Below are 57671 nucleotides of genomic sequence, written 5' to 3' on the forward strand. Positions count from 1 at the left end.
TTCGATAAAATTAAAGTTTTTAATAAGGAGTTACTATCTGAAATTCAAGTTGAATATAGCTCTTACTCGAGTAGATTAGGAATTACACAAATAATCTAAGACAGAAGTTAAATATGTAGTATAAAAATTTAACACATAATTAAAGATGTAAAATTCTTTTTTAATTAAAAAGTAGAATAATATTAATCCAACTATAGCCTGCCCCTAATTAGAGCTGTTTATTTGTCAGATGTTAATGATTTACTTTTGCTTGTGGTACCGTACTAAAGTTGATGTTCAGAGGCTATTTTTAGAACAGGAGAAAACACTAAATCTAATTCACAAAAAAAGCCCCTCGAATTACTATAATTCAAAGGGCTTAAGGTGCCTTTCCTTTATCCAAATTGTGTTTTACTCTGTTGTTACAGGAACAGAAAACAGAATATTGTCCCAACTAAAGTTGATATTGGCTCCACTATCAATTGAACTAAAGCCAATGATAAAAGTCTCAATTTCCGTGGCTGAGTTTTGAATGGGAGCATACACTGACACCAAATCCAGGTCGTAATCGGGTTCAGCAGCGCCAAAGAAAACGCCACTTTCACTGTTAAGGACCACTTCAAAGGATTCTTCACCGGGAACGGCATACATTCTGTAAGTTCCTGCAGCTACCGACTTGCCACCGAAGTTAACATCTTGATTGAAAGTAATATCTGTCGCAGCATTAGCACCTAGTCTCCAGTATTTTCCATAGGGCTGCAAGGCTCCGCTTTCCGCAGTTCCAAATAATAACCTTCCTTTTTTGCTGGGTTGGCTGTAATCAATGGTGATTTCAAGTCCGCCTTCATTAAAGGAAGCAGTCGCTGGAGGACTTACAGGCTCAGCAATAAATAACCCATAAACCACCCACAATACAAAAAGTAGAAATACTACTCCGATACCAATTAAGATTTTCTTTAGCATGATTTTGTTTTTTTGATGAATGTACGAATTAAATGTTGATTGAAGCAAGAGCAGCACATTCCAAAATTGGTCACAGACTTTCTGCAGGCAAAAGAGAGTAAGGATCAATTTTTCAATTGCGCATATCAAATTTTAATAGTACGCATATATGCGCGATGGTATAAAACAGGGCATAAATGAAGGGAATAGCAGAAGCAATCAGCATCAATTTGATAATGATATGATAAATAGTAATTTGTGCAATAAATGTAGATGCTTACGAGATTCCTCCCCTCTATTCTGAGAAGAGAGGGGAAAATTTATCGCAGATAAATAGGGGTGAGTTTTAGAATTGGATAAAATGAACAACAATTAAAGTAGATTACTTTGACATAGATTGTCAGCATTCAAAGCTATAGTAGAGATCAGTAATGCGAAACTTCAGCTTTAAAGAACTCATCCCGTCACACCTACGGTGCGACACCCTTCTCTTTTCCTGAAGAGAAGGGAATAATGAAAGCAATCAGCATCAATTTGATAATGATATGATAAATAGTTATTTGTGCAATAAATGTAAATGCTTACGAGATTCCTCCCCTCTATTCTGAGAAGAGAAAGATTTGTCGCAGACGAATCAGGGGTGAGTTTAAGGAGAGAAGAGAATATCGGAGGCAGTCATATAACGATAAGCTTTATTCTCTGATTTAAACTTTCTGTATTGCTCAGTTATAGATTTATACTTTGTTTAATGCATCTCAAGATAACAGCTCATTTACATATTAATCCTAAAATTGTATATTAACTACATTTTAGTTAATATTGAAAATGAAAAATGTACACCTGGGAGAATTTGAAGAAATTGTACTACTCACGGTAGTAATTCTTAAGGATGAAGCTTATGGAATAGCCATCATTGATGAAATGGAAAAACGTTTAAAGCGCACAGTAAGTATTGGTGCTTTGCAAACGGTACTCAGAAGGCTGGAAAAAAAAGGCTTCCTGGTATCTGAATTAGGAGAGGCCACCAAAGTAAGAGGAGGGAAGCGAAAACGATTTTTCTCAATCACTGCTTATGGCAAAAACGTGCTCACAGAAACCAAAGAACAACGCATGGGTTTGTGGAATGCCATCACCGAATTTAGTTTCAGTAGTTAATTATGGAAAAAGAGAAAAATAAAGTGCCAAAATGGGCACTTCGATTCTTCCGCTGGTACTGCCAGCCCGACTTTGTCGAAGACCTTGAAGGAGATTTACTGGAGCGATTTGAGAGGCGGTCGCAGGAAAATAATTTAAGGTCTGCAAGATGGAGTTTTACAAAAGATGTCGTAAAACTTTTCAGACCCGGGATCATTAGGCCGCTTTTTAAATCGAATACACTTAATCAAAACACGATGTTCATTACTAATTTTAAATTGGGGATTCGCAGCTTGTATAAACGTAAGGCATTTGCCTTCATCAATTCCTTTGGACTGTCCATTGGAATTGCCAGCGCCCTGCTTATTTTCCTTTACGTTCAGACCCAATTCTCTTATGATAAATCTTATTCAGATCATGAAAGAATTTACAAAATGGTGCAAAAGGTCAATAGTGAAAATGGATCGGAGACCTATGCTACCGTTCCCTATTCATTAGTAAACATCATCATAGATAGCTATCCTGAAATTGAGACAGGCACAGCTGTTTCCGGGCCTTATGATAGCCAGGTGGTTACAGTAAGAAATGAAGCAAATGAAGATGTTCAGTTTATTGAGAATTCTGTACTGCTTGCTGACAGCAATTTCTTTTCAATATTCAGTTTGGACTTTTTAAATGGGGACCCGAAAACTGCTTTAAGTAATCCACATAGTGTAGTGCTGACTGAACGAACTGCTAAACAATTTTTTGGAGATACTAATCCTGTGGGGAAATTTATCGCACCATCAGGTAAAAATTCAATAGTAACAGGAGTTTGTAAAAATCCACCGGCAAACTCTCATCTTCAATTCAATTACATTGTATCCTCTTCTTCTGTTGGCTGGTTTAGTCAGGACCAGTTTAACCTTAGATCGGCCAATTGTTATTTTAAATTAAAGCCTTCCGCAGATGCCGGATCATTGGAATTGAAGTTTCCGAAGCTGGTGGAAAATTATGTATTGAAAGAAATTGAAAGGGCCAGAAATATAAGCAGGGAAGAGTATAAAAAGGCTGGCAATAGCATTGCCTATCTTCTTAAACCATTGACTTCACTTCACCTGAGTGAAGAAAACCTGGGCGGATTTCAGCCCGGAGGGAATATCGTGACAGTTCGAATTCTAATAGTGGTAGGCTTGCTCATCCTGATAATTGCCTGCATTAATTTTATGAACTTAGCTACCGCTAAAAGTACTGATCGAGCTAAAGAGGTAGGAGTGAGAAAGGTGATGGGCTCGTTCCGAAGAGAGTTGATCGCCCAATTCCTAACAGAATCATTTATTATCAGCTTTATAAGTGTCGTACTTGGCGTTTGTTTCATGTGGCTCGCACTTCCTTATTTTAATGAGCTGACAAATGTTCAGCTGGAGTTTTTTCTTAATTTTAATACAGTAGTTGCCCTCTTCTGTTTGGTGATTGTAATAAGTATACTTTCAGGAATTTACCCTGCTTTTTTTCTTTCCTCATTTAGCCCAATAAAAGCATTAAAAGGTGTTATAAAACCTAATGCAAATGGTAGATCAGTAATGAATGGATTGGTTTTATTTCAATTCTGGATTGCGACCATACTCATCGTAAGCACTGTTATTATTAACAAACAAGTTCATTATATGAATGAAAAGAATCTTGGTTTTGAAAAGGAGCAAGTGATGGTGCTTGAAGGAATTTCTCATATGGAAACTCACCTTTACCATCCTTTTTTAAATGAAGTCAAAAATTTACCTCAAATCCAGGAGGCGGCTGGCAGCTTGTCGGTACAAGGATTTCAAGGCAGCTGGCGAGATAACTATCGGATCAATGGTACGCAAGAAGATTTTAACATCAACCGGATGATGATTGGCGATAATTACAGTGAAGTCATGAATTTCGAACTAAAACAAGGCCAGTTGTTTTCCGAATCAATGAATGATTCAACTAATGTGATACTTAATGAATCAGCAGTAGCAGCTTTTGGACTTACTGATCCTATTGGCCAACAAATCGTTCAACGTGATGCTGATAATGGATCAATCCATGAAAAGGTTTTCACTATTAAAGGGGTGATCAAAGACTTTAACTACAATTCTTTACACGAGGCGATCGCACCTTTGGTGATCCAAAGTAATGAAATTAATTATGGTCGCATGCGGTACATTGCTATTAAGTTAAAAGAGGGTTCAAATCTTAAAACAATCGAACAAATTGAAAGCAAATGGAAGGAAACATTGCCTAACCGCCCTTTTAACTTTCGATTTTTGGATGACACATTGGATGCTAAGTATAAAAGTGAAAAGCAAGCAGCAACCCTTTTAAAAATATTTTCAGCCTTAACCATACTGATCGCATGTTTGGGCATATTTGCACTTTCTTTTTATACAATAAGCATTAGAACCAAAGAGATTGGCGTTCGAAAAGTGTTAGGCGCTAAAGCCACTAACATCATATTGTTGCTCTCCAAAGACTTTGTTAAATTGTCTTTTCTCTCTTTCATTTTTGCAGCACCGGTGGCATGGTATATCGGTACTTCCTGGCTGAATAACTTCGCCTATAGAATTGAAATTGATTTCACCATATTCATTTTTTCAGCACTGTTTATCGTCATGATAATTTCTCTTACAGTAGGCCTTCAAACTATACAAGCTGCATTGGGAAACCCGATAAACTCTTTAAAAAATGAATAGGGATTGAATTATTAAATAATAATTCAATAGATAAGAAGAGAAACAGTCTCATGGATTTCTATATTTGTTATATAATTTATATTATGTTAAGTTACTCTTTTCAACACCTATCCCATTCTATTAAGATTACAATTACTAATCAAAATCTCTAAGCGCTATGCGCTTCTTATTTCTTGCTTAATCATTTTGATTCTCCTACACTGGCTGTATTACTTCTATTAGTTTTGAAATTGGAAAAGCTATCTACTGAGTTTGGAATTTTACTTGGCTGCATATTCTAATCATCGGTCTGACTATCGTCTGACCTATTGACTAGCGAGCGTCTGAGCTTTTGATTATCCTGATAACAATCCTTTGGCAATTCATACAGCTTCTGTATTTGGCTTTTAAATTTTTATGTTGCTAATGATTAGGGATACTGTGGTTTTTCTGCATAATAATATTTTAGACGGTTTATTTTGAGCTGGATGATATTGGAGTGTTCTTATTATTTACTTATTCTTAAAAGGACAATCTGATTATCGTCTTACCTAGGATACCCTTTTTTTGACCCGGTCTGACCTACGTGCTGCTGTCAGAAAAGAGATGAACTTAACATAATATTTAGATTGGCTATTAATCCCCATCATTGCCTTAACCTTAAATAGTTGATGGATAAACCAAAAGTTAATATTTAAAGGATTTATTACCCCTATTAACCCCAACAATCTTTTCTAAAGCCTCTCTCCCATTGCATGAGCTAAATCATTTCCTTATGTGACAAATGTTACCTTTTAACCCATGTTTACTACCTAAATTATGCTAAAGTAAAGTAAAAAAACATGTCCAAAATAGTCATATTAGGAGCAGGAATAGCAGGTCATACCGCAGCGGCTCATTTACGAAGAAAACTTTCCGGAAAACATGAGGTTTTGGTGGTTTCCCCTAACCACAATTATCAATGGATTCCCTCCAATATTTGGGTAGGAATTGGCAGAATGAAGCCGGAACAAATCATTTTCCCTTTACCTCCATTATATAAAAAGAAAGGCATTGGTTTTAAACAGGCTAAAGTAGTTTCCTTTCATCCTGAAGGAGATGCGGAGCATACACCTTATGTGAAAGTGGAATATGTGTATGGAGAACAAAAAGGTCATACAGAAAAAGTAACTTATGACTATCTCATTAATGCCACAGGTCCTAAACTGGCTTTTGAAATGACGGATGGATTGGTGCCCGGTACAAATGACGTTTATTCAGTCTGCACTTATGATCATGCCCAACATGCCACCACAGGTTTGAACGAATTGGTTGAAAAAGCTAAATATTCAGCCACAAAATTAAAGGTACTCATTGGAACAGGTCATGCAAAAGCAACCTGCCAAGGCGCAGCTTTTGAATACATTCTCAATGTAGAACATGAACTCAGAAGAAGAAAAGTAAGGGATAAAGTTGATATCAAGTGGATTTCCAATGAACCCTATTTAGGTGATTTCGGAATGGATGGCATGTTGCTTTCTTATGCAGGTGAAAGCATGAAATCCAGTGATATGGTGGAAATGGTCTTTAAGGACAGAGGAATTGAATGGATTCTGCAGGCTGGGGTGAATAGAGTAGAAAAAGGTCTGGTGCATTATGAAACACTGGATGGAGATCATAAGCAAGAATCTTTTGATTTTGCTATGTTGATACCTGCCTTTTCCGGTCACGGCTTTAAGGCATACGATAAAGAAGGACGGGATATTACCGATAAGCTTTTCAAAGGTTTTATGATAGTGGATGCAGATTATACACCCAAACCTTATGAAGAATGGAGCGTGCAAGACTGGCCGGAAACCTATCAGAACCCGACTTATCCCAACATATTTGCCCCGGGCATTGCCTTTGCTCCCCCTCACAGTATATCCAAACCGAGAAAGAGCGCCAATGGGACAGATATTTTTCCATCTCCACCGCGAACAGGTATGCCTTCAGGCATCACCGCTAAGTTAGTGGCCGATAATATTATCGATTCCATCAAAAACGGGAAAGAAAGTCGCCATCACAAAGGTTCTATGGGAAATATGGGCGCGGCATGTATTGCTTCTTCCGGCTTTGGATTAACAAGTGGCAGTGGCATCAGCATCACCACCTTCCCTATTGTGCCCGACTATAAAAAATATGAAAAGTCCGGTGGAAGGGATCTTAAAAAGACCTTTGGAGAAATAGGATTGGCAGGCCATTGGGTGAAACTGGCATTACACTATGGATTTATATATAAAGCGAAAATGAGACCATTCTGGTGGTTAATCCCGGAATAAAAACAAAACAATTATGGAAAAGCTAATCACAAAAAAACAGAAGCGATATATGATGAATCCGTTCATTCAATTTTTCAGATTCATCTATTTAAACATCAAAATAATGCGTATTGTGGCAGGTGGCCATGGTGGAACCAGGGAAAAGGAAATTTAATTTAAGATGACTTATTATTAGCCACCTCAAATGTGAATGACAGATACTCTCCTTCGCTGTCGGCCAGGTAGAGTTTGTGTTGGCCTTCTTGGTCTGTATCAATTTCCATTTGGTGCGTGCCCTCGGTGCTGCCCAAATACAAATCATCCAGGTACCAATAGACAATTGCCTGTGAGGATTGATGTGCCACTTCAAAAATGGCGCGGCCTTTGTCGCCCGAGATTTCCTTGGGGATGATGATCTTGGTGCTCTGCCTCGGGTAGATCATTTCCATAGAAGCATTTTTGCTCTTCAAACAATTGTTGTTCCATTCCGGTGGCTCTGTATAAGCGGTATTGTATTTTTTGTAAAAACGAGCCTGCGCAGGCGGCAACATCATCACCAGCTGCTTTTTCATTTTACTCACCGGGTAACAGTCGCTGTTCACCCGCTTGCCTTCCTGGTCAGTAAAAATCTGCCTGTGATACGGACAAGCCTCCAATAATTGCGCGCCTATATTAACATAATTTTTTATAGGATGCGGACAGTCTACAGTGGCCAAATAGCCTGTTTCCTGGCAGAAATCCTGTACTTTCATGCCTTTAAGGGGCATTTTGAAGTCTTTTTCACCTCCTTTTAGCAAATCAAACAGCTGAAACATCAATGGTGCGGCCGTTCTTGAACCTATTAAGCCTGGTCTTCCCTCTCCGTCTGCATTGCCGGTCCATACCGCCACCACATATTGCTGGTTAATACCCAGTGCCCAGGCATCTCTGAAGCCAAAACTGGTGCCTGTTTTCCAGGCAATATTCTGTGATGAGCCAAACTGCTCCCAACCCGCTTCTTCTCCCGGCCTGGCCACTTCCTTCATGGCTTTTAAAGTCAACCAGGCTGATCCGGCACTTAATGGATGTTTTTGCTGCTCACTCTTGTTTTCTTTATTGGCAGCAAAATTCTTTAACACATTGATTTCTTTCTTGCTTTTCCATTCCGGATACAGGCTCCTTGCCAGCTTCACATACAGTCCGCCCGCTTCCCACAGGCTGATTTCTGCCCCGCCCAATATCAGGCTGAGTCCATAATGAGAAGCCGGTTTGTTCAGACTCTTAAAGCCCATTGTTTTTAAGTCCTGATGGAATGGATAATAACCATAATCCCTCAGCAGATCCACAAAAGGAATATTGAGCGAGCGTGCCAATGCACGGTCGGCTTTTACGGCTCCATAATAGTTGTGGTCAAAATTCTTCGGACTAAAACCTTCATAAAAAATGGGGATGTCCGGAAGCAGTTGCCATGGACTGATCATCCCTTTATCAATGGCGTGCGCATATAAAAGCGGTTTCAGTAAACTTCCCGGGCTGCGCAATGAGCGGACAATATCCACATTTTGGTGGTGCTCCTCTCCTGTCGACACATTGCCAACATAAGCCACCACTTCTTCTTTCCGCCAGTCCAGTACCAGTACTGCAGCATTATGAATTTGATTGGCTTCCAAAGTACGACTGTATTGATTGGCTATTTCACTAATCCTTTCTTGTTTATACCAATCCAAGCTGGTTTGCAAAAGCTTTCCTGGCTGCTTAGCGTGAAAATCGAACAGTAAATGTTGGGCAATTTTAGGGAAAGGCTGCTGCGATTGCGGAATTTCCTCTGATTTGGCTAATTTTAAGCCTGTTTCATCCAGATAACCTGCATTTTTTAGCTTTTGAAGCAGAAAATCTCGCTTTTTCTTCAGATAATCCGTGTTTCTGCCCGGATAAATCATAGCCGGCTGGTTGGGCAATACAGCCAGAGTGGCGGCTTCCCCCCACGACAATGCCTCCGGAGCACGGCCGAAATAGCGCCATGAAGCAGCTGTCAGTCCTTCAATATTGCTACCAAAAGGCGCATGAGTGATGTATAAAGCCAGTATTTCCTTTTTGGAAAGCTGGGCTTCAAAGCGAAAAGCCATCAGTATTTCCTTGACTTTCTGGCGCCATGTACGGTCGCGGTTGCCATCAGCCAAACGTGCCAGTTGCATGCTAAGCGTACTGCCACCTCTGACTATCCGACCCTGACGGATATTTTCTCGCATGGCTTTGACAATGGCGACCGGATTAATACCCGGATGGCTGTAGAAATACTCATCCTCATAAGTGATGAGTGCTGTGGCAAAGCGTTCAGGAATGTCTTTTTGTGGCGGAAAGCGCCAGATTTCATCCTTAGCCAACACAGCCCCTAATAATTGCTTGTCCTTATCCAGCAAAACCGTAGCAAAAGGTTTATCGAATATTGGTTTTTGCAACGGCCAGAACAGGAATAGTAGTATTCCTAAAAGGATACTGCCTGCTATGATCCATTTGGTGATTTTTTTGTGCAATTGGGTGATGTATTAGACTGCTTGATTTCTATTGGATAAAATTACGGATAAAGATGGGATTTTTGTTAGAAAACCTTTGGTTTCCGATTCCATGAGGCTACCTTTTTATGACTTACCCCTGATTTATCTGCGTCAAATCTGTCCCGACAAATTGGCTGGTAAAAAATTGATAATTATTCAGACAACGGGGGTTACTTTTTACTTGCGAAAAGTATACACCTATACAAACACACAAATTTTATTCATACACCTGTTTAACATTAAAGATTAAAGTCTTCTTTGCAAAAAGAAGACTTTTTTGCTTTCTGACAATTACTTCCGCACCGACCATTCCATATTGAAATACAGGATCAAGCAATAATTCGTAGAACTCTACGGATAGGTAAGGCGTCAGACGGTTGTAAGAGCCGGCAAACAACCGTCAGAAGCTTTTTGTGACTTCATCTTTGGAATGGAGCCTGGGCCTGATTTCCTGAATATACCTCCTCGATTAGCAGAAAGTTTGTGGGGACACAAACTTTGGCGACTTGGGTGCTCCTTCGGGAAAAAAGAAGGGTGGCCCCACGAAGAAGTGGGATCAACTTGCCAGCTTTTGGCCGGGATGACGTTCTAGAAAGACGGTTCAGTTTTATAGGTCGTATAGCTATTTTTATCAGGAAGATTCCCGTCTGCAGGGGAATAGCTTGTCCCGCCTAAAGCAGGAACGGTATAATTATTATAGTATAGGTTAATTAAAAATAAATTTGTTTCCACTCTTGAATTAGGCGTCTGACGGTAGTTTGATAGTTTATAAAACCGTCTGACGCCTTCAATACCCATTCACCCCAACACTCCGTCACATCAACACTCCGTCACATCAACACTTAAACACCTCAAAACAATCTTAATTTAAAACTCAGTTTATAAAGGCTTCTGACGGTAGTTTGATAATTTATACAACCGTCTGACGCCTTTGTCGCATGCCTACTTCAATTTTTCACTCCTACAATGATCTCGTCCTTTCAGGACTTTATTAACTGTTATATTTAACGAAGGGCTGCACCCTTCGCTTTTACTTTGTCCCTTTCAGGGCCAGGGTTTATCGGAAAATAAAAATATCATATAAATTGTGGTTGTTGGTGAAAAAAACACCATTAACAGAGCTACCCCCTATCTATCCACTTCAACACTTGCTAACTTCAAAACCTATCCACCCCAACACTCCGTCACATCAACACTTAAACACCTCAAAACAATCTTAATTTAAAACTCAGTTTATAAAGGCTTCTGACGGTAGTTTGATAATTCGCACAACCGTCTGACGCCTTTGTCGCATGCCTACTTCAATTTTTCACTCCTACACTGATCTCGTCCTTTCAGGACTTTTTTAACTGTTATATTTAACGAAGAGCTGCACCCTTCGCTTTTACTTTGTCCCTTTCAGGGCCAGGGTTTATCGGAAAATAAAAATATCATATAAATTGTGGTTGTTGGTGAAAAAAACACCATTAACAGAGCTACCCCTATCTATCCACTTCAACACTTGCTAACTTCAAAACCTATCCACCTCAACACCCAAGCATTCCAAAACAACCTTAATTTAAAACTCAGTTCATAAAGGCTTCTGACGGTAGTTTGATAATTTATACAACCGTCTGACGCTTTTATTCACTCCAACACCTAGACTTCTCAACAACCAAAACCTGACCAACTCGCCAACCTATCAAACTTGGCCACCTGAAAACCTAATCAACAACCTTCACCCACTGACCATCCAAAGCCGCATAAATACTATTGTCGTACATCGCTTCTGCCTGCATGGCCGGTAAATAGTAATCTCCTTTGTATGATGCATTCAGCAAAACGGTAAACTGCTTTTTCTCGCCCACTTTCAAATCGAAATAGGTCAATACCCTGTCATCCCTGATGTCCTTGTAAGTAGCTTTATCGCTATTGGAAACACCCTCTTCATCATTCAGTCGGGTATTCAAAATCTCCCAGCCGGAAGGGAAAATCTGCGTAAGGGCCAGCTCTTTTAATACACCTCTTGTACCAGGGTTGTTGACAGTCACAACAGCTTTAAAATCAGTTCCTTGTTTAATAGATGCCACATCTAATACTGCCCCATCCCTATCATAATAATTTACTTTGATGCCTAGGTTCTTTTGAGCCGCCAGCTCTCCACCTTCTATGGGAATACCCTGCCTGATCAAACGGGCATACAGTGGCCCACCGCTTTTGTTGACTGCGGTTATATTAGCGTTTTTATCCGGCTCGTTCAGGTGAATTTGGGAAAAATAACCTTCTATATTTAATATTGCCTTCTCAGCGTTAACCGTTACATCAGCCTGTAAATTAGCTGAAGAAGGAAAGCCTTTGGTATATTCTGCCACAGCAATTAAACAATAAGCGGTAGTTTGGGTACTCATCCAGTAATCCGGATTGCCCAATGATTTTGCCAGTCGGCTTAGCATTTCAAAAGCATCATTTTTCCTGCCCAGCTTTACCAGTGTTTCCATAATAATGGCCTCATCTCGCACGGAAGAGCCAAATGTATAGCTTAGTTCGCGGTAATCGTCAACAGTACGGGATAAATTGCTGATAAGCTCCTCTCCCACATCTGCATGGCCAGCCTCGGCATAAGCATTGGCCAACAGCCATCTGCTCATTTCAGAAATACTGCTGTTTTCTCTCATCCTATTCATGGCCGCCATTATTGGTGCCTTGGCCAGGGACATGGTATACAATCTGTAAGCCTGAATAACATCGGAACGATAAGTCGTATTGCCGTTCCAGCTGTTGGCAAGGCCTGTCTGGAATTTTTTGAAATTACGTAAAATATCATCAGGAACGGAATAACCAGCTTTTTGGGCAGCAATGAGGAAATGACCTGCATAATTGGTACCCCACTCATTGGCCGTCTGGCTTCCCGGCCAGTAGGCAAAACCTCCGGAAGGAATCTGGAAGTTACGTAATCTGCCAATGGCTGCATCAATATTGGTCTGTATCTGATATTTGGCATGTTCATCCAAATTGACCAAATCGCCCAAATATAGCTGTGCAAATACCGATGAAGTAGTTTGCTCCACACATCCATGCGGATAGCGGATCAGGTAAGAAGTACGCTGCTCCAGATTTAAAGGAGGCAAAGTGGACAGCTCCAGCACAGCATTATTGGTACCCAACATACCCAAAGGCTTATAATCAGCCTTCCATTCTGCTTTATCATCCAACAATTTATCTGCCACAGAAAGCATCATTGGGTTGGAAGGCCTCACCTGCATATTCACATCATAAACAGCTTCATTCTTTCCGGACTTAGCTTTTATCTGCACTTTTCCGGCTCCTAAAGCTTGCTCTGCAGTAATTTCCACATAAGCAATGGTTTCCTTGCCGGGATTAAGTTGTACAGTCAATTGTTTATTGCCTTTTACCTTCAGCTTACCGGAAGTATTCACTTCCAGTTGTGCGGATGTTAAATTTTTATCGCGTGCAAATAGTGTTACAGGCATTAAAGTAGTTTCTCCCGGCCCCATTACTCTTGGCAGGGTAGCCAAAATCATCAGCGGCTGATTAATGCCGATAGAGGTCTCTGCCGCACCATATTTACCGGAAGCATCTGCTGCCACCACCATCATTCTTAATTCTCCAATGTATTGAGGGACTGTAAACTGATGATTGGCGGTTTTACCTTTTTCAAGCTTGAAAGGCCCCATATATTTTACCACAGGTTTAAACCTGCTCTCGCTTTTTTCTTCCATAGGCCCCATTTCATCTCCACCTACAGCCAATAAACGGCCATATTTACCTGAAAATGAACCTAAAACATCTTCAAACATATCATAAGTACGCACGCCCAGTGCTTCCCTTGCATAAAAATGATCCCATGGTTGAGGGGTTTTATAATTGGTCAGCCCAAGTAAGCCTTCATCTACCAACGCAATGGTATAAGTCATGGATTTACCATTTTGCTCACCAATCTGTAATTTTACATTTTCTCCGGGTTGGGCATTTTCAGGAGCTTTAATTTCTGGAAGCAATTTGGTATTGGCATTTTCTACCATAATATTGCGCACGCCATATAACCTGAGTGGTAAATCATTGTAGTTTTGCTCGTGTGGCTGAATCAAAGAAACGTGCACATATACATTAGGAGCCATTTCCTCTGTTAAATCAAAGTGGTAAATAGTTTCCTTACCGTTCATGGAGATATAATCTTTCTTTATAAGTGCTTTTCCTGTTTCCAAAGTGATATAAGCATGGCCCGTACCACTGGAAGGAATAGTCACTTCAATGGTTTCACCACTTTTGGCTTCTTCTTTATTAAGTGAGAAGCTCAATAAATTAGCGCCACCCATGGCTTTGGCCATAGTGCCATACCAGTCGGACCTACGGAAATAAACCACTTGTCCTGTGCTGTGTCCGGAGGCTTTATCAATTACACGAATAAAATAGCGGCCCCAATCGTTATCGCTGATGGTCAACGGATAATCCACCTTACCATTGGTTAATTGAACATTATGGGTTCGTACAGGCTTATTATAGCTGCTGCTTACATAATTACTGATGTTGTCCCTTCCATAATCCCACCACCATCTCCAGCTTAGCTTATAAAGCTCCATTGTTACATTTTTACCGCTCAATAATTGGCCGTCTTCATCCAGGTTCACCAGCTTTATTGTATTATCTTTATTGGTGTACAATACCGGATTGCTACTGTTTTCTTCCACGGTAGGGACTGAAATACCCGCATAGCTGCTGTAAGGTGAGTAAAGAACACTGCTGCTGTGGATGCTGAAATCACCTCCTTCTTCAAATACTTTTCCATTGAAAGCCAGTTTTAACATGCCTGGAGGCTGGGTTTCATTTTTGATATTTACAGGGAAACGTGCATTTCCGTTATTATCTATCCTGTTGTCAAAAATCATCTTGCTTTCAGCATAAAACTCCTTGGCAGGATCATCAAAATTATAGCCAAAGTAATCCTTGAATTTTGTGGCTGTAGGTCGAACAGACATTTCAAACTCTGCTTTTAAATTCATGGCCACTGCTCCGTGCATCCATCTTACACTCAAATCAGCATAATTACCTTCCGATTTTTTAAGGATTTCTTTTTCAAAATCGAGGTCAATTTTGAGCCTGTTGGGCTTAATGGTTTCTATTTTGATGATTTTGCTAAATTCAGCACTTCCTGCCCTTACCTTGCACAACCAGCTTCCTGTTGGGGATTCTGTTTGGGTAGAAGGTTTAAAACTGTAAACAGGGCCTGCTATTTTTAAAGGCTGATAGCTTTTGTACAATTGTCCTTGCGGATTATAAAGCTCCATGACCACTTTCTGTCCTTTAGGAATTGTGTTATAGGTATCTTCCAGGATAAATCCCAGGTGAAGCGTATCACCAGGTCTCCAGACGCCTCTTTCTCCATAAATAAATCCTTTTAAACCATCTTTTGCTGTCGCACCGCTTACATCAAAATTGCTTAAAGAAAGCGCATTGCCATCCTGCATTTTAAGATAGCCAAACTGCCCGTCTTTTTCTGCCACGGCCATAAATGCTTTCCTGTACTGATCTAGCTCCAGCATCCCTTCAGCATTGGTTTTACCTTCACTGATCAACTGGTTCTGGTAATCGTAGACTTTAATGTTCACATCTGCAAAGGCCTCAGAATTGACGATGTTGGTGGTGAGTAAGTGAATTTTATTGTTTTCTGTCTGCTTGGCAGTGATACCGATATCGGAAGCAAATAGCATTTTAGAGGCGGTCCTGTTCTGATAGTAATACATATCATGACAAGGATTGTCCCTTTCGTTCCAGTTATAATCACCATAGTAAGAATCGTAATTGTAGTCCCAGTCCAGCGTTCTTGAATCGTGGGCATATTCTTCAATGCTGGCAGCTGCATCCATGCCTTTACAATTGTAAACAGCCATATCTTTATTGAAATCGAGCTCTACTTTATAGAAAGCTCCCTTTTGCATTTCAAAAATCTCTTTCAGGTCCAGGGAAATTTGCGACCAGCTATAATAGTCTGTGATACCAGCATTGACCAGGGGAATGATTTTCTTCACTACAGGTCGCCCTACCTCACGTAAATTGTATGTGCCGCCCATTTCATTGTCCTGAAAATATTGACTTATATTGTTAGGGTAAATGCGGATAACGGTTACTTCCAGTGCCTTTAAGCCTACTACTTCAATCGGTAAAATCAGCTCGTTGGAACTGGGAAGAATTACCCCCTCTCCTGCTAAAATCTTTACCTGAGGCTTAAAAGTGGATACTTTCAGTGAAAAAGATTTTTCCTTATCCAATCCCAATCCTTTAGAGTTTCTAAGATTTTTAAAGATTTTCAACTCCAGATCACCTGAAAAAGCACCTTTATTTCCATAAACTTTTAATTCATTATTAATAGCGGAATACCTTGATTCATAGCCTTTTACTTGTACAAAATCGGCAAAATTCTGGTTACTCAACAATGGATCCGAGAATATCACCGAGATATAAGCTTCCCCTTCACGCTCTACATTGGCAGACATAATTTTAAAGCTGTCTACCGAAGGGATTTCTATTACGGCACTGCCTTTTTCTTCAACTTTAATGGGGCTGCCGTCCCAGCTGATGCTCAGGTTTTGATCAGCTTTTGCCCTCACGATATCCCGGATGACAAAAGCATGGTTTTTGGCATTTTCCTCATGCTTCCATTCAATCTTCAATGCTTTATCTTCATAGCTGGCCTGAAGCATTTTTTCCACCTCTTCATTATTTACCCAATCAGATGTGTTGACATTCCCACTGAAAGCGACTTTAGAAAAATCTGTTTCATCGGTATTGACCAATTTACCCAATTCAACCGCATAGCTTAGAGGAATGGTTTTCACGCTAAAAGTGAATTCTGAAAGCTCTTTAGGCACTTCCATAATTTTATCGAGCTTTAAAGTGACCTTATATTCCTGGTTGCTTTCCAGTTTTTCTATCGGCTGGATTACTATGCTCGAAGGTGATTTCCAAAATGCTTTGGCTTTAACCGAGGGTGAGATAGTATAGGCACCGGATGAAAACTCCTGATTGGGTTGAATATTTGAAACATCAGTATTCAGGTTGACCACAAAAGGATCTTGTTTGGAGATAATGCCGGACGAAATGCTTTTCACATAATCCGAATACGGGCCAAGAGTAGAGTCGACTTTGTTTTCATTGCTGTCGGAACAAGCAGAAATAAACAAAAAGAGAATAAAAGTGCAGGCAGTAGAAATATACTTCATCATATTATTTAAAAAGAGCATACAAGTAAGTTATGAATTACTTAATTTAAAACTATATTATTAAATATTTTTCGGATTTAGTTGGACAGATATCCGAAAGCCCGTATTAATAGAAGTAACAAAATTAAAATTATGGACTTAACAGATTTCCTTATCCGCTTAGCTTTATCAGCCATCGCAGTATTTGTGACTTCCAAATTATTAAGCGGTGTCAAAGTCTCCAGCTTTGGGCAATCGATACTCGTGGCCATCTTACTGGGAATTGTCAATGCTGTGGTCAAACCCATTTTGGTATTTCTCACCATTCCATTAACCCTGATTACACTCGGCTTATTCCTGCTGGTAATTAATGCGCTCATGATTATGCTAGTAGATAAATTACTGAAAGGATTTGCCGTGAAGAGTTTCTGGTGGGCTTTACTTTTCAGTATTATCCTATCGATTATTAATGGCTTTTTGCAGTGGGTTTATTAGGTGAATGAGTGTAGAAGTTTTTAGGTGCTGAGGTTTAGAGGTGAGCGAGTATTGAAGTGGATAGGTGCTTTATTGGACGTTCCCGCTTTAGGTGGGATCTCCCTAAGTTAAGAACGGAATTTATAATTAGGCGATCCAGAATCAAGTTCAGGATGACGTGTTTTTTATGTTACACTCACTAACTGGACAACATCTACACTTCGACACTCCAGCACTTTTTCATTTGCTAACATCATCACCCATTCACCTCAACACTTCTGCACCCACGATTTCATTCGCCCTATACATATCATCTGTAGCCTGTAGAATTTTATCGATGAGCTTCGGATTGTAGTTCGGACGCTCATTGAGAAAATTATTGACAGTCTGTAAGGCTTCATCGCTACTGTAGGCACTAAATGTGGCTTGTAACCACCTGTAGGGAAAGAAAATATCTCCAGTCTGCTGAATTTCTTCCAACAGTTCCAGGCTTTCCTTCAGGTACTTTTCAGAACTTTCTTTTCTTAAAGGATGGTGCAGATAATGCAATGCTGCGCCCACCCAAGCTTCTTTTTGCCTGTTTTTAGGGTCTTTTAGCGAGTTGAAAAATGCATCTCTCACCGCCACATCAGATGATAATGCCGGCATCATAAATTCAAGGCGCTTTTTACGATCAGGGTTTTCAATTCTCTCCAACTGGCTAAGCAAAATCCCTTCTCGGCAGTCCCGCACTGCCAAGGAGAGTGCCAGCGAAGTATAATCCTCTTCCGACAGCTTCACATTTTCAGGTGGCTTCTGCCCTTTCCATATTTCATAAAGCCTGTCCCGGGCCTCCTGACTCATGGCAATATCCTGGTATGTTTTAAAGAGTACCTTTTGTGAATTAGCCGATGGGTTTTGTTGCATGGCCTCCCAAATCTCCTCTTCTAAAAGGCGTGGATTTCTTTTCTCTTCAGGAATAAATTTCCAGTAAATCTCCGACAGATAAGACGTCATCAGGTTGAGGTTTAGCTCTTCAGGCTCTTGTTTAAGTCCTTTAAGAAAGGTAATAAGTAACTCATTAGGAGCAATATGCCTATCGATGAGCATGGTTTCATAGAAGTTGATATAAGCCGCAGCTCTTTGAACAGGATCTTCCAATTGATATAATTTCCCCGGCTGAACCAGCATATTGCTGTCAAGAGGAAATACACCATAGCCCTGCCCTGAGGAATTGAATAAAATATAATCTAATAATTTGAAATTATCCGGTAGTTCTATCTTTACTTCTGCCATATCCATATTGACTGTAAGTACTTCAGAATGATCTGGATATACCAATAATAACTCAAACACCTGTGGCCATAACCTCTCTTTTCCTCCGGGATCATGTTGAGTAATTGTGATCATTTTCTCATCTTCCGCCTCCATAGTATATTCGAAAACTGCTCTTCCCGGCTCATTTACCCATACCTGGTTCCAGGCCTTCAGGTCAAATTCGGTACTATTATCTAAAATGTCTATTAATTGTGGCCAGGTAGCATTTTCATACGCATAGGCTTTCAAATATTCCCTGAGCCCTTCCCTGAAGAGTTCCTCTCCCATTAAGCTTTCCAATTGGCGCATCATAATGGGTGCTTTATGGTAGATGATGTTGCCATAAAGTGAACCTGCATCCTTTAGGTTAGTAAGCTCCTGCCTGATTGGATTGGCACCGCGTGTTCTATCCACACCATAGGCAGCGGGAAAATGGCTGCTAAGGAATTTTAAATCATAATTGGAGCCCTCAAGCGCAATTTCCGTGATTTTATCTGCCATAAAATTGGCAAAAACTTCTTTCATCCATACATCATTAAACCACTCCATGGTCACCAGATCGCCAAACCACATGTGCGCAGTTTCATGAGCTATCAGACTTGAACGTGCTATTTTCTGGTTTTTGGTGGCTCCTTCATCCAAAAATAAGGTGGATGATTTATAATCTATCGCTCCTACATGCTCCATTCCTCCATATTGGAAGCCGGGAATGGCGATAAAATCAAATTTCTGAAAAGGATAAGGAATCTGTGTATATTCTTCCAAAAACTTCAGTGCATCTGCATGAATCTGAAAAATGGGTTCAATGCTTTCCCTGATTTTCTCTTCATCGGTTTCCCGGTGGAAGAAGTTCATACTGACACCATTGATTGTTTTGCTTACTTGCTCAAATTTTCCTGCTGCAAAGGAGAATAAATAGGTGCTGACCTTATCGGAAGTTTCAAAATGATAGGTGGTTTGCTCACCTACAGTCAGTGAATCTTTTAAAGCGCCATTTGCCAGAGCCTGCCAGTCTTTAGGGACAGTGAGGGTAAGATCGAAAGTTGCCTTAAGATTAGGCTGATCAAATACCGGAAATACCGTTCTGGCGCGATCAGGTACCAGTAATGTGTAAAGGTAATCGTCATTTCTGTTGAGAGACAAATCACCAGCTATAAAATCAATTGCAATGGTATTTTCTCCTTCCTTTAATGCACTGATGGGAATGATAAGGTGCTCCTTGCGGTGATCAATCTCAATATCTCTTCCGTTTACCTTTAATTGACTTATCTGCGCTGTCGGTTCTTTAAAATCGATTTGCAAGGGCTGCTCATTCTTTTTCAGATGCAGTGAAATCACTTCGGAAGCTTCAATAGGATCATTGACTGAAGCCGGGATACTAAACCTGAGTTGATAGTTCAAATTGCTGATCACCTTTTTGCGATAATCGGCCAGATTCCTGGAAACACCTGTTTCTATTGGGAGAGTGTTTTCTTCTCGTGAATCAAGGCCACAGGAAAATAAAAAGCTAAGGAAAATGAAGCAGCAGGATTTAAATGGTCTATTCATTTTTGAGAGTAATATAATTTATGAATCATTTAAATATAAGGAGAAATGTATTGCTACACTATTCAAGACAGGAAAAAGCACAGCAAACTCTATCAACTCCTGCTTTAGGCTTTCCTGCTCTCTTGTGAGATACAGAGAGGGTGAACGGGCGCGGATTGACAGAGGTCTACGCTCGCAAGGACGTTCTAATTTTAACTTTCTAAAATATAACAACTGAGTTCTTGTATTGGTATAGTGGTGGTGCGTGGGCCACGCACCACGGGAGATAGTGACAGTGAAAGCCCGCTAAGTGTATTTAGGTCAGACCGCAGGTCAGCACCGGACTTTGCCTGGGAGTCAGTAGACTATCTGAAGCCGTACTTACAAGTTTTGGTGAGCTATCAACAAAAAAGCCCTGAATAGATTGCTCTAATCAAGGCCTTTTTTAATTTTTAATAACAAGCTGATTATCCTATTCCGAGGGCAATTAAGTCAGCTAATACTACAATACCTTCTCTTAAGTACGGATCTTTGATTTCCCCGTCAGTGTTTACTTTGTTTTTAATATCCGGATCAGCAGAAATCTTTTCATTCAATTTATTGGCTGCATTTCTTCTTTCCAGAGCTGCTTCGTTTTCAGCTTTTCGTTTCTCCATATTCAGGCTTATGGAGGCCCTTTCCTGGTCCATGATGGCTTCATCCACATCCTGCTTAAGACTTTTCAGATACTCAAGATTGTTTAACCTGAATTCATGTTTTTCATTAAGCTTAGCGATTACCTGCTCATTTAAGTAATTGGTCTTCTCAAAATCAGAAGTTTCAATTTGATCCCACTCAATGGCTCTTTCGTAAGAACTCTCTCCGAAATTCTTCGCATTATAAGGGGAAGGCATTTTGATATCCGGTTTCACTCCTTTATGCTGTGTACTGGAACCATTCACACGATAGTATTTTGCCAGCGTCAGCTTTACCTGCCCTAGATCACTTTTTACTTTAGGCACAAACTGGTTTAATGAAATCAGGTTTTGTACAGTACCTTTTCCAAAAGTATTTTCACCAATTACTACTCCCCTCTTATAGTCCTGAATGGCACCTGAGAAAATCTCGGAAGCAGATGCGCTAAACCTGTTGGTCAACACAGTCAACGGCCCGTCATAAACGATTTCAGGATCTTTATCAGCTCCTACTTCTATGCTGCCATCAGCATCTCTGATCTGTACGATGGGGCCTTCTTTGATAAACAACCCACTTAAATCAATGGCTTCCTGTAAAGACCCACCACCATTTGATCGTAAATCAACTACTATGCCATCTACCTCTTTTTCTTTTAATTCGGCAATTATCTTTTTGACATCACCTGTAGTACTACCATATTCCTCCCCATTTCTCATAGCTTCAAAATCCAGGTAGAAAGAAGGAATGGTGATGATACCAATATTATACTTGTTGCCTTCACGGTAAATTTCCTTTACTTCACTGTATGGCACCTGATCGTCCAGTTTGATTTTATCCCTTACAATCATAATTTCCGTTGGTGGAGTGGTAGCTGCATTTTTCCCGGCAGGAATAATCATCAAACGCACTTTCGAATCTTTGGGCCCACGGATCAATTGTACTACATCATCAAGTCTCCAGCCTACTACATTCACAAATTCACCTTCCATTCCCTGGGCAACAGCTACAATTTTATCATCTGTATTAATAAGCTTGGATTCAAAGGCAGGTCCTCCCGGAACAACAGATGCCACACGTGTGTAGTCTGATTGTGTGGTCAATGTAGCACCAATTCCTTCCAATGACTGGCTCATTCTGATTTTAAAATTCTCTGAAGTGGCCGGGGAAAAATAGCTGGTATGAGGATCAAAACTTTCTGCAAAAGTATTCATGTACAATTGAAATACATCTCTTGATTCATACTTACTTATTGTTTCATCTAACCGTTCGTATCTTTCTTTAATTAAACGAGTAATTGCTGTATCGGCTTTATCGGCCAATTTTAAATCCAGGGCCTGACTTTTCACCAGTTTTCTCCATCTGTCATTCAGCTCGGCCTTACTTTCAGCCCATTGAATAGAGTCAGGATCAATAACAATGGATTCGTCAACGTTGAAGTTAAATTCATAGGAAAGTTCATTCTCAATAAAATTCATCCTTTCCTGAAATCTTTGACTGAACAAATTAAAGATTTCATAGGCAGGAAGTAAATAGCCTAATTTGATATGGTCGTCCAGACGATCTCTATAGCGTTCCAAATCTTCTATATCCTCTTTCAGGAAATAGTGTTTGTTGGCATCCAGTGTTTCCAGATAGGAATCATAAATAATGCTTGAGAGCTCATCATCTATTGCGATGTTTTTGTAATGGTACTGACTCAATAGACCAGCAACAAGACGCGCCTCCATGGATTGTTCTTCCGTAGGCGAAAGTTTGACCTCTTCTGCCTGGAAAGCAAAGGCTTCCGTATTGATGACAAAAAAGAGTGCTATAAAAATGTATCTTAACATATATAATAAGTTTTTTAATTTTCAATAACGATAAAACGAAAAGGGAATCTAATATATTGATTTTTTTTACAAAAGGTGAAAATCAGGAAGAAAGGGGTAAAATAATGCTTTCAGGTCTGTTTTCCCAGAAATAGTTTTTAAACTCCCTTCCTTCAAAGTGTTCGATGGCATCATCCATCATCCATTTGATATATTTATTGAAACCTGCCCCCATCCAAACACTTGAATTCAGCAATACAGAATATGTATACCCATTTGCTTTTCTGTAGATAAAACAAGATGTGCCAGCTAAAGTTCCGGTTCTCCACCAGTTTTCTCCTTTAGTGCCTTTCCACCCAAAAGCATCTGTATCTTTTTCAGCTCCTGTCATTTCATAAATACTTTCTTTTGTAAGTATATTGTAATATGGATTTTTCGGATCCACCAATGAGACTAATTTGGCCATTTGCGAAGCATTGGCTATCCAACCACCTGCAGCCCCTAAAGTTGTAATGTCACTTCCACCATAGGGTTTGTGACATGCTTCATAACTTCCATCAAAAGAAATGTGCTGATAGGCTGTTGGATAATTATAATAATGTACTTCAAAAGGCATTCTTTCCCATTCGTAGTTTCCTGCAATTCTCATACCAAAAATTCCATTGGGCTCCAGGATGGTTTGATTAATATATTTTTCATAGTCAACACCACTTTTATACTCAATTATTTTTCCCAATAGCATGTAGCCAAAATTTGAGTAGGCGTATTGAGTACCTGGTTTGTAACGTAACCTTCTATGTTTTAAAACAAAATTGATGATGTCATCAGATGATGGTGGCCCCGGCAGTTCCATAATACGTTTGATTTTTAAGGATTGAAACATAAAATCTCCATCCCTCCAGCTCCATCCACCATGATGGTTCAATAAATCCCCTACCGTAATTTGCAAATGATTTTCATCCTTCATCTCACGGTAATCACTTAAAATACCATTCTCGCCAAACACTTTTTCATTCAGATCCAGAAGACCATCATCTTTTAGCTTCATAATTCCAATGGCCGTCACCAATTTGGAGGCACTGGCAATTCTAAACAAGCTTTTGTTATTAACTTTTTTTCCTTCTTCCAAATTGGCATAGCCGTATCCTTTGGCATAAATCAAGCGGTTGTCCTTCATTACCGCTACTGAGGCTCCTTTTATATCCCACCGGTTCAGGAATTTATCAACACGGGCATCAAATTCCTCAATACTGGCAGCGGTATCCATTTTTGGTGCCGGGGAAATAATATTCAAATTCAGGAAACTCAAATGATCAAAAGAATCTTCATCTGCGGAATGGATGAATACGGCCTCATTGGTGGTGTAAAATGCCACACTAAATGTAGTAATACCCAGGATTACAATAAGTAGAATTAATTTTTTGGTTCCCAATGCCTGAAATTTTCTAAATAGTTGATAACTTTAATTAAATGCAAATAATGAATATTTGTTATAACACCCAAACAATCAGCCTAAATAAACAATATAATTTGATAACAATATTGTCCTTTCATTGATTTTAATGCTGATTGAGCTGAATAATTTGACAAATTTCATTGATCTTTAAAGCATTAATTACTTAAAATAATTCATTCCATTGGAAGAAAAAACTGAACCTGTTTACGATTATATCATTGGTGGAGCAGGCCTGGCTGGTCTCACATTAAGTTGGAAACTGCTGGAATCCGGTCTGCTTTCCAGTAAAAGCCTCTTACTTATTGAACCTGATTCCAAAACTAAAAATGATAGAACATGGTGTTTTTGGGCTAAAAATGAACCTTGGTTAACTGAATTACCTATTTCAAACGAATGGAATTTTGCCAAAATACAGGGTGATAATTTCGAAAAATCAGAACGCCTTCCCCCCTTTAAATACTATAAAATAGAAGGGATTCATTATTATGATTTTATCTTAAATAAAATAAAAAAGTCTGATCATATCACTATTGTATCGGATAAAATCATTTCTGAAGACGCCAAAAGACAGGAGGTATCCACTCCTTCCAAAACTTATCATTTTAAAGAATATTTTTTCAAGGGTTATTTCCTGAATGAGGATCTCTCCCACATGAACCGCTCAAAAGGGCGTTTTATTTGGCAACATTTCCTGGGGTGGAAAATCAAAACACCGGATAGATATTTTGAGGCGGATAAAATCACTTATATGGATATGCGGGTACCGGAAGTCCCTAATGGTTTGTCTTTTGCTTACATACTTCCTGAATCGCCCACTGAGGCCCTGGTTGAATATACATTATTCTCAGCAGAACTGTGGGAAAAAGAAGCTTATGAGGCTGAATTGAAACAGTATATCAACAATTATCTTCAAATTGAAGGCTACGAAATTATTGAGGAAGAATACAATAAAATACCCATGACCAATACTTTAGCCTTAAAAAGGGAGGGGAATATCATACCTATTGGGACATTGGCCGGAACTGTAAAACCTAGTACGGGCTATTCGTTTGTCAGGAACATCAGGCATGTCCAAAAGATTGTCAGTAATCTCCAATTGGGCAAAGATGATTTCTCCATTGCTTCAAATGCCAGGTTTAGGTTTTACGATGAAGTGCTGATTAATGTACTTTCTACAGGGAAGGCTTCCGGACATGAAGTGTTTCGGGCTTTGTATGAAAAGAATGAGTTGACCTTACTATTCAGATTTTTGGATGAGGAAACAAATCTCTGGCAGGATTTGAAGATTATGAATTCAGTGCCTAAAACAGCTTTTATCAAAGCTGTTTGGGAAGAATTGTTTTAATTTTACCCAGTTTATTAGATTCTTTCAGGGCGATAGTGTTAATCCGCGTGTAAAGCCTCACCTCAGCCCTCTCTCCCGGTTAGGCCGGGACAAGCAAAGGAGAGGGAGCTCGTTTAAGGAAGTTATAACAGCTAAGATCTTAAATATCAACCAAAGGTCTGCTTCCATTGGTTATTGCGAGCATGTTATTAAGTACAAATGGAATTCCTGGGGAGCCTACTTGTTGGTTAAGAATTCATTTGTAAACTGAAAGGTTCTATTAGCATTTAAAAGTTTGCTTCATGGCATTTTCGTTTATAAGTGCTATTGAATATAGAATAGGCGGATTCGCAATAACCATTCTAATTAGCCTCACCCCAGCCCTCACCGATGGAGTGGGAGCTCGTTGATCTGAAATATCACGATCAGGTTCTTATATCAGATGGTAGTATTGGTGAACCAAACATCACCGGAGATAATAATAGTAAAAGCCATCTACTTGCATTTAGGTCAGACCAAAGGTCGGCACTGGGCTTTGCTTGGGGTCTTTAGACAATCGTTCTGACTGATTTAAACACAATTATGTTTGAAGAGTTTCCCCAACTATAATGGAATGGTAGCTTCAAAGGAGGTTTCTTTCTCTGAATTGGAGTATTTTAGAGAGATATTCCCATTGAGCTTCTTAGTGATTATTTTACAGATATAAAGCCCTAAGCCAGGCCCTTTAGGCAATTCAGATCCTACGAAAAACAGATCAAAAATATTTTTTTGTTGATCCTTTTTAATCCCAATACCATTGTCAACCACATTTATTTTCAACTGCTTATCTTCCAGTTGAATATCTATTTTAATCCATTTCTTGAGTTTCAAAGGATCATAAAACCTAATGGAATTACCAATAAGGTTTTTGAATATCAAATGGAGTAAAGTAGGGTCAATCATCATAGATTCCTGCACTTCATTATTGACCTGGATATCAATATGATGATAGGATTCCTCTCCTTTTAATCTTTCAAATACGGATATGAGCACATCATCAATGGTCATTTTCTGAAGAGATATAGGTCTGGCACTTATCTCATACACATTGCTTAAACGTTTTAGCATAGAATCCATTTGATTGGCCGACTGCTCCAGGTGTTTCAAATGATCAGAAATATCATTTCCTACTTTATATTCTATATTAATTAAATGACTGAGTCCTTTAAACCTGGCAATAGGCCCTCGGAGGTCATGAGCAGATTTATAAATAAAATCATCCAATTCCTTATTTTTCTCAAGCAGCAAATTGTTGGACACGGATAATTCCTCAGTCCTTTCCTGTACTTGCTGGTCAAGACTTCGGGCAATGTTGAGGAGTTTGGTGTTTTGGGTCTGGATAATCCCTTTGGCCTGATGCAATTTGGTACGCTCACGATCAATCAATTCATTTTGCGACTGAATTTCCTCCAGGGCCTCCTGAAGCTCTTTATTCTTAAGTAGCAAATCCTGCTGCGCAGTTTCTATTTCTTCATTTTGTTCTTTGATCAAAAACAATGCTTCTTTATATGCCTGATTTTGGGCAATGAGTTGTTCCTGTTTTTCTTCCAAAATATAAGCCTTGCTATTAAATTTCCTTTCGAGGAAGAAGTTATACTTCTTTATATTTTTATAACTAAAATTGAGCATCCCCAATATGACACCTACTAGTCCGAAAGAAAGGGTACACAAAGTGAAATTTTTAAAGACTTCACTGGAGCCATTAGGGGCAGGAATTGATAAACCCGCAAAAAGCACTTCACTTTCCGGGTATTTTAAATTGATAGATTCACTACTGAGTTCCTGAATTGTATATAGAACAACTGCACTGAGCAATACCAACACCACTGAATTAAAAAATACTTTTCTCACAAACACCTATTATTAAAATAATGCTATTATAGATTTGATTTATAATAGTTCTTTAAATTTATTAAACAAACTTATTATCAATGCTTTACAGTTTGTTTATTTAAGCGTTAATTTAACAATAAAATTATTCATAAAACAAGCAAAACTTACATTAAAATTTTTAAAACACTCGATATATTACTGTTTAGTCGACTAACAGACAGTCCCTAAAAGTATTAATTAATTGATAATGAGGTTATAACAGTACAATCTTTTTGGATTTATGATTTTTGTATTTTTTTAATACTATGGTAATTACATCAAAGTTCCTGATTAAAAGTAATTAGACCGGTTTTCTCTTACAGGGAAAGGAATCCTTGCAATTTCATATTTAGGACAGAAAAATGAAACATGCCAACTGACTCACTGTTTATCCACCTCTTTTGAAAGCCAGTTTGGTGGGGCTAGAATCTTTTTCATCATACATATAACCCTCATAATCAAAGGCCTTTAGATCTTCCACTTTGGATAATTCATTTTTCACTATATACCTTGCCATGAGTCCGCGGGCTTTCTTTGCAAAAAAAGAAATGATCTTGTACTGATCATTTTTCAAATCCTTGAACTCAACATCAATGACCTGAAGCTGCTTCCTTAAGCCTGGCCTGTTGATTACTTTGAAATATTCATTGGACGCAAGATTGATTAACACCTTATCGCCCTGGGCTTTCAAATCCTTTTTCAATTCATTCATTACTTTATCGCCCCAGAAACTGTACAAGGAAGAATGCTCACCTACTTTCAATTGGGTTCCCATTTCAAGTCGGTAAGGCTGAATAAGGTCCATCGGTCTTAAAATTCCATACAGGCCGGACAAGATGCGAATATGCTTTTGGGCAAACTCATGCTCTCTTTCTGAGAAATCCTCTGCATGCATTCCCTGGTAAACGTCTCCCTGAAAAGCCAAAGCGGCTTGTTTTGCATGTTTGGGCGTGCTTTTTTTAAAATTATCATACCTTTCTACATTCAACTGCGCCAATTTTTCACTAATACTCATCAATTCCTGCACTTCCTGAGTTGATTTCTCTTTCAATACCCCAATTAAAGTGTTGATTTCTTTTTTGAATCTGACATTAGAAGAAGCTAAATCGAACCGTTTTTCAAAGTCAAGGCTTTTAGCAGGAGAAAGTATCGCAATCATATTTATTGTGTAGGTTTATTGTTATCCATTAAGATTACCATTCATGCAATGGAATTGTTTCAATTCTTTAATATCATTTAAACAAAAGTGCGTATTAATGACTGAATCAGATTAAGCAACAGTAAATAATAAAGGAACATATCACAGAAACAACTCTTTCAGGTCATGAGGAATACGCTTTGGTCTTTTGCTGTTGGCATCCAGTAAACACCAGATAGTTTTTGCTCTTGCTTTTATTTGTCCTGACTCCTTTGTTGATATAATTGTCCAACGTTCGGATTTTACACCCTCCATCTTTTTTACATAAGTTTCAGCCATAATCTGTTCTCCGGGCTTTATTTCCTTTAAATAATCGATTTCATGCCGTATGGCCACCCAAAGATAATCAGATAATTGTATAGAACCTGATAAATGATGCCAATGAGCTTCAGCAATATCCTGTACCCATTGCAAATAAACCACATTGTTTACATGGCCCATTTGATCATAATCGGTTTCCTTTATTTCGATGGATTTTTTAAAACTTTTGCTCATTGCCGCAATTTTTGCCTGACAATGTTAACAGCTTGGCAGCTAAAATAAAAACTAATGAGCCAAAATGGTGCTAAACGATTGTAAATAGATAATCCCGGTAAATTATCTTCTCATCATCCTGAAAGGGAACATCAAGATCGACTCTATTAAAGAGAATGAGAAGTTGATAGCAAAGCCCAAAAGGCGAAAAGGCAGTGCCAATAGCCAAATAAATGGATATAATAAAATTAGAATAATGGCTAATGGCCAGCAAAGAACAAACAACACACACCACAATATAAAACTGATAAAGAAACTCATAGAATTTTTTTTAGGTTCCAAACCCAAAAACTGTTCCAATACTATTTGAGCCTGTTTGAGCCCAATAGAATAGTTTTTCGTTCCGGTTCTGAACAGCTACTTGTTCATTAGCGGACAATAGGGATCAACCAATAATTCCTAGGAGTAGTATTGATGCGTACTTCATTATAAGTTATACAAAAAACTCGAGTCAAAAACTCTCAATTATTGAAAATCCGTAGAGTTCCGCAGGACTCTAAGGATAGGCGAAGATTTTCTTTGAAGTTCGGTTTCTAACCACGAAGACTGTATAATGGTTATAAAATAAAAAAGCACCGAAGTTACTCTCACTTCGGTGCTTAATCAATCCACAGATATTTACCTTTGAAAGGTTATTATTTCTCCAAAATAATAGCAAACATCAATGGCGCCACAATAGTAGCATCGGACTCTACAATAAACTTTGGTGTTTTAATATCCAGTTTACCCCAGGTAATTTTCTCGTTTGGCACAGCGCCTGAATACGAGCCATAACTGGTAGTAGAATCAGATATCTGGCAGAAATAGCTCCAGAAAGGAACATCAGTGTACTCTAAATCCTGATACAGCATCGGTACCACACAAATAGGAAAATCTCCTGCAATGCCCCCTCCTATTTGAAAAAAGCCTACTCCGTCTGTTCCTGCATTTTTTTTGTACCAATCAGCAAGGAAAGTCATGTATTCAATACCTGATTTCATAGTAGAAGGCTTTAATTCTCCTTTTACACAGTAACTGGCAAAAATATTACCCATGGTACTATCTTCCCAACCAGGCACAACCATTGGTAGGTTTTTTTCAGCTGCGGCCAACATCCAGCTGTCTTTAGGATCAATTTCGTAATATTGTTCTAATACACCCGATTGAATCATTTTATACATGAATTCATGCGGGAAATATCTTTCTCCTTTATCTTCAGCATCTTTCCATATTTGAAAAACATGTTTTTGTAAACGCCTGAAAGCTTCTTCTTCAGGTATGCAGGTATCAGTCACACGGTTTAATCCTTTTTCCAAAAGTTCCCATTCCTGCTCAGGAGTTAAATCCCTGTAATTAGGAACTCTTCTATAGTGTGAATGTGCCACAAGATTCATCAAATCTTCTTCAAGGTTGGCTCCTGTACAGCTGATAATCTGGACTTTATCCTTCCTGATCATTTCGGCTACTGAAATACCCAACTCTGCAGTGGACATAGCACCAGCCAACGTTATCATCATTTTCTTTCCTGATTCCACGTGAGCCTTATATGCCTCTGCTGCGTCTATTAAAGCGGCTGCATTAAAATGTCTGTAATTATGTTTTAAAAATTTAGTAATTTCCATATTGTGTTATTTATTGCAAAAATAAAGAAAAAAACAGGAAGGTAATAACTTGGGTTCGATTAATCTCCCATCATTCCATGATTGCCTATTTCATCAATCTAGTGGTTATTTTTGCCGTTTGGCAAAGACAGAAAGTCCGGGAATATTTATGAGTGATACATCAACAGAAACTGTTGAACTTTAAAATGTTTCCATCACCGCAGATACATTTTTCTTAAGCAAAGCCTTAACGGGTAATTGTTTCATTTTGGCCACCAGAATTGAGCCATAGGTAATGGTGAGCAGCATTCTTACCATGTCGCTTACATCAGAACTTCTCGTAATTTCGGTCTTGAAAATAGCCTCTAATAAGTGCTTTTCCAATAAGCGGTCAAAAGCAAGTACTTCAAAATCCTTTATGTTTTCATTTTTAGGATACAGAAGTAGCTTTTCTGCTTTTTTAATGCTAATTGGTTTCAATACAGTTCCTGTAACTGCATGATATTTAATCAAATGAAGAATCATAGAGCTATACTTTTCACAAAGCTCTCCATAACGCTCGAAAATAAAATTAACAGCTTTCAGCCCTTCTAATGATTTGTCCTTGATTTTAATGGAAGTTTCAAATGCCCACACTCTCAGGCAGTAGAGCAATACATCCTCTTTTTGAGGGAAATACCTGAAAAAAGTGACTTTGGAAATACCCACCTTTTTACAAATATCCATTACATGAATATCACTGAAATTTTGTTGGAGCAGTAATTCCTTTGTATAGGACAGTATCAATAGTTTTAACTTAGCTGCTTTACGATCTCTTACTGTCAACTCATCTTTTGCCATCTGGTATGGGATTCTAATTCTTTGTGATGGTAAATTCAACTCTTCTGTTTAATCTTCGGGTGGCTTCTGATTTATTACTGGCAATAGGTCGGGCGCCTCCATATCCCTTACTGCTAAGCCTGTTGGACTCAACTCCATGAGATATTAGATATTCCTTAATTACATCTGAACGTTCCTGTGATAATTTCACATTCAATTTAGAGCTCCCTGTATTATCGGTATGGCCTGATAATTCTATTTCAACACTTTTATTTTTTTTCAGCATTGCCGCCACTCTATCCAATTCTTCATAGGAACTTTCCTGCATTTCCGATGTGCCTCGCTTAAAAAGCACACTCTTTAGCTGTATAGTCGTTCCTTTTTCTAATTTAATTAGCTCCAGAGATATAGTGTCATTAGCAGAAATAGTATCTGTCTTAATAGTCCTTACCTCATTTAAATAGCCATCAGTGTTAATATCAACAGTATAGATGGAATCTTTGTACAACCTGGTTTTATAGCTTGAACCAGCGGCCAATAGCATTTCAGAAAATGAACTTTTCTTCATTTCATTCACACCTTTCACCAATAGTTGAGGGGACAATAAATTTCCCGTAAAGCCATCTCTTACTTCAAAATACACTTCAATTTTATTTACTGCTGGATTTTTGGTATCAGTGGAAAGCTTGTAAGGTACAATTGGTTTTGTGGAAGCCGTCATGCTTTCTTCCAGTTCCTTTTCCAATTCAATGTCAGCAGGTTTCTGCACTTTCAATATATCTCCAAGTCCCACACTATTGACGGTATTCACCAAAATGGCATCCTCCGTATCCGCAATTAACTTGAAATACCAGTCTGCTCCTTCGGTATTGATTTCAGTAATATTCTGGGGCTTAGTCCAGCTAGCCCAGGTAGCATCTTCTCTTTTGGAATAAAACACATCACGACTCCCTTTTCCTCCAAGCCCATTGGAACTGAAAAACAAAGTTTTATTATCGCTGGCCAGGTAAGGAGTTAATTCCTGTGCAGCCGTGTTGATATCAGATCCCAGATTACGCAACTCTGTCCACTGATTTACTTTTTTACGGAATGTATAATAAATATCTTCATTGCCCTGCCCACCAAATCCTTCAAGGCTTAGCACCATTATTTTACCATCTTTTGAAAGACTACCTGATAAGTGGTCGGATTTATTCTTAAAATAAGGAATATCAATAGGTTTTGGCTCACTCCAACCCTCACCTATTTTACGGGAAAATGACACCCCACCTTTTCTGGGATTTTCGTAGTTTCCTACAACATACATTATTGTTCCATCAGATGTTATACCTATAACAGCATTATAATAACTGTTATTAAGTGGTCCTGGTACTCTGGAAGGCACTGACCATTCCCCATCAATATTTTTGCTTTGCCAAATGTCTCCTAAATCCCTTTCTCCTCCTGAATTTTCCTGATGATTCATTTTCGTGAAGTAAAGAATATCTCCTCCAGGTGCAATAACCGGAGCTACATCATCATAAATGCTTGATAAAGAATCAATTATACGTGCTTCATGAATGTTCTGACTATGCAGAACATTGGTGAACAGTAAAAGACATGAGATGATAAATAGATTTTTCATTGTTTAAAAAGCCTTTAAGAGCCATTTAACTTAAATATATTCGTTAATATAAAAACAGACAACCCCTATTATATGTAAAACTTACGTGAAAAATTGAGAACAAATATATGTTTATTTTACAATTGAAACCGGTCTTCTGTAGAGTTTATACAACACTTCCACTTTCAAATACGGGTTAAAAGTATTAAAGTAATACAATATATGCAAACATATTATTCATTAATAATCAGTATTTTATGAAAAAACGACATACTTTGATTAGTATAATAAAATCTCCACGAGCCATTAAAATTCCATATATTCTTTTTCCACTATTTTATCCTTTTTCCGTGAAATTGGTACAAGTACACTCAATACATAAGAAAATAAATTAATTGTTTCAGATAAAGATCCCTCAACATATCCACCTCCGGAAACTTCCCTTTTGAGAATTTATTCTTTGTAGATAAGCACGGGATGAGAACTTAAATAAGATATCTCCCTTGAAACGCTGGAACTGATCAGGTTATCAAGAAAATTCCTTTTCCTCTTAAACAAAACAAGCAAATCACCATGTTGCTCCTTAACAAACTCCTCAATTCCATGGCTGATATCATTTTTATACTCTTTCAAATAATAACTCACTCTATCATAGCCTAAAAAGCTATCGAGGTCACTTTTGAAAGCTTCATAGGTATTTTCACTCATTACATTTTTTGAATGGCTGATATGTACAAACCTGATTCGACTGTGGAACGGAAAAACAAAACTCACAAGCCTTTGCATGATCAACTTATCACTTTCAGAATAGTCAGAGGCATAAACTACAGATTTTAATCCATTAAAGGTGGTTTGAATAGGAACTGTAATCACAGGGGTTTTGCTTTCTTTTACTGTACGCATCGTACGGCTGCCTATAATGGTGCTCTCATTGTAGCCGTTCCCCATAGTTCCCATCACTATGTAATCAAAATCATTATTATCAGCATAGCTGGCAATGGTTTTATCTACTCCCCCGATTGCCATATTATATTCACATTTAACTTGAAAAGCATTCTCTGTTTCTTCTGCCAAAACTTTTAATTTCTGCGCAGCATGCTCTTTCATGGAGTTAAAACTTGCCGGATCATCTTTATCCTTGATCGCTTTGGAAAATTCATGTTCAGTGAAAATATAAAGAAGGGTAATATAGCCTTTTTTTATTTGTAACAAATTAGCAGCATATTCCAATGCGTTTAAAGAATATTCGGAAAAATCTACGGGGCATAATATTCTATCCATATCATTATCTTTTGATCAATTTAATTAAAAAATCTTTCCCTTTAATATTTACTTACTGATTTATTTCCTTTGATATAAAATCGCCACATTCGCTCAGCATCTTCTTCTGCATAGTCGATACCAATTCTTTTATCAATGATAATATCCTTCTCAGTAAGTAAAAGATCAGTTTTTTCAATCCAGATTTTGGAACTACTCACCAGGTCTTCTTCATTCATGAATCGACCGATACCAAGCGCATTTGTTAACTTACCCGGACCGGCTGTCATTTTAGTGATCGGGCCTTTTTGTTTTCTCCTTTCAGTCATATAATTAATACCTTCCAGAGGTTCAATAGCCCTTATCAATACCGCATCCGCTTTACCATCAATATTTGTCACTACGTTGAACAAATGATGAATTCCATAGCATAGGTACACATATGCAGTACCTCCTTTTTTATACATAGTGGAAGTTCGTTTTGTAAACCTACCTGCATATGCATGACACGCCTTATCATTCTCACCACAATAAGCTTCTGTTTCTGTAATTATTCCGGCAGTTAATACTCCATCAATTCGGGTACAAATTTTCTTACCCAACAGTTCTTTGGCAATCTGTACGACATCATCTCTTTTATAGAAAGAAATGGATAATCTTTTAGCAGAATAAGTCATTAAAAAATTATAAATTTACTCCTGTAATAAATACTAATCATTATTTAACAAAACTAAAAAACTATGAAAAAAGTATATTTGATTGCTGGCTTGTTTGCCTTTTTAATGGCTTCTCAAGTAGTAAATGCCCAAATTAACACACCACAACCATCTGCAAAAGCCAAAGTAGAAACTACTGTAGGATTAACCGATATCACTATCAGTTATTTCAGACCGAGTGTAAAAGGCCGTGCTATCTTTGGAGAAGGTGATGATTTCTTGCAACCTTTTGGAGAAATGTGGAGAGCAGGTGCCAATAGTGGTTCTGTATTGAAGTTGAACACTGATGCTAAAATTGCCGGTAAGGAAGTGAAAGCAGGTGAATATTTAATTTTAATGACTCCCGGTAAAGATACGTGGGAATTTAAATTGTACTCTGATTTATCTATGGGTGGCAATTTAGGTGCCTTTAAAGCTGAAAATGAGGTTCTATCCGCCCCCATAAAGGCTGAAATGTTAAGCAAGCCGGTCGAGACTCTTTCTTTCCAGATATCTGATATCAATAAAGAAAACACTCAGGCCAACATTCATTTTGCTTGGGAGAACTACTCATTGAAAGTACCTGTAGAGGTTTCTTATGACGAAATAGTAATGGCTGAAATAGAAAAGAACACTAAGGTAAATCCTTCCAACTATATTTCTGCAGCAAATTATTATTTCAATACCGGAAAAGATTTAAATCAAGCATTAGCTTGGGTAAATAGCTATTTGGCTGAAGGAAAAAATGACCAACAGTTTTGGCATTTATATTTGAAAGCTCAAATATTGGCCAAACTTGGCAATAATAAGGAAGCCAAAAAGGTTGCTGAAAAGTCAATAGAGTTGGCCAAGGCCTATGAAGGTGGTGATTTTGGATACATCAAAAGAAATGAAGATTTGATTGCTGGTTTGAAATAACATCTGCAAAAAAATATTTAAAATCCCATTTTTACTTTACTGTAAGAATGGGATTTTTTTATTCATCAAATTTGGAGAGATCCATAATTTTCACCTCAGCTCTTCTGGTTTTATTCTCCATGCCGGTAAGTATACCAAATCCCCGTGCAGCCAGCCGATCCTCTTCTACTCCATTTTTCTTAAAGAATTCCATTACAGCCTGTGCCCTTTTGTTGGAGAGCTCAAAGTTGTATTTAGGATTTCCATCAGAAGATGAAAAAGCAGATATCTGCACACCAAGATTTTGATGACCTTTTAGAAATTTGGCCATATCCAAAAGTTTCTTTTCAAATTCAGGCAATATTTCCGATGAATTGATTTCATAATACACTTGATAAGCAGATATATTGAGAACAGAATCGATTAATTCTTTAACTCTTAAATCTTCATCATCAATAAAGTTATTTTCCTTCTTTTTCAACTCAACTATACGCGATTTTGCTGTTTCACCTAAATTACCGGTATATTTTACCATATAAATATCAGTAAAACCCTGGCCTTCTTCTCTCACAGAAGCCAAATATCCTCTTTTACCATCCGATGTAGGATTAAAGTAGACTTCATCATCCACTGTATTAACCGGATATCCCAAATTTTCCGGCTTAAGCCATTTTTCAGTTTTTACATCATATGTTGTTTTTAACACATCAAACCCACCAAATCCTTTGTGTCCTTTGCTACTGAAATAGATAGTAATGCCATCATCGGCCATATATGGGCCATCTTCATCATATTTTGTATTGATTTCCGGCCCCATATTAAAGGGGCGCTTCCATTCCCCATCTTCCTTATAACATCCATAAATATCAAAGCCACCATAACCCCCGGGTCTGTTAGAAGCAAATAAGAGAAATTCACCATCGGCACTAATATTGACAGACTGCTCGGAAAACCCTGCTGAATTAATCCGTCCCGGTATAGGTTTTGGCTTGGACCATTCTCCGTTTTCATTCTCTTCTGAATAAAATATATCTCCATTGCCCACATCAGAATATATATAAAGGGTTTTTCCGTCTCTGGAGAGGTATAGGTTGGAATCGTGATACTCTGTATTGATGTTGGTGCCAATATTTTGAGCCTTTTGCCATGTAATCCCCTTTCTTTTAGAGATATAAATATCCTCAAAATAGAAATTGTCTTTATCTACATTTTCATTGGTATTGTCTTCCTGCCTTCTGGAAGTAAATATCATCACAGATTCATCTTCATTGAGTACCGGGGCATAATCAGGCCAGGCGGAATTAATGTTTTCCCCAACATTTTCTATGGTATAAAGAGATGGTGAATTGATAATTTCCATACCATTCTTGCATTCCTGAATACGCTCGTTCACATCTGTAGTACTTGTTACATCCCTCCCACGATAGCTTCTATTAGCTAATAATCGCTTTTTATAAGCTTCAAAATATTTCAACGCAACATCAAATTCCAGTCCGTACTGATAGCCTCGGCCAATTAAATAGTCAATATTGAATTTATATTTCGGATCGAGTCTGTCTACTCTTTCGAAGTATTTTGTAGAATAGTCGCGGTTAACAGTTTCAAGATAAAGCCTGCCAGCCATATAGTTGGCTCTCACATTATTGGTATCTGCTTCCACTGCCTGTACATAGATCTCTTTGGCAATTTCAATAGCATCCTTGGCTTCAGCATAAACCTGATCAGCCTGGTCCATGTAAATTTTTGATAATTCAGGATCCTGACCCAGAGCCTTGCCTACCAACAATACCAGATATACTAACAATGAGGTTTTTCTTGTCATAATTATAAATAATTAAGAAAAATACAACTACACAACGAAAACACCAAATGTTTTACCCCTCATTAATTTTGATTTTTAACCAGTTGGATAAAGCCTGATATTGCCATAACAGCTCCGCAACCTATTACATTGAACCACAAATAGGCAAGGTCAGTATAAAAGTAAAAATAAAGAACAATGGCCTGTGCAATTAATGCTGCCACAAATACAGCATTCCCTTTGATCCACTTTAGAAAAAAGCCGACCAGGAATATTCCTAAAATGGTACCATAAAAGATAGAACCCAAAATATTGACTGCCTGAATTAAATTATCCAGAAGTCCGGCAAAAGTGGCGAAAAATACCGCTACCAGTCCCCAAAAGAGAGTAAATAACTTAGAAGCTATTAAATAATGTCTTTCGCTACCGTCCTTCTTGATATTTCTTTTATATATATCTATAATAGTGGTGGAAGCGAGTGCATTTAGCTCTGATGCTGTTGAAGACATAGCTGCTGAGAATATAACAGCCAGCAACAAACCAATAATCCCTGCCGGTAAGTATTTCATTACAAAACTAATGAAAACGTAATCTGTATCTGTAGTTTCAATATTGGGATTGGCACTTTTGATGACTGCTTTAGCTTCATCACGTAAGACTTCTTCTTTTCCCTGAATGGTCTTGATCTCAGTTTTCAATTGGTCAATTTCATGATCCTGATCCGATATGGCCAATAACTCCATCTTTTCTTTCTTCTGTATAAAAAGATCGGAATAAGCAGTTTCTATTGATTCATATTTGTCACTGTTGACCGGATCGGCATGTACTAATTCCAATGCTGCTTCATTAAAAAATACCGGAGGCTGATTGAATTGGTAAAATACGAATACCATGGCTCCAATGAAAAGAATGATAAATTGCATGGGTATTTTAAGCAAACCATTGAACATTAAACCTAACCTGCTTTCTGTTAAGGTTTTCCCGGATAAATATCGTGCTACCTGAGACTGATCTGTCCCAAAATAAGAAAGTGCAACAAAAAGCCCTCCCAGTAGGCCTGTCCATAAGGTATACCTATTGTCAAAATCCACGTCAGTGTTAATCAAATCCAGCTTGCCCAAATGGCCCGCCAAATTAGTTGCCTCTACAAAGCCAATATGATCCGGTAGTAGCTTTACCACAAATATTCCTGCCACTATCATTCCCCCCATCATTACGATCATTTGATGCTTTTGTGTTTGGCTCACCGCCTTGGTACCACCGCTAACAGTATAAATAATCACCAGCACTCCTATCACTAAATTGGTGTAAAAGAGAGGCCACCCTAATATGGATGATAAAATAATTGCCGGGGCATAAATGGTAATACCCGCTGCCAGACCTCTTTGGATGAGAAAAAGAAAAGCACCTAAAATCCGGGTTTGTAAATTAAACCGCCCCTCCAAGTATTCATAAGCAGTGTAAATTTTCAACTTATAGTAAATGGGTAAAATCCAGATGCTGATAATCACCATTGCAATGGGCAGACCAAAATAAAACTGGATAAACCCCATTCCATCCTGATAGGCTTGCCCGGGAGTGGAAAGAAAGGTAATAGCCGAGGCCTGTGTAGCCATAATGGACAAACCAATGGTCCACCATTTCATGCTATTCTCTCCTTTTAAATAAGAATTGATATCCTTGCTACCACGAGATTTGTAAACCCCGTAACTTACAATCAGTATTAATGTGCCAAATAATACAACCCAATCTATTGTGCTCATGCGTAATACTGGGTTATACCATAAAAAATCAGGATCAGGCTAACCAATACTGCCAGTACCAGAAAATAAAAGTTATTCCAACTTCCCAATATAGGTGGTTTGTTATTGTCGAGCTCATTTCCATCGTCCATAACCGAAAAATAAGGTAATTTTCATTAAGTAAAAAATGGAATGTGGTAAGAGGGAATGATTATCAGTGATTAAACAATTTTTAGAAGGAAACTTATATTGACCAAAAAAATAGCCATCCGACTTATATCCGGATGGCTATTGATGAAAAAAAATAATCAATTTAAATTATTGACTACTTTTCAGATACTTATATAATTCGCTATCAGTGGAAAGTATGACTGTGGTTTCAGAATTGAAAGTTTTTTGGAAAGTTTCCATGGACTTCAAAAAGGTATATAAATTCCTTGACTGAAGGTTTTTATCATAAGCATTAGCATAGATAGATGCAGCTTCCGCATCAGCCCTACCCTTTATTTCTTCCGCTTTTCTGAAAGCTTCAGACTGAATAGTTTTTAATTCTCTTTCTTTTTCACCGTTAATACGAGAAGCTTCACCCTGACCTTCTGATCGAAATTTGTCAGCAATTCTGTAACGCTCACTTTTCATTCTTTCATAAACCTGCGTCCTTACTTCTTCCACATAATTAATACGCTTAAACCTAAAATCCAGAATAGCTATACCCAAATCCTGGGCTTGCAAGCTTGCAGATCTTTGGATGTATTCCTGAATACTGTCTCTTCCTACATAAATTTGTACCAGGCTATCTTCCACAATCTCACTAATCGCACCACTTGAAATAGGAGTTCTGTTACTCGTTCTCACTGTTTCTTCCAAATAGTTTTTAGCAATGAAATCCCTGGTTTCACCATCCAAAATATCATCTAACCTGGACTGAGCACCTCTTTCATTCGTCAAACGTTTGTAAAATTGTAAAGGGTCGGTGATTTGCCACCTGGCATAAGTATCAACAAAGATGAATTTTTTATCTTTTGTAGGCACTTGATTGGGATCACCATCCCATTCCAAGTAACGCTTATCAAAAAAGTTGGCCTTTTGAATAAAAGGAATTTTAAACTGAATACCGGCTTCTGTTACTGCTTCACCAACTGGTCTTCCAAATTGAGTGATTACAACTTGCTCTTCTTCATTTACTATATAAAAAGATTGTGCTATAACTACTATAATAACAACAGCGGCTATTAATAGTGTGATTGTATTTTTCTTCATAATATTTTTATTATCAATTTATTCGCCTTTTATTGATTTCCTTTAGCAGTTTGTGAAGTCATTTGCAACAAAGGCAAAACATTGCTTCCCTTTTCGTCCATAATGATTTTATCTCCTAATTTCGGAATTACTTCCTGCATAGTCTCAAGATAAATCCTGCTCTTAGTTACCTGTGGGGCTTTTATATACTCGGTATAAAGTTGATTAAAACGTGCTACCTGACCTTTGGAATTATTCACACGTTCGGTCGCATAACCTTCTGCCTTTTGGATGGTTTCTTCCGCTTGACCTGCAGCCTTCGGAATTACCTTGTTGTATTCAGATTTCGCCTGGTTGATCAAGGTTTCCTTTTCCTGTTGAGCTTCATTTACTGCGTTAAATGCAGATCTTACCGGTTCCGGAGGTGTTACATCTTGCAGCACTACCTGTTCGATCCGAAGACCTAATTCATATTCATTGGACAATTCCTGAATAAGGATTTTCAGTTTACCTGCTATTTCAGATCTACCTACTGTCAACACTTCATTTACAGTACGGTCACCCACAATTTGTCTCATACCTGATTCAGAAATATCACGTAAAGTATTTTCCGGATCCCTCACTTTAAAGAGGTAATTGTAGGGTAGGTCAATTCTATATTGCACTACCCATTCTACATCCGCCAAATTCAGATCACCTGTAAGCATTAAAGATTCATCTTCAGCACCACGCTTACTAAAGGTGGACTGTATTCCCGCACTTGTAGTTCTAAACCCAAACTCTTGTTTCTGTTGCCTTTCAACTGGTACCTTTATCACACTTTCAGCAAAAGGCATTTTAAAATTCAAGCCTGATTCCACTGTGCGGTTGTATTTACCCAAGCGGGTAATCACTCCTACTTCTTCAGCCCCTACTTGAAAAAAGGTGCTGATAATAGCCACCAATACCACGACTACTATTACAATTAGCCTGATGTTTTTTACTATTTTCTGGAAAGACTCTTTAGCCTTGTCTCCATCAAAATCAAAATCTGCCATACAATTATTTACTTTTGTTTATTATTATCTGAATTTATTTTTTTATTCACCCGACAAGACGATTATTCTCCCCATCTCCATTCATTGCCCAACTCAAGTTCTTCACGTAAGCCCTGGTCAATCATAAACTTTTTAGTTTGTTCAAAGGTAAGAGATTGTGCGGGAATAGTATCAGTATTTGCCAATTCCAATAAAAACATGCTACCAAACCTCACAGTATTTTTCAAGTGGGACTCATTTACCAATTCAAAATCATCACCATTGGAATGATAGAAATCGTAAACTTTTCTATCCAACTGTCCCACAAGACCTACTACTGGTACACCTTCCATCATAAAACTTTGATGATCACTATGTAATCCTGCCCTATTGGCATTTTCGTTAGCATAAGTACTGTCCACTGCCTGAATTTTGTCTCCGATATTTTCAAAAAGATTCATCATTTCCTCTCTGCCCGAAGCATTATAACCTTTTGGATTACCGCTCATGTCTATATTCATCATGTAGCGCACGTTTTGTAAGGTATTAGATTTTTTTAATTGTGCAACCATTGCTTTGGAGCCTAAAAGCCCCTGTTCCTCACCCATGAACATTACAAACTGAATATTTCTCTTTGGCTGGATATCCAATGCTTTAAAAGTACGCGCCATATCCAGAATGGCGGCAATACCAATACCATTATCAATTGCACCTGTTGATAAATCCCAGCTGTCTAAATGGCCTCCTACAAGAATATTTTCATTTTTCAGCTCAGAGCCTTCTAATGTAGCAATTACATTTCTGGATTTGATCATATCGCTATTGTTCTTCATAGTAATATGAGCATTTAATTTCTCACCTTCTTTTAACTCTGATTTAAGCTCAATTCCTTTTTCGTAGGTAATACATACTGCAGGAATATCAATTAACTTGCCTGTAACCGAGGCAGTACCGGTAAGCAAAACACCGCCCGGCACTTGATTAATGATCATGATGCCTTTTGCACCATACTCAATAGCCAATGCGGTTTTTTCTGATCGATGGATATTGTTTAATCCTTCCTCACTATCAGGAAGAAGCCCAATATACACTAAAGCTATTTTGTCTTTTACCTGTTCTTTGTTGGCTTCAAAATCAGCTCTTAAACCATTTCCAACGTCCAATATTTCTGCTGTTACATCAACAGATACAGGTGAATGCCCCAGAGAAACCACTTCAGGAATTTCTTCTTCATTCACTGAAAGGCTTACAGTATCCCGTGACCATGCCTCTACCTCAAATTCATGGAATTGAACATTGTCAAAACCATAGGATTTAAAGAGATCATATGTATACTGCTCTGCTTTTTTTCCATTTTCAGAACCAGTGAGTCTGTGGCCTATATCAGTGGTAATCTTTTCAAGGTTAGAGTAAGCCTGACTGTTATTCAACACTTCCTGATTAATTCTCGTTAAATCATTTTCCTGATCTTCCTTTGCCGGATTGCAAGAATAGATGAAGAAGGAACAGACTAAAATGTAAATTAGTTTTTTTGTTATTTTCATTGATACAATTGATAATATTTGAGAAATAAAGTTAACAAAATCTAGGTATAAAAAATCATATATTTGAAAGAAGTCATTAATCAATATTTAAATGGAGGAATCGCATGAATTTTGGATGAAAATGGCCATTGATTTGGCTCGGGAAAGTAAAACTCCGTTCGGATCTGTAATTGTTGATAATGAAGGACAGTTTGTTGGGGCCTATAACACTGCAATACATGATGGTGCTATAGCTCATGCTGAAATAAATGCGTTAAGGAAAATAGACAAATTGGATTATAACCATCCGGAGGATTTAATAATTTATAGCACAGTGGAACCTTGTCCTATGTGTATGTCAGCAATCATTTGGACGGAAATCGGGCAGGTAGTATACGGAGCGGATATTCCATTTGCCTCTACTTATTGCAAACAAATCAATTTACGCGCACAGGAGGTAGCAAATACCAGTACTTTGGACACTATTATTATGGGAGGCATTTTGAAAGAAGATTGTGAATCCTTATTTAAATTGAAATGACATTCTATCTTTTGTTGAAAAAAAAGTAGCCCCACTGTCAGTAGGACTACCATTAGGTAATTGAAAAAAGATAGATAATTAATTTTTCAACCTTGTTTACCAATTAGTTTTAAATGACATACGAACCATTAACTCTCTGCCCATTCCTGGGAGAGGTAAATGACCTCCGTCATATGGCTGTATAAATTTCATTTTTCGATCCAGTACATCGTATACCCCTATTCCAATATCTATTCTATCTTTCCATAGATTCCTGTAATTAAAGAATAAATTCAAAAACAGATCGGAATCAACTGCTCCAAAAGTAGTATCTCCATTCCCATCAAGGCCTGTAACAGTATAGCGCTTTCCATATAAATTAAATGATGGGTTTATACTGAAATTATTGCCGATTTTGAAGTTACTGTAGAGGTTTAGCCTGTGGTTAGGCATCCCCAGCAATGAAGCGTCCTCGTCAGGAATATTATATAAAGGCACTTCATTTTTATTATTAGAGGAATAAAAAGAATAGTTTATGTTGATATATCCCCACTTGTCCTTGTATTTGGATTCGATATCAAATCCACGTGTTCCGGTTTCAGGGAAATTTTCATAACCCTCCCCTCCTTCTTCATCAAGAAAATAAACAATAGGATCTTTGATTGTAATATCAAAAAGGTTAGCAACCAATATCATTTTCGGTGAGACCTGGAACCCTAGTTCAAATTCAAAAACCTGGGTTCGTTCAGGTGCAATTGTTCCATCAAAGCTAAGATTGATGTTTTCTATTGCTGGTGCGCGAAAAGACTGGTTATATAAAAATTTAGTATGTAATTTACCCCATGTTTTAGTAACTCCCAATCGAGGAGAAAGGGCTCCTCCGAATTCACTATGCTCATCATAACGAAGACCAAGAGTTAAATTAGCCAAATTTGAGATGAATCTTGTTTGTGCAAACACAGCTGTATTAAAATAATCTACTTCACTCTCTCCAGGGCCAAAATAATCTGTTCCCCCACTAATGTCTTTTGCTACATCGGAATAAACCTCGAAACCAGCTTGCATATTAATATTTTCAGTAAACTGTATATTGGAGGTTACGTTTCCTCGTGTTCTACTTGCAGATATTTCATATAACCAATCTTCTGAATCAGAAACTCTCCAGGGTTTTTGATTCTTAACTTCAAGTCTGGGGATAATACTGATTTTTTCACTTAACTTATATTCATATTTTAACTCCCCATATACACTTTTAAAAGACATAGAATAGGGGGCATTTTCTTCAATTTCACCATACCAGTTTAATGAAGTGGTTTCATACCCATCATAAATCAACTTCAGACTAAGATCCTTATATTTCATTTTAGTACTGAGAAGTGTAGGATCCAATCTATTCTGGTCAGTAAGACTTGCCCTTACACCATTAATATCTTCAAATACACTTTCAGATCTATTCCCCTGACCAATAAAGCCGTTGACTACATATTCAAAATCACCTAGTTTATCACCAGTAGTAAGGCTAAGGTTTCTACGTGCGAAGGTCTTCTCCCCTGTTCCATAGGTTCCTGTAGCACTTAACCCGTTTACTTCTTCACCATGTTTGGTGATAATATTAATTACTCCTAATTCAGCAAATCCACCATATATACTTGAACCGGGGCCTCTTATTATTTCAATTTTACTGATATTGCTTACATTAAAGTGGTTTCCCAATGGAGTAGTAGCAAACAATGTTTCGTTCATCTCAATACCATCCATTAGAATCAGGATTTTACCCTCAAAGCCCCAATTACCACGCAAACCAAATCCAACAGTGCCTTGAACATCTTTTCCAAGAGATACTCCAGGAATCATATTGAGGACATCCATCAAATCCCTTGCTCCCATATTGGCAATTTCTCTTTCTGTAATTACACTTATAATCCCGGGAGATTCTCTTTGTGTGAGTTGCGTATTAGAAGCAACAGAAACTGAAATATTCATTAGTTCTTCTAAAGATAAAATATCAAAGTCATCCTCACTCTCTTGGGCATATGAACAGATTAAAGGGACGAATAGAAAGAAGAGTAATAATTTGGTAGTTAGGTAGTGTAGTTTCATAGGTTAGAAGTTTAATGTTTTCAGATTATGACTGTTATTTCTGAATGTACAAAATTAAATTTCATAACTATACCCATTCACCAAACTAATATACAATTGTAAAGACTAATCGCGTATTATATTTTGAACGCTTAGAACTAAGGATTTGAAAATATTGAATATATTTTAACCTATTCAAAGATTAAATATGATTATTAGTTAATAAAGTGATAAAACCTCTTAAAAAAAGGAAATTAACAAATGTAAGGATTTGCACTATTTTAAGGTAGGTGTGCTCGAAAAAATGATACAATGCACCAGAATAAAATCAAAATCTAATTTGAATCTCTAGAAACAGGGAATTCATGAGATACAATTGAATTTTCAACTTCTGAAGCCTTTTCCTTTGGTATCTTCATAAACGGCTTGGGCGGCCATTCTGCCTGACAACATAGCTGCGTTAATAGAACCATTTAACAAATAATCTCCAGCTAAATAGATTCCTTGTTGAATTTTAGTTGAAGAAGGTTTCATGCTGTATTGAAAATCATCTATTACAGGCAGTGCATTGGAAATGAAATAAGTTTTTATATGTTTTAAATTTGCCTGAGCAAGTTCCGGCATAAGTTCTTTTAATTCAATCATTACCTTATGCTGTAGTTCCTCCATCTTAAGTCCCTGATTATTATTTACTGAAACCGAAAAAAGATTCTTGCCTTCAGGAGCGTAGGAAGCAGCAGTATTGTTCATCAGGCAAAAGTTATTGATTAATGATTGTTTTTTGACCACCAAACCAATTAGTGCGTTTCCTATTGGATTTACGTCAGACTCAAAATAGAGATTAGTGACGGTTTGCTGTCCCTCAAATTGTCCGGCCACCTGAGGCATTAAGTCTTCCGGATTAGTCGCAATAATAATGGCATTTGCTATCATTTTCTCTCCACTTTCAAGCTCAACCCTATTATATCCTACTTTAGTTACTTTCTGATTGTACAAAATATTTGTTTGTGATAATTGATTGGCCAGCATTTTGGGTATAGCACCCATACCTTCTGCAGGAATTGCGGCATAACCCTCACTAAACATTTTCATTACAAACTCAAGCATTCTACTGGAAGTGTTTAACTCATTTTCAAGGAATATTCCCCCGAAAAATGGCTGAAAAAATTGTTCAATGATACCGTCACTAAAACCTTTATGCTTTAGGAGTTCCATAGCAGTATGATCCTTCTTTGCGAAAATTTTCTCAACACTTTGTTTTCTTAATGCGCGGGTCCATTTAAAAATTTTAATCTTATCGGAAAAAGTCCCTATTGGGGAAAGTAACATTTCTATGGCTCTTGTAGGTTGCCTTAACGGATCGCTGAATCGGAATGACTGCCCCTCCATAAAAATCAATGCTCCCGGATCAAAATAATTTAGCTGCAATTGATCAAAATCCAAATATCTTTTTGCTTCCGGATAAGCCGTCAATAATACCTGAAAACCATGATCCAATAAAAAACCGGAAACTACATCTGTCTTCACTCTACCACCTACCCTGTCACTTGCCTCCAAAATTGTTGGTTTAAAACCTGCTTTTTCCAATTCAATAGCAGCTACCAGGCCGGCCAAACCTGCACCAACAATAATGATTTTTTCCTCTTGCATAAAATATTAGATTTTGAACCCTGAAAATTAATTTGAATAATTGAGAGTTGAAAGGGAATAACGAAAGGATACTGACTTAGTTATTCAGGACTATCCATCAATTTTCAATTATTTGAATACTCAACAAACCAGACTTAAAGGCCGAATGTTCAGGTATATCCATTTTTGGTATTAAGAGTTTATATAAGAACAGGTATTTAAAATATTCCTGATGCCGAAAAACCTCAATTATATATCAGATGAAATTAAATACGTTTTCTCTACTTCTCTTATCAATGTTGGCTTGTTCTCATCAGGAAACTGAATTAACTGAAGAGGGTAAAGTAATTTATGTGGTAAGCCAGGGATGGCATACAGGTTTAATTGTTTCTTCCACTTGCCTCGAAGGTATAAGCTGGCCGGATGAATATGATTTCAGTAAATTCAACTTTCTCCTGGTAGGTTGGGGAGATAAGGACTATTATCAACATTCTGACTTTAATCTTTGGTATGGTATCAAAGCCGCTTTATGGCCTACAGCTTCTGTATTGCAAGTGGCGGGAATTAATGACATCCAAGGTGCGGAAAGAATAACAGATGAAATTATTCCAATATCCATAAGTAATGAAGGCTATGAAAATCTGTGCCTTTTTCTATATGAAAATTTCGAACTTGAAAATGATACTTTGGCAATTCCAGGAGAGAAAGGTTTTAGTTTGAACAGTAGGTTCTTCATGGGTAATCAGAAATATTACCTAACTAAAAACTCCAATGTATGGACAGCCATTGCTCTTAAAGAAGCAGGACTAGATATAAATCCTTATTCATATCAGACAAAAGAAATGGTTTTAAAAATGGCCAAAAAGAAGAGCAATGTCAGAAAGAAAGAGGAGAAATAATTAATCAGCATTCAAATACTTTTCAATTGACATAAGAGGCAGACCGATCCTATTCTCTATTGAAAATTCATAGAATTTAATCAGTGTTGAAGAATTTTTTAACCCCTATAATAGCTTATATAAACCTGAAACAATAAATACATTAGTCCGTAATCTTAAGATAGAGGAGTCAACTTACAAAGGATATTGCTCTAGTTTTTTTATAATCCTCATTTTTTGACCTAAATAAAATCACAATGAAACATTTTCATAAATCACTCTTTTTTGTATTAGGAATATTTCTACTAATGGTAAGTTGTGGGCCCACCACCAGAGTTACCGGCTCATGGACTAATCCTGAGGTACCTCAACAAAGAAAATACAGTGATATTCTAGTCACTGCCATGATTGACAATGTAAATGTCAGACAGTCAATTGAAAGTGAACTAAAAAATGAATTGAGTAATGAGGGAGTGAAAGTAACTCGTGGATTTGACCTTTTTCCACCAAGTTTACGTGATGAAAAAATGGGCAGTAAAGAAGACCTTTTAGATGCCATCGGACAAAATGGTTTTGATGGTATATTAACAGTCGCCCTCATTGATAAGGAAACAGAAACCCGCTATATACCAGGAACTTATATATATGCACCAATCAGCCGATTTGGTTATTACGGTAATTTCTGGGGATACTACAATCATTGGTACCCTCAGGTATATGACAGGGGATATTATGCGGAAGACAAGCGGTATTTTCTAGAAACCAATTTGTATGATGCAGATTCAGAAAGACTCATTTGGTCTGCCCAATCAGAAACTGTCAATCCAAAATCAATATTAAGCTTTTCAACAGAGTTTGCTGAAATGATAAAAAACAACTTGAAAGAAGAAAACCTATTGGGGAGAGGAACCACTGAGATGTAATAGAAAAATATTACAATTGCGAAGAATTATTCAATGATAGCAATTCAGATGCTTACCCAATTCTAGTTCAATTCTTTTAAAAAAGCCCAAGAGCTATCCTGAACAGAGCGCCAATCCTTAGAGCGAAGAGAAGATGCGATCACATGATCTCCTGTTTCAGGAAAAGCTATTTTCTTTTTATTGTTTGAGTTGAGTTGAGCAAACATTTCATTCATTGCCTCAACAGAAACCACATTATCCTGTTCAGTTTCATTTTTATAGTAGTAAGCTAAAAAAACAGGACAATCAATGGCGTTGAATGTTTCATTACGCATAGTAATATCGATCATTGAGAACAAGGAATAATAACCATCTACATGATAAAAAGTAGACCAATAGGCCGCTACAGAATCAGGCCTTTCAGTGGTGGAAATCTCTCCTCCTAATGTCCATTTCGTGATTTGTTTGCCCCATGGCCCAATTACAAGCTCTGCATTTTTATTGTCCCTTAACTCTATGTAAGGAGAGTAAAGAATCAGGGCATGTACTTTTTCAGGAAACTGCGAAGCCATGTATAATGCCTGAGCACCACCAGTAGAAGTACCCATTAGTATTACCTTTTCTCCTAATTGTTGGCCTATAGCTAAAGCTTCCAAAGCAGATTGCATATATTTCTCGGCCGTAATACCTTCAAAAGCATTTTCAGCTACTAATCCATGTCCCTTAAGGCGTGCCAAATATAAGTTGGCATCCAGGCTATCTGCAAGGTTTAAATTGACAGGAAAACCTTCTTTATGACTGGCACCAAAACCATGCAGATAGACCAGTGCGTATTCTGTTTTTGATGGTGTTGAATCCTGCCAAACAATCCTGGCTTCATTATCAGGTTTAATTTCACCTGCCATAATTTCTTTTGCCTGAACCCACTCATCCAATTTGTTTAAATCAGTTTCTACTGTAGGTATATCTTCTGAAAATTCCGGTTCCTTTATTTTAGGGCCCATTAAAAATACGGCTATTAAAATAATAATCAGAGAAAGGATAACCAGAATAATTTTTTTATATAAGCTTTTCATATCAGGAAATCAGGTTTTATCAGCCAGTATTTTTATGCTAATATAAGTATTTGTATTAGTTCAATACAATTATTTTGAAAAAATGGGAGTTACCTTTTGTGTTGGTTATATCGATTGAATTATTTTAATTATTGCACAAAAAAAACATCTTGCTACGCCTATTTTTTTTAGCGAAACAAGATGTTTATTGGATTTTGAAGCAATTATATGAGATCAGGTGTATTTGTTGATTTTCAACACTCAATCCCTGATATTTGATTCTATATAAATTTTAACCTCTAATTTTATCAAGTACTGAATTGACCATCTCGGCATCCTTTTCTGAAAGGATCAATCTACTATCGTGAAATTCATTTAATTCAGGCTCAATTGCTTTTAAAAGCTTCTGCCCTTTTTCAGTAATAGTAACATCTACCTGGCGTCTGTCATACAAACAGGTGGATCTTTCCGCATAGTTTTTATCTACTAATTTGTCAACCAATCGTGAAGCGTTTGACATTTTATCCAACATCCTTTCCTGAATAGAAGAAACAGTAAGGGGTTCCGGGTATTTACCCCGCAGAATTCTCAAAACATTATATTGAGGAGAAGTGATTTTATGTCTTTTGAATATTTTATGCTGTATAGAAGACATCCAGTTAGCTGTATAAATTACATTTAATATTGCTTTCTGCTTTTCATTTACAAATTTTAATTGTTTGATTTCTTCTTCTAATTTCATTTGAATCAAATTTAGTGTAGTGATATTTAAAATTTACATATCTTAAAGTAAATGGGATTGGTAATGGATCCTATTAGCCTTCCAGATTTGTTTTCACATTATACACGAAAGTATGTAAATTGTTTATATTTCTATTCAAGTAATCGACTAACGCCTATAAATACTTGATGAAGATGTACTTTTCCTATTTTTTTGGAACAGGTGCTACCAAATTAGCGAAAATACGATATGCCCCGGGCACACCAGCTGGAAGTTCACGGAAAAAACTTAAGCCGGTATAAACAAACTTTCCTTTACCATACTTAGCTGTTAAAACGGATCCCGTCAAAGGAGCTTCACCAGGATCACTGCCTTTTAAAATAGTCTGATAATTACTATCCCAATTAGCCGGGAAATAAAGGCCACGTTCCTGAATCCAATCTTCAAAATCTATCTTTTGTATTTTATTTGGATAATTTAATAACTGATGATTTGGATTGAGGAATTCAAGCTCGGCCTCTTCCACAGTAATTCGATCCCTGGAAATTTGCAATGGATAAGGCCAAAAATCTTTCTCAGGCAAACTATAACTTGTATTATACTGAACAAGATATGTGCCGCCTAGTTCCATATAAGTAAATAATTTTTTATAATTATCTTGTAAGGCTTCATTAGTATTGTAGGCACGTATGCCTGCAACTATAGCATCATATTGCTTTAATTCCTTAATAGAGGCCGTAGCAATATTGATGGTTTCCACCTCATAGCCCATCGCTCTTAAGGCTTCTTTCACACCATCTCCTGCCCCTTCTATATATCCTATTTTTTTACCTACGATTTGAATATCAGAAAGCACCAATTTGGATTGTGCTTTATTTAATATTACCTGATGCGGAATATGATCATACTGAATTTCAGTAAGGTGTTGGTCTATGATAGTCCCATTATCCAAAACTACTTCGGCTTTTAAGGAATATTGGCCAAGATTTACACCACTTCTCAACCTGATATTGAAACTAACTTCTTCATTTTTATCAAGTAAAGAAAAGTCCATTAATTTAGCACTCACCACTTCCCATGAATCTGGCAATTCTAATTGTAATTCTCCTGAAACCTCATTTTTTAATGCTTTTACCTTTATGGTCAGGTCTTTTTCCTGCTTCTCTTTTGTAAATATTACTACTTCTTCTGAAAAACTGATGGATACAGCAGGTACTATATAGAATGGCTGGATAACCTCTCCTTTAATTCTATCGGTATGTTTATGCATCAGGGGAGATGAAATTTCCATTTCCTGTCCATTAATTGTTAAAGTAATAGTTGCAGAGATAGTAGGTTTGTTCTCTGGATGACCTATTTTTAACTGATCATCTACCTGGTACATTCCATTTGCGGCACCCTTTTCCAACCAATAAGGATTAGAGTAGGATTGATCTTTGCTGATCATTACAGGCAGATTTAGATGAAGCACCTCATTATTGGCCAATTCTTGATTGTAGCTTTTGGAAAAAGAGACTTCGGCTATTTCAATTCTTTTTAATTCAATCTCAGCCTCAGATCTATTCACTAATTCCATATTTACAGATAAACTATCCGAAGGAGAGGCATAGTTTTGAGCATGATGCAAAAGGTGATAGAAACCACTACACTTTAAAATTAACTGATCTATCTGGGAAAGCTTATTTTTTCTTACGGCACTTGCTGGCAATTGGTCAATTAGATCTCTTAATTGAAGTAAATCCGTTATAATGTCAGCCGGATTTTCTGCTGAATATTTAGACAAAATCTGTTCGATTGTGGAGCTGATTTTATTTCCATTTTCGAATTCATCCCAATTCGTTGATATCCCATCAAAAAGAGCGTTATTCTTTCCTTTCCCTTCCCACTGTTCCAGGTATTCGATCTCCTCGCCTCGTACCCCTGAAGAGCCAAAAGCCTGAGATTTGTGTTGACTTCTGCTTAGGGCAGCAATTTCCGTGTAGGACAAACCAAGCACAGAACTATACTCGCCTACATTTACCAAAGTATAATCATCCTCTGAAAACTCTTTATCTCCTCTGAAAAACCATGAAGAAGTATTCCAGTACAATTTTTTCGTTTCCCAGGTTTTTACATACTCAAGTTGTCCGGGGAAAATTTCAGGATTAGCTGCCTTATGAAAAGCTTCTCTTGCCAAAATAGCCGAGGCAGTATGATGACCATGGGTACTTCCGGGTGTTTCATTAAATCGTGTAATAATAATATCAGGTTGGAAATTACGAATTACCCACACCACATCGGATAACACTTTTTCCCTGTTCCATTTATTAAAAGTTTCATCAGGATGTTTCGAATAACCAAAATCATTAGCACGTGTAAAAAACTGATTTCCTCCATCAATTCTTCTTGCCGCCAATAATTCCTGCGTACGGATAAGTCCCAGTCCTTCACTTAATTCAGGTCCAATTACATTTTGACCACCATCGCCTCGTGTTAACGATAAATAAGCTGTTTCAAATTTTCTCCCTTTGGATAAGTAGCTAATGAGACGTGTATTTTCATCATCCGGATGGGCAGCTATATAAAGTACGCGGGCAGTATGTCTGAGCTTTTGAAGGTCATGCAAAACTTCAGTAGAAGAATTTCCTTGCTGATATTGAGCAAAGTTATGATGAACAAAAAGGAAAGAGGCTAATATTAGTAGTTGTAATCGTATAATGTATTTATTCATGTGTATATAATTTGGTTTTAATGGTCACTCCGATTTATCGGGGCAAACTATGGAATGATTCATCCTTGGTTGGTCCCGAGTACTCGGGATGCTCATTTCATGATTCAATATGGTGTGTTTTGAGAATACTATGAAATCAAAAGGCTGTTAACGGTCATTTTGTGATTTGAATGCAGCCCAGCTGGTTAAGAAAAGTGGGATTAACCAAACTAAGTCATTCATTAACAAGTGAAACATAAATTTCTTAGTGAACATAGCTTCCATTATTAGCTGATAAACAAATAACCCTCCTAATAACTTGGCAATAAATGTCAATACAATAAGCCAACGTAACTTTATAGGATATAAAGTACTTAAAAACATACATAATCCAATGATGCCCACCCCAATGGCCTGATAAATAACCCAGGGATTCTCTGTTTGCTCTCCTTCACTTATCCATTTAATATAGCTTCCGGGTTTCCAGTACAGGAAAAGTGCCCAGGCAATATTGTAAACAGCACCTATTAATAAAACTCCACGCATCCATGGTTGTACCATAATTCAGTAATTTGTTTTAGAAGTCCAAAAATAGGATTTCATCATTTGATAACCTATCTATATTCATGCAAATCTACACTCGGTTGCTTCATCTAATTAGGCTTTAATCATCCCAACTCATGTATAAAAATTTTAATGAGCTAAAATGACATCAAAACACATTAATGCTTTTCTTTAGATAAATACTTGTATAATTTTGGAGGATCGAGTACAAACAATTTACCAGCGGGACGTATTTATAAGTATGGAAGAAATCAACATTTTACTGCAAACAGCCTCGTCATTTTGTCAAAAAGGTGATTTCAAACAAGGGATTCATTTATATTCCAAATACATAGAAGTAGACCAATCCAATCCTCTTGCCTTTTATCAGCGGGGAAAAGCCTATTTCAAGATTAAAGATTACAATGCAGCATTGTCTGACTTGTCGAAAGCCATTGCTATCCAACCCGATGAAGCGCATTTTTTTGGAGAACGGGGATTAATTTATTATATGTCCAAAAATGCTGACAAAGCTATTGCTGATTTTGACCATGCTGTATCGCTTGAACCTGAAAATCCGTTTCGATATGCCAGCAGAGCCTTTATAAAGGATGGCCTCGGCAACTTAGAAGGCGCTAAAACGGATTATCAGAAAGCTATTGAAATAGATCCTGAAGATGCCATTTCCCATAACAACTTAGGTCTGGTACTTGAAAAAATGGGTTATAGGAAAAAAGCGAATACTCATTACGAACATGCCGGGCAACTGGACCCTAAAAGTTTTGGAATGAGAAAACAGGCATCTGAAGAAACAAATACGGTGGTGCCCGAAGAAAAGCAAACCCCTGCCCCACTGCCGGACATAAAGCCAATAAAGAAAGACAGGTCAGATGGAAGTTTTCTGCGAACGGTCAAGAAATTAGCCAGTTCCAAAGAGGAAAGAAAAGAATTTTGGGATTTCTTTAAAGGAAAGGTTTCGGGAAAATAAAACTACTCATCAATTACTTTTACCACTACTTTACCTACTGTTTTGCCAGACTGGAAAAGTTTAATGGCCTCATACATTTGATCATAGTTGAAAGTATGACCAATATAAGGAGCAGGCATTTTCAAGGCTTCCAATTCATTTAAAATTTGGGACATTAAATCCTTTTTTTCGTAAAGCCAGATCAGATTAAAACCTAAAATGGCTTTATTGGTTTCAATCATTTTTTGCGGATCAATTTTTGGACGTGTGAGGTATAGCCATGCGAGACGTAACCAATTAGGTGAGTTTTTTGTGTCTCCATAACGCGCAGATCCATAATTCACCACTCTGCCCTGCGGAGCCAGTAAATCATAACCGGCTTTAAATACTTCGCCACCTATGCATTCCATGATCAGGTTCAATTGCCTACCTTTTAAAGAGTCATGCAATTTTTTCTTGAAATGTTTGTCGCGGACGATATAATCCTGATAGCCTTCCTCTTTTAACAGTTCAATTTTGCTTTCACTACCTACAGTACCTATGGTATAGGCTCCTGCTTTTTGCGCCATTCTATTGGCCAGTAAACCTACCCCACCGGCAGCACTGTGAATCAATACTGTATGGCCTTTTTGTATATTCCCTAAATGGAATAAGCCATAATATGCGGTAAGTGCCTGTACTAAAAAGGCAGCACCTTCCTGATAACTCCAGTCAGTTGGAATGTGTGCGATATAGTTTTCTTCAATATTGATTTGTGAAGTATAAGCTCCAAAACGGGTAACACCCATCACTCGGTCTCCAATTTTCCAATCACTTACAGCCTCGCCAATAGCTACTATTTCCCCTGCATATTCCAGTCCGGGTACAAAACTTCCTTTAGGGGTGGCACTATATAATCCTAAGATGGCAAAAACATCCGCAAAATTGAGACCTATTGAATGAACTTTTACCTGAACCTGATGCGAGCCAGGTGCATCAATTGGCTCTTCTACTAATTTGAGTTGATTGATGGCTCCGGCTTTGGCCATTCTATAGGATTTTCTGTGCTGCATAACTGGATAATAAATTTATTGTAAAGGAAAAGGTGATCTCAGTTGTAAATCTATCGCCTTAAATGATAAAACAGAAAATAATTGAAAATTAAATAATAATCTTATTTGTCATATTGACCCTCTCTGATGGTTCGTGAGACACGAACCATGACGATCTGTGGAATATTGGAGAGTAAAATGGATTAGCGGAAATCCCCTCAAGACAGGATTTGCATGAACCTTTCCGCTGGCCAATCTGCCCCTGCCCGCCCTCGTGTTGTGTCCCCGCAGACGAGCATTGGATTATTTTCATCAACTTCTATTATCTATCAGTGGAGATTTGCCAATTCAATTGTGAAATTATTTGTTTAAAGAGGAAACTTAAGCTTGGGTATGATTGTGCCTCAAAGGGATTGGAAAGCGTTCATTTCCAATCCCAACTTGAGGACTTTAGGCAAACGATTTATTTTAAAACCAGCCTTTGGTCACTTTTTAGATATTTTTGAATGGTTTCTTTGATTTTGAGCTGCGCTTTTTCCGAGTTGTAGCTCTCCTCTTCCAGTAATACGTCCTGTAAAGAAAACAATTGCATAAAAAGTACTTTATCTTCCACTTTCCCTCTAATAGAGATAGTTTCCTTGCTGGCAAATAACTCATCCCATACCGTTCTTACATCAGCCCAGTAGGCAGCATATTCTGACCACCAGTCTTTGGCCACCTGACATTTAGAATCTTCCGTTTTAGTATAAGTATTCCATCCTTTTTCCCATGCCAATAATTTGTCCTTACCATCTGCTCTCAAAATCTTCTGATTATCCTGCTCATGCAACCAGCCGTAATCGGTAATTTCCTGGCGATTGATCCGGGCCATCACATTGTAATCATCCCTTTTTGAAAATTCACGTCTCGGAAGTGGTGCATCTGCTTTTGCTTCCCAATAATTTTTACCATCGATATGCACCCAACTGCCTGAACCTTCATAGCGTGGGCCGTCATCTACCTGATAAACTTTTTGAGTCCACTGACCAACAACCTGAGATTTTGGCAACTGTTGGTAATCCCATGTATTATCTTTCTGAAAAGCATAAATATCCTGATTCTCATATAACCAGTCCTGACGCCAATGCTTGATGATCATGGTATCTCCAACAATTAATAAGTGTTGCAATACAATTTTATCGGACTTTTCTTCAATGGGAAAAACATACTCCAATGCACTTGAACGGTAATTGTCATGGAATTCATACTCTTTATCAGGCGCAAAAGTTTCTGCGAAATTGAAGGCTACTTCATAGCAGCCACACATGGCTTTAATGGAGGCTATGTCCTGTTGCTTTTTCTTTTTTTGAGCCATGGCAGATGTAGCCATCACACATGCTATTAACACAATAAAATGTTTCATTTCAATAAAGGTTTAGGTGTAAAAAATGTAAGTCTTAATTTTTTATAATCATATAGAATAATGAGTAGATTTCCTGCCAGGTAAAGGCCACTCATTAGCAAGCCCGGAGTATCTTCCGGTTTTAGATACAGGTGAAAT

Annotated in this window: 40 protein-coding genes (2 of these 40 only partly in view); 12 read left to right on the plus strand and 28 right to left on the minus strand. The window is 37.7% G+C overall.

The window, feature by feature from the left end; all coding sequences use genetic code 11:
* On the plus strand, positions 1-99 hold the final stretch of the coding sequence (locus tag JKA74_RS05030) for a hypothetical protein (protein WP_201430053.1). It extends 1197 nt beyond the left edge of the window; only the last 99 of its 1296 coding nucleotides appear in the window; its start codon lies beyond the left edge, outside the window; its stop codon occupies positions 97-99.
* Positions 100-390: 291 nt separating this feature from the next.
* Here JKA74_RS05030 and JKA74_RS05035 read toward each other — a convergent pair whose 3' ends face one another.
* Complete coding sequence (locus JKA74_RS05035) at positions 391-942, minus strand: DUF2911 domain-containing protein (RefSeq protein WP_201430054.1); 552 nt, start codon at positions 940-942, stop codon at positions 391-393.
* Between the two features lie 804 nt (positions 943-1746).
* Between JKA74_RS05035 and JKA74_RS05040 the strand changes: the two genes are divergently transcribed.
* From JKA74_RS05040 to JKA74_RS05055, 4 genes are all read left to right on the plus strand, one after another.
* Positions 1747-2076: a PadR family transcriptional regulator gene (locus JKA74_RS05040; protein WP_201430055.1), complete on the plus strand. Its 330-nt coding sequence runs from the start codon at positions 1747-1749 to the stop codon at positions 2074-2076.
* Positions 2077-2078: 2 nt separating this feature from the next.
* A complete protein-coding gene (locus tag JKA74_RS05045; RefSeq protein ID WP_201430056.1) occupies positions 2079-4751 on the plus strand; it encodes an ABC transporter permease in 2673 nt (890 codons plus the stop codon).
* A gap of 821 nt (positions 4752-5572) precedes the next feature.
* Positions 5573-7030, plus strand: a complete 1458-nt coding sequence (locus JKA74_RS05050) for an NAD(P)/FAD-dependent oxidoreductase (protein WP_201430057.1) — start codon at positions 5573-5575, stop codon at positions 7028-7030.
* A gap of 13 nt (positions 7031-7043) precedes the next feature.
* On the plus strand, positions 7044-7184 hold the full coding sequence (locus tag JKA74_RS05055) for a hypothetical protein (protein ID WP_201430058.1): 141 nt from the start codon (positions 7044-7046) through the stop codon (positions 7182-7184).
* A 1-nt stretch (position 7185) separates the two neighbouring features.
* Here JKA74_RS05055 and pbpC read toward each other — a convergent pair whose 3' ends face one another.
* On the minus strand, positions 7186-9522 hold the full coding sequence (gene pbpC / locus JKA74_RS05060) for a penicillin-binding protein 1C (protein WP_201430059.1): 2337 nt from the start codon (positions 9520-9522) through the stop codon (positions 7186-7188).
* Between the two features lie 1724 nt (positions 9523-11246).
* Complete coding sequence (locus tag JKA74_RS05065) at positions 11247-16763, minus strand: alpha-2-macroglobulin family protein (RefSeq protein WP_201430060.1); 5517 nt, start codon at positions 16761-16763, stop codon at positions 11247-11249.
* A 129-nt stretch (positions 16764-16892) separates the two neighbouring features.
* Between JKA74_RS05065 and JKA74_RS05070 the strand changes: the two genes are divergently transcribed.
* Complete coding sequence (locus tag JKA74_RS05070; protein ID WP_201430061.1) at positions 16893-17234, plus strand: phage holin family protein; 342 nt, start codon at positions 16893-16895, stop codon at positions 17232-17234.
* A gap of 243 nt (positions 17235-17477) precedes the next feature.
* Here the strand turns inward: JKA74_RS05070 and JKA74_RS05075 are convergent, their stop codons facing one another.
* The 3 genes from JKA74_RS05075 to JKA74_RS05085 all read right to left on the minus strand — a co-directional run bounded on the left by JKA74_RS05075 (position 17478) and on the right by JKA74_RS05085 (position 23951).
* Entirely contained in the window at positions 17478-20057 is a 2580-nt protein-coding gene (locus tag JKA74_RS05075; RefSeq protein ID WP_201430062.1) for a M1 family metallopeptidase, read from the minus strand.
* Between the two features lie 446 nt (positions 20058-20503).
* A complete protein-coding gene (locus tag JKA74_RS05080) occupies positions 20504-22540 on the minus strand; it encodes a carboxy terminal-processing peptidase (RefSeq protein ID WP_201430063.1) in 2037 nt (678 codons plus the stop codon).
* A gap of 82 nt (positions 22541-22622) precedes the next feature.
* Positions 22623-23951 (minus strand): serine hydrolase domain-containing protein, encoded by a 1329-nt coding sequence (locus JKA74_RS05085; protein ID WP_201430064.1) that lies wholly within the window; start codon positions 23949-23951, stop codon positions 22623-22625.
* 205 nt (positions 23952-24156) lie between these two features.
* On the opposite strand from JKA74_RS05085, the gene JKA74_RS05090 reads away from it, so the two are divergent.
* On the plus strand, positions 24157-25320 hold the full coding sequence (locus JKA74_RS05090; RefSeq protein ID WP_201430065.1) for a lycopene cyclase family protein: 1164 nt from the start codon (positions 24157-24159) through the stop codon (positions 25318-25320).
* A 582-nt stretch (positions 25321-25902) separates the two neighbouring features.
* On the opposite strand, the gene JKA74_RS20945 is transcribed toward JKA74_RS05090, so the two are convergent.
* From JKA74_RS20945 to JKA74_RS05130, 8 genes are all read right to left on the minus strand, one after another.
* Positions 25903-27189 carry a sensor histidine kinase gene (locus JKA74_RS20945; RefSeq protein ID WP_201430066.1) on the minus strand — a complete coding sequence of 429 codons (1287 nt, stop codon included), beginning with the start codon at positions 27187-27189 and terminating at the stop codon, positions 25903-25905.
* A 409-nt stretch (positions 27190-27598) separates the two neighbouring features.
* On the minus strand, positions 27599-28369 hold the full coding sequence (gene yaaA / locus JKA74_RS05100; protein ID WP_201430067.1) for a peroxide stress protein YaaA: 771 nt from the start codon (positions 28367-28369) through the stop codon (positions 27599-27601).
* A 141-nt stretch (positions 28370-28510) separates the two neighbouring features.
* On the minus strand, positions 28511-28903 hold the full coding sequence (locus tag JKA74_RS05105) for an acyl-CoA thioesterase (RefSeq protein WP_201430068.1): 393 nt from the start codon (positions 28901-28903) through the stop codon (positions 28511-28513).
* 674 nt (positions 28904-29577) lie between these two features.
* The gene (locus tag JKA74_RS05110; protein WP_201430069.1) at positions 29578-30543 is read right to left on the minus strand and encodes a deoxyhypusine synthase family protein; all 966 of its coding nucleotides are present in this window, start codon (positions 30541-30543) and stop codon (positions 29578-29580) included.
* Between the two features lie 180 nt (positions 30544-30723).
* A complete protein-coding gene (locus JKA74_RS05115; protein ID WP_201430070.1) occupies positions 30724-31362 on the minus strand; it encodes a TetR/AcrR family transcriptional regulator in 639 nt (212 codons plus the stop codon).
* 13 nt (positions 31363-31375) lie between these two features.
* Entirely contained in the window at positions 31376-32965 is a 1590-nt protein-coding gene (locus JKA74_RS05120; RefSeq protein WP_201430071.1) for an OmpA family protein, read from the minus strand.
* Between the two features lie 432 nt (positions 32966-33397).
* On the minus strand, positions 33398-34225 hold the full coding sequence (locus JKA74_RS05125; RefSeq protein WP_201430072.1) for a universal stress protein: 828 nt from the start codon (positions 34223-34225) through the stop codon (positions 33398-33400).
* 41 nt (positions 34226-34266) lie between these two features.
* Complete coding sequence (locus JKA74_RS05130; RefSeq protein ID WP_201430073.1) at positions 34267-34881, minus strand: DNA-3-methyladenine glycosylase; 615 nt, start codon at positions 34879-34881, stop codon at positions 34267-34269.
* 63 nt (positions 34882-34944) lie between these two features.
* Between JKA74_RS05130 and JKA74_RS05135 the strand changes: the two genes are divergently transcribed.
* Positions 34945-35817 (plus strand): DUF2911 domain-containing protein, encoded by an 873-nt coding sequence (locus JKA74_RS05135; protein WP_201430074.1) that lies wholly within the window; start codon positions 34945-34947, stop codon positions 35815-35817.
* A gap of 58 nt (positions 35818-35875) precedes the next feature.
* On the opposite strand, the gene JKA74_RS05140 is transcribed toward JKA74_RS05135, so the two are convergent.
* The 5 genes from JKA74_RS05140 to JKA74_RS05160 form a co-directional block, all read right to left on the minus strand.
* Complete coding sequence (locus JKA74_RS05140) at positions 35876-37618, minus strand: OmpA family protein (RefSeq protein ID WP_201430075.1); 1743 nt, start codon at positions 37616-37618, stop codon at positions 35876-35878.
* A 62-nt stretch (positions 37619-37680) separates the two neighbouring features.
* On the minus strand, positions 37681-39360 hold the full coding sequence (locus tag JKA74_RS05145; RefSeq protein ID WP_201430076.1) for a sodium:solute symporter: 1680 nt from the start codon (positions 39358-39360) through the stop codon (positions 37681-37683).
* Positions 39361-39657: 297 nt separating this feature from the next.
* Positions 39658-40599, minus strand: coding sequence for a protease modulator HflC (hflC, locus tag JKA74_RS05150; RefSeq protein WP_201430077.1), 942 nt, complete (start codon positions 40597-40599; stop codon positions 39658-39660).
* Positions 40600-40628: 29 nt separating this feature from the next.
* The gene (gene hflK, locus JKA74_RS05155; RefSeq protein WP_201430078.1) at positions 40629-41615 is read right to left on the minus strand and encodes an FtsH protease activity modulator HflK; all 987 of its coding nucleotides are present in this window, start codon (positions 41613-41615) and stop codon (positions 40629-40631) included.
* A gap of 62 nt (positions 41616-41677) precedes the next feature.
* On the minus strand, positions 41678-43138 hold the full coding sequence (locus JKA74_RS05160; protein WP_201430079.1) for a M20/M25/M40 family metallo-hydrolase: 1461 nt from the start codon (positions 43136-43138) through the stop codon (positions 41678-41680).
* Positions 43139-43229: 91 nt separating this feature from the next.
* Between JKA74_RS05160 and JKA74_RS05165 the strand changes: the two genes are divergently transcribed.
* A complete protein-coding gene (locus JKA74_RS05165) occupies positions 43230-43658 on the plus strand; it encodes a nucleoside deaminase (protein ID WP_201430080.1) in 429 nt (142 codons plus the stop codon).
* A gap of 96 nt (positions 43659-43754) precedes the next feature.
* On the opposite strand, the gene JKA74_RS05170 is transcribed toward JKA74_RS05165, so the two are convergent.
* Complete coding sequence (locus JKA74_RS05170; protein ID WP_201430081.1) at positions 43755-45737, minus strand: TonB-dependent receptor plug domain-containing protein; 1983 nt, start codon at positions 45735-45737, stop codon at positions 43755-43757.
* A 363-nt stretch (positions 45738-46100) separates the two neighbouring features.
* Positions 46101-47366, minus strand: coding sequence for an NAD(P)/FAD-dependent oxidoreductase (locus JKA74_RS05175; protein ID WP_201430082.1), 1266 nt, complete (start codon positions 47364-47366; stop codon positions 46101-46103).
* Between the two features lie 239 nt (positions 47367-47605).
* On the opposite strand from JKA74_RS05175, the gene JKA74_RS05180 reads away from it, so the two are divergent.
* Together JKA74_RS05180 and JKA74_RS05185 are read left to right on the plus strand one after the other, a co-directional pair.
* Positions 47606-48244, plus strand: a complete 639-nt coding sequence (locus tag JKA74_RS05180) for a DUF2459 domain-containing protein (RefSeq protein WP_201430083.1) — start codon at positions 47606-47608, stop codon at positions 48242-48244.
* A 236-nt stretch (positions 48245-48480) separates the two neighbouring features.
* Positions 48481-49146: a hypothetical protein gene (locus JKA74_RS05185; RefSeq protein ID WP_201430084.1), complete on the plus strand. Its 666-nt coding sequence runs from the start codon at positions 48481-48483 to the stop codon at positions 49144-49146.
* A 62-nt stretch (positions 49147-49208) separates the two neighbouring features.
* Here the strand turns inward: JKA74_RS05185 and JKA74_RS05190 are convergent, their stop codons facing one another.
* From JKA74_RS05190 to JKA74_RS05205, 4 genes are all read right to left on the minus strand, one after another.
* Positions 49209-50201: an alpha/beta hydrolase gene (locus JKA74_RS05190; protein WP_201430085.1), complete on the minus strand. Its 993-nt coding sequence runs from the start codon at positions 50199-50201 to the stop codon at positions 49209-49211.
* A gap of 271 nt (positions 50202-50472) precedes the next feature.
* Positions 50473-50922 carry a MarR family winged helix-turn-helix transcriptional regulator gene (locus tag JKA74_RS05195; RefSeq protein ID WP_201430086.1) on the minus strand — a complete coding sequence of 150 codons (450 nt, stop codon included), beginning with the start codon at positions 50920-50922 and terminating at the stop codon, positions 50473-50475.
* A 184-nt stretch (positions 50923-51106) separates the two neighbouring features.
* Entirely contained in the window at positions 51107-53611 is a 2505-nt protein-coding gene (locus JKA74_RS05200; protein WP_201430087.1) for a PIG-L family deacetylase, read from the minus strand.
* A gap of 147 nt (positions 53612-53758) precedes the next feature.
* Complete coding sequence (locus tag JKA74_RS05205; protein WP_201430088.1) at positions 53759-54151, minus strand: hypothetical protein; 393 nt, start codon at positions 54149-54151, stop codon at positions 53759-53761.
* Positions 54152-54395: 244 nt separating this feature from the next.
* Between JKA74_RS05205 and JKA74_RS05210 the strand changes: the two genes are divergently transcribed.
* Positions 54396-55121 (plus strand): tetratricopeptide repeat protein, encoded by a 726-nt coding sequence (locus tag JKA74_RS05210; RefSeq protein WP_201430089.1) that lies wholly within the window; start codon positions 54396-54398, stop codon positions 55119-55121.
* A 2-nt stretch (positions 55122-55123) separates the two neighbouring features.
* Here JKA74_RS05210 and JKA74_RS05215 read toward each other — a convergent pair whose 3' ends face one another.
* The 3 genes from JKA74_RS05215 to JKA74_RS05225 all read right to left on the minus strand — a co-directional run.
* A complete protein-coding gene (locus JKA74_RS05215; RefSeq protein WP_201430090.1) occupies positions 55124-56152 on the minus strand; it encodes a zinc-binding dehydrogenase in 1029 nt (342 codons plus the stop codon).
* Positions 56153-56594: 442 nt separating this feature from the next.
* A complete protein-coding gene (locus tag JKA74_RS05220) occupies positions 56595-57533 on the minus strand; it encodes a DUF6607 family protein (protein WP_201430091.1) in 939 nt (312 codons plus the stop codon).
* Positions 57530-57671, minus strand: the 3' portion of a protein-coding gene (locus JKA74_RS05225) for a DoxX family protein (protein WP_201430092.1). 302 nt of this gene lie beyond the right edge of the window; the window shows 142 of its 444 coding nt (coding positions 303-444); the start codon falls outside the window, past its right edge — the gene reads right to left on this strand; it ends in the stop codon at positions 57530-57532. Before JKA74_RS05225 ends, JKA74_RS05220 begins: the two co-directional genes overlap by 4 nt.

The sequence above is a fragment of the Marivirga aurantiaca genome (assembly GCF_016679925.1).
Taxonomy (GTDB): domain Bacteria; phylum Bacteroidota; class Bacteroidia; order Cytophagales; family Cyclobacteriaceae; genus Marivirga; species Marivirga aurantiaca.

Excerpts from the sequence above, each read along its gene's own strand:
- JKA74_RS05105 (WP_201430068.1), bottom strand. The coding sequence starts at position 28,903 with ATGAGCAAAAGTTTTAAAAAATCCATCGAAATAAAGGAAACCGATTAT.
- JKA74_RS05165 (WP_201430080.1), top strand. The coding sequence starts at position 43,230 with ATGGAGGAATCGCATGAATTTTGGATGAAAATGGCCATTGATTTGGCT.
- JKA74_RS05215 (WP_201430090.1), bottom strand. The coding sequence starts at position 56,152 with ATGCAGCACAGAAAATCCTATAGAATGGCCAAAGCCGGAGCCATCAAT.
- JKA74_RS05045 (WP_201430056.1), top strand. The coding sequence starts at position 2,079 with ATGGAAAAAGAGAAAAATAAAGTGCCAAAATGGGCACTTCGATTCTTC.
- JKA74_RS05175 (WP_201430082.1), bottom strand. The coding sequence starts at position 47,366 with ATGCAAGAGGAAAAAATCATTATTGTTGGTGCAGGTTTGGCCGGCCTG.
- JKA74_RS05070 (WP_201430061.1), top strand. The coding sequence starts at position 16,893 with ATGGACTTAACAGATTTCCTTATCCGCTTAGCTTTATCAGCCATCGCA.
- JKA74_RS05210 (WP_201430089.1), top strand. The coding sequence starts at position 54,396 with ATGGAAGAAATCAACATTTTACTGCAAACAGCCTCGTCATTTTGTCAA.
- JKA74_RS05205 (WP_201430088.1), bottom strand. The coding sequence starts at position 54,151 with ATGGTACAACCATGGATGCGTGGAGTTTTATTAATAGGTGCTGTTTAC.
- JKA74_RS05040 (WP_201430055.1), top strand. The coding sequence starts at position 1,747 with ATGAAAAATGTACACCTGGGAGAATTTGAAGAAATTGTACTACTCACG.
- JKA74_RS05055 (WP_201430058.1), top strand. The coding sequence starts at position 7,044 with ATGGAAAAGCTAATCACAAAAAAACAGAAGCGATATATGATGAATCCG.
- JKA74_RS05110 (WP_201430069.1), bottom strand. The coding sequence starts at position 30,543 with ATGGAAATTACTAAATTTTTAAAACATAATTACAGACATTTTAATGCA.
- JKA74_RS05130 (WP_201430073.1), bottom strand. The coding sequence starts at position 34,881 with ATGACTTATTCTGCTAAAAGATTATCCATTTCTTTCTATAAAAGAGAT.
- JKA74_RS05120 (WP_201430071.1), bottom strand. The coding sequence starts at position 32,965 with ATGAAAAATCTATTTATCATCTCATGTCTTTTACTGTTCACCAATGTT.
- JKA74_RS05035 (WP_201430054.1), bottom strand. The coding sequence starts at position 942 with ATGCTAAAGAAAATCTTAATTGGTATCGGAGTAGTATTTCTACTTTTT.
- JKA74_RS05145 (WP_201430076.1), bottom strand. The coding sequence starts at position 39,360 with ATGAGCACAATAGATTGGGTTGTATTATTTGGCACATTAATACTGATT.
- JKA74_RS05080 (WP_201430063.1), bottom strand. The coding sequence starts at position 22,540 with ATGTTAAGATACATTTTTATAGCACTCTTTTTTGTCATCAATACGGAA.
- JKA74_RS05140 (WP_201430075.1), bottom strand. The coding sequence starts at position 37,618 with ATGACAAGAAAAACCTCATTGTTAGTATATCTGGTATTGTTGGTAGGC.
- hflC (WP_201430077.1), bottom strand. The coding sequence starts at position 40,599 with ATGAAGAAAAATACAATCACACTATTAATAGCCGCTGTTGTTATTATA.
- JKA74_RS05185 (WP_201430084.1), top strand. The coding sequence starts at position 48,481 with ATGAAACATTTTCATAAATCACTCTTTTTTGTATTAGGAATATTTCTA.
- hflK (WP_201430078.1), bottom strand. The coding sequence starts at position 41,615 with ATGGCAGATTTTGATTTTGATGGAGACAAGGCTAAAGAGTCTTTCCAG.
- JKA74_RS05160 (WP_201430079.1), bottom strand. The coding sequence starts at position 43,138 with ATGAAAATAACAAAAAAACTAATTTACATTTTAGTCTGTTCCTTCTTC.
- JKA74_RS05220 (WP_201430091.1), bottom strand. The coding sequence starts at position 57,533 with ATGAAACATTTTATTGTGTTAATAGCATGTGTGATGGCTACATCTGCC.
- JKA74_RS05190 (WP_201430085.1), bottom strand. The coding sequence starts at position 50,201 with ATGAAAAGCTTATATAAAAAAATTATTCTGGTTATCCTTTCTCTGATT.
- JKA74_RS05065 (WP_201430060.1), bottom strand. The coding sequence starts at position 16,763 with ATGATGAAGTATATTTCTACTGCCTGCACTTTTATTCTCTTTTTGTTT.
- JKA74_RS05200 (WP_201430087.1), bottom strand. The coding sequence starts at position 53,611 with ATGAATAAATACATTATACGATTACAACTACTAATATTAGCCTCTTTC.
- JKA74_RS05170 (WP_201430081.1), bottom strand. The coding sequence starts at position 45,737 with ATGAAACTACACTACCTAACTACCAAATTATTACTCTTCTTTCTATTC.
- yaaA (WP_201430067.1), bottom strand. The coding sequence starts at position 28,369 with ATGATTGCGATACTTTCTCCTGCTAAAAGCCTTGACTTTGAAAAACGG.
- JKA74_RS05180 (WP_201430083.1), top strand. The coding sequence starts at position 47,606 with ATGAAATTAAATACGTTTTCTCTACTTCTCTTATCAATGTTGGCTTGT.
- JKA74_RS05050 (WP_201430057.1), top strand. The coding sequence starts at position 5,573 with ATGTCCAAAATAGTCATATTAGGAGCAGGAATAGCAGGTCATACCGCA.
- JKA74_RS05135 (WP_201430074.1), top strand. The coding sequence starts at position 34,945 with ATGAAAAAAGTATATTTGATTGCTGGCTTGTTTGCCTTTTTAATGGCT.
- JKA74_RS05125 (WP_201430072.1), bottom strand. The coding sequence starts at position 34,225 with ATGGATAGAATATTATGCCCCGTAGATTTTTCCGAATATTCTTTAAAC.
- JKA74_RS05195 (WP_201430086.1), bottom strand. The coding sequence starts at position 50,922 with ATGAAATTAGAAGAAGAAATCAAACAATTAAAATTTGTAAATGAAAAG.
- JKA74_RS05075 (WP_201430062.1), bottom strand. The coding sequence starts at position 20,057 with ATGAATAGACCATTTAAATCCTGCTGCTTCATTTTCCTTAGCTTTTTA.
- JKA74_RS05115 (WP_201430070.1), bottom strand. The coding sequence starts at position 31,362 with ATGGCAAAAGATGAGTTGACAGTAAGAGATCGTAAAGCAGCTAAGTTA.